A 54,891-nucleotide genomic window follows, 5' to 3' on the forward strand; every position below is an offset into this window, starting at 1 on the left:
GGTCCAGCTCAGCGGCTCTTTGCTCATTGGCCTGCAGGGCTTGTCGAGCAGTGGAGGTCTGGGTCTGAACCTCGGTTCGGGCCTGGGTGAGTTGCGTCAGTTGCTGTTGTTGCGCCTGCAGGTTCTGCAGAGTGGCCGTCAGCTGCGCCTGAGCTTGCTCACGTGCTTGCGTGACCTGGGTCAGCTGTTGCTGGGTTGTCTGAAGCGACTGCTGCAGTGTCCCGAGCTGAGCCTGAAGCTGTTCACGTGATTGCGCCGCCTGGGTGAGCTGCTGCTGAGACGTCTGTGCCGTCTGCTGCAGGGTTGCAAGTTGAGCCTGAGCTTGCTCCCGCGCCTGTGTGATCTGGGCCAGCTGCTGCTCGGCACCAGCTACCCTGGTTTGCAAGTCTGCTAGAGCTCCTCCCATGCGCTGCTGCTCATCGAGCTGCCGCCGCAGGCTGGCTTCAGCTTGCTGCAGACGGGTTATTTCCGTTTGGGCTTCCTGCCGCTGGTCCGAGGAGGAGAGCCCTACGCCGAGGGCTAGAAGCCAGCCCAGGATGGCAGCCCCAGCGAGCACCAGAGACACGGGCCGCTTTAGCTCGGAGCGGTAGTCGACTGCCATCGTGATTCTCCTGCGCGTTGGGTGCTCGATCTAACGCAGGAGCCTCATGCGCGTTGCCCGCCCTGTGCATCAAAAGCAATCCTTCTGTTTAGGCTGGTTGTCGGCTCCGGAACGCTCAGCCACCTCCGGGGTTACTTGGTTCATTGCCCTACTTAGCAGGAGACTGAGAATGGCCGAGAAGGATCTGAAGGCCCTCTTCTTGCATCAGCTCAAGGACACGTATTTCGCCGAGAACGCCATCCTCAAAGCCCTGCCGCAGATGGCGGAAGCCGCGCAGGCTGAGGAGCTCAAGGGCGCCCTCGCCGTGCACCTGAAGGAGACGGAGCGGCAGGTGAAACGTCTGGAGCAGGTATTCCAGCTGTTGGGCGAGAAGCCTACGGGTGTTGGGTGCAAAGCCATTCAGGGCATCATTGAGGAAGGCCAGGAAATCCTGCAGGAGTTCAGCGGCGGCGAGGCTCTGGATGCTGGTCTGATCGCGGCTGCCCAGGCGGTGGAGCATTACGAGATCACCCGCTACGGCACCTTGCTCGCATGGGCCAAGCAGCTTGGCCTCACAGAGGCTGAGGGGCTCATCCAGGAGACCCTGATCGAGGAAGAGAACACCGATCAGATCCTCTCCGAACTCGCTGAGGATGCCATCAATCCTGCCGCTGCCGCTTAGGTGGCTTTGAGGAGGACCTGATCTGATCGCTGAGCCTGATGGGCGAATGGCAACAACACTGTCGCAGTCCTTCTTCGCTCGTGATGCGGTGACAGTCGCCCGCGATCTGATCGGAGCCACCCTGCTTGTGGACGGGATCGGCGGCCGGATTGTCGAGACTGAAGCCTACACCGGCGATGATCCTGCCTCCCATAGCTCTCGTGGTCCGACGCCTCGGAACGCAGCCATGTTTGGTCCTGCCGGCCATGCCTATGTGTACCGGTCGTACGGCATGCACTGGTGCCTGAACTTCGTCTGTCTGCCAAGCAGCGCGGTTCTGGTCAGGGCTGTTGAGCCAACCAGGGGCATTGAAGTCATGAAGGTGCGACGAGGTGTCGAGGACTTACGCCTTCTCTGCTCAGGTCCTGGTCGTCTGTGCCAGGCTCTGAGCGTGACAATCATCCACAATGAGTTGCCGCTGGACCAAACACCCTTCCAACTCCTCGGCCAGAGGAGCCCAGTTGAGGTTGCGGCAGGGATGCGGATCGGGATCACCCGCGCCACTGACTTGCCTTGGCGGTTTGCTCTCGCAGGTTCGCGCTTTCTGAGCCGAAAGATCTGATGCTACCCAAGGGCAGGATAATCTTACCATCCGCGCCGCGGTTCGCCCTGGCGTGGGTCATCGCTGAAGTCCGGCGGAGCGCCATAGGGCTCACCACGGCGGGAGTGGTGCGGCTTGTCAGTCCAGGGCTGTTCGCGCCTCGGCTCAGGTTCGGAGGCGCCATTCAGAACTGCAATGGCTGCCCCGCAGCACGGAGCGAACCGCATCAACAGCCATGTCGGCGATATCGCGCAGGCGGAGATCGCCAATATCGCCACTGGGGCGATGCTGAGCCTGTCCATAGGGGGCGTATTGGTCTGCAGGCGAGTTCACCGGCATCAGGCTTGAGAACGCGCCAGCTCCACCCGGGACCACGAGCAGAACCAGAGGAACGACAAGGCGGAACGCGAACCCTACGATCCTGGACACAATGACGTAGCCGATGATCAGGATGATTGCAGTTGCAATGATGCCGGTGCTCAAGGTGCTTGAACCCTCATGATGTTCGACGCGGAGCAAAGGCCATCAAACACATCAACGGCTTTTTGTGGGCCAGCTGGATGGAAGAGCGAAAACGATCGCCGAGCCCGCACCTCAAAGCGGGTTACACGACCAGAATGGCAAAAGCTTGAATAGTCGTGAGCGGGTTTTGCACGCGCCGCTGGGAAGGTCGCCGGATTGCTTCAACCAAAGGCATCCCTGCCTGTCTATTGCTGTCGCTACAAGTTGTGCCGTGCTTCCTCAGCGCTCCAAGGGAAAATGGGTATCGAAAAAGCCGCCCCGGCAGGAGCGGCTTGAAGAGCCAGAACTGAGCTGACGCGATGACAGGCTCAATCAAGCCTGTTGCAGGTTGGTTGCAGACTCTTTGCCTGTGCGGCGGTCAGCTTCCATCTCGTAGGAGATCTTCTGCCCTTCAGCTAGACCACGCATACCGGCTCGCTCAAGAGCTGTGGCATGAACGAAGACGTCCTTGCCGCCATTGTCCGGCTGAATGAAGCCATAGCCCTTTGTCTCGTTGTACCACTTCACAGTACCAGTCGCCATTGCTTGTTCCTCTAGTCCCGTCAGGTGCGCTTCCGCAGGATCATCCTGCCGCGTCTGGCCAGGAGGTCAAGCGCTAGCCGACTGAGGGGGCCATCAGGCTCCTTTCACCTGCTGGAGCGGTGCCCTAGCTTCAGAGTAAAGTGGTTCTGGATCCGATCGGTCCACCTCTACGAGCCTATAACGTGCCTACTTGGCCGAGAATGGCTGACCCTTGGGACTAGGAGACAGGCGATGGAAAAGGACTTGGAGCAGAGAATTCGCGAGCGGGCCTATGCAATCTGGGAGAGCGAGGGACGTTCCGGCAATCCGGAGGACCACTGGTCCAGAGCGGAGCAGGAGTTGAACAATGCCGGCGCCCTGCAGGGGCAAGATGCTGCCGGAGCGCAAACACCTGATGACGCAATCATCAATGAACTTGGCGACTTCGCCTAAGTGCTGGTGAGGTCTCTGTTTGGCGGTGAAACTTGCCTTGAAATTCGTCTCTTCCGAGCGCACCGGCCAACGAAGGCTCTAAACGTGAGGGTGGGGTCATTTGGCCTCCGGGGGCATCGCCCTTGCTTATACCGGAATTCGCACCTCAGATAAGAGCCGTTTTCATCTCTTATAACATTTCTCATAGCAAACATTATGGAACCCTGATGCGACACTTCCCTTGCCAAGCAAGCGGTTGTGCCGATTCTACGCGTACTGAAGTTATGGAACTTGCCTGGGCCGCTGATCGCATGACCAAGATCATTCCTGCGCTTGTGCCTCGGCTGATTTTGCCAGCTGTCGAATGCTTGCGGTGTCCAGCTCGGCTCTGATAGTTCGCGTCGCACTTCGTTGAGACTTCTCGGCAACCTTCTTCTGCCCGTTCGGCATTGTAATCTTGCCGGTGGCCTGACCATCGCGGTCCTGTGGTGATGGCTTGTCTCCTGAAACCGCTTTGACGGGCAGCGGCTTGCTTGCTTTCGTCACTATCGATCCCGGTTTAGGTACAGCATCGGTTGTCGTGCTGGAGCGGGAGCTTTCCCTGGTTTCAGGTCTGAGCGGAGGAGGCTCCGGCTGTGCTTGGCCCGCTAGCTGAGACAGCCGAGCAACCTCTGCGCGTGCAGCCGTGAGATGCGTGCGCACCTGCGCCATCTCGGACAAAGCGGCTCGCATCTTCGACTGCTCAGAGAGGAGCTTGCCCTGAGCTTCCTGCAAGCGCTCCAGCTCACCGCGGTGTTGGCGCTCTCTCTCGCTCGCGGTTTGGCTTGACACGGCAAACGAGCCCCATCCTGCGGCGGCCGACAGGCTAAGCGCCACGACAAGAACCCGGCGGGCTGTCAGTATTCGGATTGCACGCTCTTGGAACATTGGACCCACCCCTCATTCGCAGCACCGCCGATGTCCGGCGAAGCGTATTCAGATCGAGGAGTGTGGGCGCAAAGTGGCAGACAATGCTTGCGTGCGCACCATGGCAGGATTCTTATTGGTAGGGTTAAGGCTTCGTCACCAACGACAAGCGCTCATCAGGACTCAAGGTGACATCCCTTGAGTATGCGGAGAACGAAGACAAGCTGGAGCCCATTGCTGAAGCAGGAGACAACTTGATCACGCTGGATCCTGATAACGTTGAGGACCTCGAAGAGGAGTTGATCGAGACCGGCTTCAGTCCGAAGGCGGTCAGGTGGATCGTCAGCAAGGTTCCTGAGTGAGCTGCTCGGCAACTGTAAACGAGAGGTGAACGCTCGCCATCTGTTCCATGCTCACTCCGCATGGCAGGGGTGCCTACTTCCAGGTTTGTCTTGCGCCGAGCGCGCTGTAGATGAGCCCTCCTCCGCCACGGACTTCCTGTGGCGGGTTTCCTCCCTGAACTCGGCCACCCCAAAAGGTGGCCCTTTTTCACGCTGCCCATGCGCGGCGCCTTTGCGCATGGGCTGACTCATCATTGAGGTTGCGTCATGTTTCTATCAGTTATTCTGTCAAGCCTGCGTCGCTGGTTGCGTGCTCGTGAAACGGCTCGGCAGCTGCATGCCCTCTATGACCGTGAGCTGTCCGACATTGGCCTTGCCAGGCACGACATCGCGCAGGTAGCGCGGCAAGCGCAGTAGATCGGCCGCTGTGTGGGTCGGGTGAGGCGACAAGGAGGGCAGTGCATCCGTGCCCGTCCTTGTCCCTCAGGCCATGCGGCCACGAGGCTGATCTAGCTGCCCTCTACGACAGGATCATGACATATCAGGCTCCCCGAAGAAAAGGTCAGCGGCTTCAGCGCAACCGACAGGCGCTGCTTGATCTGATCCGTGAGAAAACGACGGTGCGCATCGCTCAATCCAGCTGCGAAGCCGTAGCAAGGCGGAGGAATCCCTGAATTCCGCAATATGGTTTCCGCCAGGCTTGCCCCTGATGAGAGCAAGACGCTCACAAACGACAACGCCCTGACAGATTTAGCCGTGCGGAGCTCACTGTCAGGGCGCTTTTATGATGCCGGTTGCAACACCACTGCACTACTATGCGTCAAGAGCGCCGGATTTTCAATCGACCACTGTGCACAAGTCCGCACGTCCTGGCGAGAAGCTGAGCACCCCTAGTCGCCTTCCTTTCACCAGACTGGCACAAAGAACTTGCCATACTTCCTGGCGATGTAGTCCTTCACCTCGGGCGAGCGGTAGATGGCAATGAACTTTGCAATCTCCGGGTCATCCTTCCGGTCCGCCCGTACGACGAACTGCAGGGCGTAATGCGCATCGCCGAACCCATCAGCGATCAAGGCTTTCTCAGGGTTGCCGCCCGACAGCAGCAAATAGCTGATGCTGACCTGACCCAGGGTCACATCATCGAGGGCTCGCGGCAATTGCGCGGCTTCCAGCTCCCGGAAGCGCAGGTTCTTGGCATTGGAGACGATGTCGAGGACAGTCGCGGCATCACCAACTCCTGGCTTGAGGGTGATGAGACCAGCCTTCTGCAGCAGTTGCAGGCCGCGCGCGCCATTCACCGGATCATTGGCAATGGCCACGACGGCATTATCGGGAACCTGGTCAAAGCTCGTGACCTTGTTCGAGAACAAGCCCACAGGCATCACGTAAGTCGGAGCGATTGGTGTCAGCTTGTACCCACGCCCCTTGATGGTGGCATTGAGAAACGGAATGTGCTGGAACAGGTTGGTGTCGATGTCCCCATTCGCCAGCGCTTCGTTAGGGGTCACCCAATCGGAGAATTCCACCACCTGAACATCGACACCTTGCTGGCGGGCTCGCTCAGCGGCGAAGTTCATGATATCGGCCACCGGTCCGCCGCTCGTCCCAACTTTCAAGGGCTTAGCCAAGGCGGCGCTAGGATCCGCCAGCTGGAGCATGAGGCCGACGACGCCGGCAAGAAGGGCACTGACGCTGCGCCGGGAGACAGTGCGATATCGTGTGAGTAACGAGGTCATAGGTGGACGTCCTCTGATCAAGAGTGGATTGGATGCACGCTGCCCTATTCGGCAGCCGGGCTGAGGGTTTGAGAGGGAGCCGCTGAAGAACCAAGCGCGCGGAACGATGCGCCGGGATGACTTGTGGCGAGGCGCGCCCGCCCGCGGCCAAAGAGCTTCTCTCGCAAGGTGCCCTCCCCATAATCTCGCTTGTAGATGCCCCTCTCCTGCAGAAGCGGCACCACCAGATCGATGAAGTCCTCCAGCCCTTCGGGCGTGACCACCCGGCTCAGATTGAACCCGTCGATATCGGTGTCCTCAACCCAGCTTTGCAGCTCATCGGCGATCTCTTCAGCTGAGCCTATGAGTGGCTCGTTGCGGCTGCCGAGGCCTTTCTCACCGAAGATCTTGCGCAACGTCCACGTCTCGCTGCTGTCAACCGTGAAGGCCCGCAGGATGGAGTTCGTCGCATCGTTCTCCTCATGGCGGAGCGGTTCGTCGGGGTCATAGCGGGAGAAGTCCACGCCCGTGATGCTGGAGAAGTGTGACAGCGCCCCCTCGATGCTGGCATAGCGATGGTACTCTTCGTACTTCTCCTCGGCCTCCTTGCATGTCCGCCCGACAACCACGGCGCGGCCGAGAAAGACCAGAATGTCGGCGGGGTCGCGCCCCTGCTCCGCTGCCCGCCGCCTGAGATCCGCCACGGTCGTGCGGGTGTTCTCCTTCGTTGGACCCGCGAGGAACACGCATTCGGCATGCTTCGCGGCAAAGTCCTTGCCCCGGGACGACGCGCCGGCCTGATAGAGAACCGGGGTGCGCTGCGGTGATGGCTCCGAGAGGTGAATGGCGTCCACCCGATAATGCTGTCCTGAATGCTGAACCCGGTGGACCTTGCATGGGTCGGCATAGATCCCGCGCTCGCGATCGCGCAGAACCGCGTCGTTCTCCCAGCTGCCTTCCCACAGCTTGTAGACGACCTCCATGTACTCCTCGGCCGTCTCATACCGGTCATCGTGCTTCGCCTGCTTGGCCAGGCCCATGCCGCGTGCCGCGCTGTCGAGATAGCCGGTGACGATGTTCCAGCCGATCCGCCCGCGGGTGAGATGATCGAGCGTCGACATGCGGCGGGCAAAAAGATATGGCGGCTCGTAGGTAAGATTGCATGTCACGCCAAAGCCGATGTGCTTCGTGACGGCGGCCATGGCCGGCACAACCAGGAGGGGGTCATTGACCGGCACCTGAACCGCATGGGCAATCGACGGATCAGGGCTGCCCTTAAAGACGTCATAAACCCCGACGATGTCAGCGAGAAAAATCCCGTCGAACTTGCCGCGTTCGGCTGTGCGGGCAAGATCCTGCCAGTACTCGAGCGTGTTGTAGGCTGTCGACCGATCCCTCGGGTGAGCCCACATTCCTTGCTGAATATGGCCAACGCAGTTCATGTCGAAGGCATTGAGCCGGATCTGCTTTGTCATTTCGAGGTGTTTCCTGTCGAGTCTAGTGAATGGGCGTCATCATCGGCTCGTCGAAGCGAGCCGCACTGAGGGAGGATGTGACGATCGCCGGAAAGGCCAACAATTCGGCGGCGCATTTTGAGGCCACCTTTTCAGCAGCGGGGGAATGGGCGCCTGCGCTCAAACGAAGAACAGAGCCACTCCGGCCAAAGCGACGCCACTCCCAAAGATCCGGCTCATGGCCGGGGCCCTCCGGACAGCACCTTCCAGCACAATCCCGCAGCCGACCAGAAGCACGCTAGCCAGAAGGAAGCCGGCCCCATAGTCGACGGCGCTCACGGCTGGCGCGATCTCGGCCCCGTGGGCATAGCCATGAAAGGTCCCGAAGAGCGCGCAGGCGCCGGCAGCGAGAATGAGGGATGGCTGCAGGTTGAGCATCACGGCAAGCCCAAGTCCCAGAACCGATGCAGTGATCCCGAGCTCGATCATCGGGACCCCGGATCCCATCAGCGCAGCCCCGAAGCTGAGGGCCATGGCACCTAGGAAGCTGGCTGGCAGTCCAATGATGGCCTTTCGCCCGAGACTCCCAGCCCAGAGACCAACTGCGGTCATGGCCAGCACATGATCGAGCCCGCTGAAGGGATGGGCAAACCCGGACGTAAAGCCGGTGGCTGCACCATGCCCGGAATGGGCCCAAGCTTCGGAGGATAACAGAGCTGTGAGAACGAGCGCAGAGAGAAGGTATCGTTTCATACAGGATCCAATGGACGGGAGTTCAAAAGGCAGCTGGCATGTCTTGAGAAGCTTTGGGACAGACCAGCGGATCGAGTTGAGATTCCAAAGCTGACCCGCAATCAGTTGTTAGGGATGCTTGTGAATGGGATCGACCCAGTACACTTCTTCCGGCCACTCGACTGGATCGACATCGGTGATGTTCACCACCACCGCCTCGTTGTCGGAGCGCACGAGCACGCATTCGAGAGGCTCGTCAGGACTGGCGTTGATCTCCTGATGCGGCACGAAGGGCGGCACGTAGATGAAATCCCCCGGCCCTGCCTCAGCCACATACTCGAGGTGGTCACCCCAACGCATGCGGGCCTTGCCGCGCACAACGTAGATCACGCTCTCCAACTCGCCATGATGATGAACGCCCGTCTTGGCATTCGGCTGGATCGACACGGTTCCGGCCCAGATCTTCTGGGCACCCACACGCGCGTGATTGATCGCGGCCTGACGGAACATCCCGGGCGTCTGGGCGGTGTTGGCGTCGAGCTGGTCGCCCTTGATCACACGGACGCCTTCGTGCTTCCAGTGCTCGTGCTCGTGATGGGAGTGATCGTCATGTTCGTGGTGGTGATCTGCGCTCATAGAACTTTGCCTCTAAGTGGTTTGGTAGAGGGGCGAACCCCAGCCTCTGATTGCTAGCTGGGGCTGATGGATCATTGCGCGACGAACAGGATCTTGATGCAGCCGCTACTGCGCCGCAGCTTCCTGAGTTCCGCTGAGCACCGCCGCATTGAACGACGGGTCGAGAACATCAGCGGCCTTGAGAGGCTTCGGGATCAGGCCGTTGCGCACATAGAGGTCGATGGTCCGCTGCTCGGCTGCGACGACCTCAGCATCGATCGGCACCGGACGGGCGTTCGCCCCGGCGAACCAGCGCAGTGGGATCTCCTTCGGCAGGCCGATCAGCTTCGCCCAGGTTTCCGCGTAGGATTCCCGATTGGCCGACTCCCACACGCGAGCCTTGGCAAGGCGCCGGACAAAGTCCTCAAGCTCGCTGCGCTTCGTGCGGATCGCCTCTACATGCGCCGCCTGGAATCCCAGACCTGGCGTGATGCCCTGGCCGTCACGAACGATGCGGGCTTCGCCGGACAACACCAACTGCGACGTGTACGGCTCCCAGGTCGACCAAGCATCGAGGCTGCCGCTGGTCAGCGCCGCCTTAGCCTCAGCTGGGAGCAGAAAGCTCAAGCTCACATCCGTCTTGGCCAGCTTGGCGTCTTCCAAGGCTGCGAGCACCAGCTGATGGCCAATGGAGCCACGGCCGGTGCCGATGCGTTTGCCTTTGAGATCGGCAAAGGTCTTCACGGGAGAGTCTGGGCGCACCAGAACGGCCAGGCCACCTTGGTCAGACCGGGTTGCCAGGATGGCCTTGATCGGAGCGCCGGAGGCCGCCGCGAAGGTGAAGGGCGCATCACCGACGATGCCGGTATCGATGGCTTCGGCGTTGAGGGCCTCCAGCAAGGGGGCTGCCGCTGGGAACTCGCTCCATTCGAGCTTGTAAGGCAGGTCCTTGAGCACGCCCGCGGCTTCCATCAGGGCACGGGAGCCACCACGCTGGTCCCCAACCTTGAGGATCGACTCGGCCCAGGCGGGCGCCCACGACAGGGCAAGAGCGGCCGCGGCCGCCAACAGGGTTATGCGTTTCATGAGGGTTCTCCTTTATTCGGCTGCTACAGCACGCGGGCTGGACCGGTCGTCGAGCAGGCGGCGGAAGGCGGGGATCAATTCACGGCCGTACTGGACGGCGTCTTCCAGGGGATCGAAACCTCGAATGAGGAATGTCGTGACGCCAAGATCGTAGTAGTCGAGCAGCGCATCGGCGACCTGATCGGCGGTACCGACCAGGGCCGTCGAGTTGCCCTGCGCCCCGGTGGCTGCTGCAATGGCTGTATACAGGCGCTTATCGAGCCGATCGCCCTGGGCGGCTGCGGCGAGCAGCCGGCGCGCGCCCTCGTTCGGAGGCGGGGCAGCGGCACCCAGCCCCTTGGCCGCCCGCACCGCTTTGATGCGCTCGAGAAGCGCTTCCGCCCGGGCCCAGGCGCGGTCCTCCGTCTCGGCGAGGATCGGCCGGAACGAGAGACTGAAGCCCACATGGCGTTCGCGGCCGTGCCGTGCTGCGGCCGCGCGGACCCGGGCGATGGTTTCCCGCACCTGGGCATGCGTCTCCCCCCAAAGGGCATAGACATCCGCGTGCTTGCCGGCCACCTCAATGGCCGCCTCGGACGAGCCGCCAAAGTACACCGGCAGGTGCGGCTTCTGGACTGGCTTCACATTCGAGAATGCACGCTCGGAGCGGTAGTGCTGCCCCGCATAGTCAAAGGGTGTCTCGCTGGCCCAGGACGCTTTGACCACATCGAGATACTCGCTTGTGCGGGCGTAACGCTCGTCCTTGGTGAGGAAGTCGCCATCCTGCCGGAGCTCCTGGTCATTGCCGCCGGTGATGATGTGGACCCCGGCCCGGCCGTTGGTGAGATGATCGAGCGTGGCCAACTGACGGGCAGCTACCGTCGGAGCGGTGAAACCAGGCCGGTGCGCGATCATCAGGTTGATGCGCGCGGTGACCGAGGCGGCATAAGCCGCAATGTGCTGGCTTTCAGGGGATGTGGAGTGGAACGCGACAAGGAAACGGTCGAAGCCGCCGTACTCCTGTGCCTGGGCAAGAGCCCGGATGTAGTCGCGGTCGATGACCGGTCCCTCGGCGGGATGGGCTTCCGACTCGTAATGCGTGCCGACAAAGCCAATGAACTCAACGTCCTTGCTCATGATGGTCTCCTGTACTTACGATCGGGCGAGGGCGTCAGCTGAGGCGGCCCAAACCGCATCATTCTGCCGTGCGGCGGACGCTGCAGGCGCTCTGCTGCGCGCGGGAGCGCGCAGCTCTTCAATCGGCTCATCCGGGTACTCTTCTTCGACCCCGAGTTCGCGCAGGAGACGCGAGCGCAAGCTCGCGAATGCCGGCTGCGCATGACGGCGAGGCCGATCGAGATTAACGTGGAGATCGAAGCCGATGCGGCCCTGGTCCAGCACCAGCACCCGGTCGGCGAGAAGCAATGCTTCGTCGACGTCATGGGTCACGAGAAGAACGGCAGGCCGATGGGCTCGCCAGAGCGAAGCGACCAAGCCTTGAGTTTTGAGCCGGGTGAGTGCATCCAGGGCCGCGAAGGGCTCATCGAGCAGCAGCAGTTTCGGCTCCCGCACCAGAGCCCGGGCGAGTGCCGCGCGCTGAGCCTCGCCGCCGGACAACGTCAGGGGCCAGGCCTCCAACCGGTGGCTCAGACCCACTTCGGACAGGGCAGCCACGGCACGCTCGCGTGCGTCAGGGGCGCGCAAACCCAGCGCCACATTGGCCCACACCCTCTTCCATGGGATGAGACGCGGCTCCTGGAATACCACGGCTCGCTCTGCGGGCACCGTGACGGTCCCGGCGGGGGCCTCATCAAGACCCGCGAGAGTTCGCAGGAGCGTCGACTTGCCTGAGCCGGAGCGGCCGAGCAGTGCCACGAACTCGCCGGCCCTGATGGTGAGATCGAGACCGTCGAGGATGTTGGGGCCGCGGCCGAAGGAGCGCACAAGGTTTGAGACTTGCACCACGGGGTGCTGGCGCACTGTCAGAGTAGGATGAGCGTTCATGGGATCAGTCCTTCAGGAAGCTTGGTCGCCAGGCCAGCACCCGACGCTCGAGAACACGGACGATCTGATCGGCGCTCAGCCCAAGAATGGCGTAGACGATCAGGCCCACGAGAATGATGTCGGTGCGCAGGAAGTCGCGGGCGGTCATGACCAGGAAACCGATGCCGGTATCGGCGTTGATCTGTTCAGCCACCACGAGGCTGAGCCAGGCGACGCCGAGTGCGTAGCGGAGCCCGACCAAGGCGGACGGCAGGGCTCCGGGCAGTACAATGTGAAGCAACTGCTCGCGCCGGCTCAGGCCCAGGGTGCTTCCGGCCTCGATCAGCTTGGCGTCCACGCCGCGGATGCCGGTAAAGAGCGTCAGGTAGATTGGAAACATGGTGCCCAGGGCCACGAGCGCGATCTTCGGTGTCTCGCCAATGCCGAACCACAGAATGAACAAAGGAACGAGCGCCAGGAACGGCAGCGTTCTGAGCATCTGCAGGGTGGCATCGAGCAGGTCTTCGCCGCATCGTGAGAGACCCACAATAAGGGCAAACGTCGTGCCCACCACGACGCCGATCGCCAGCCCGGTCGCCACGCGGCCCAGCGACACAAGCAGATGCCGGGGCAGTTCACCGGAGGTGATCAGTTCGGCGAAGGTGCCGGCGATCATCGCCGGTGAGGCGAGCGTGCGGGTCGGAATGAGGCCGGCACTGGCCGCCACCTGCCATAGGATGACAATGAGAAGCGGAGGGAGATACCTGCGGTAGCGGAGCCACCGGCCTGAGCCGGTGCTCGCAGCGGGCGTGGAGGCGACAGCCGCACTCATCGGGCTGCTCCTCGGCGAACAGCCTGAAGGCTTATCGACGACAACGATGAGATCGTCTCGGCCTTGGGAGCCTCAGCCCCGATCAAGTTCGCGAGTTGTTGCGCAGCGGTGTTCACGCGTGCCAGAACGCCCGCCTCGGCGAGTTGTCCATCGACGAAGTCAGCATCGCTGGCGTAGACGGCTGTCGGGACAGTCAGAGCCTCGAAGAAGCCGAAGAGCGGCCGCAGGGCGTGTTCGACAACGAGAGCGTGGCGCGGGCCTCCTCCGGTAGCGGTGAGCAGCACCGGCTTGCCCACCAGCGCCTGGGGATCAACTAGATCGAAGGCATGCTTGAACAACCCGGTGTAGGCGCCCTTGTACACCGGTGTGCCGATAATCAGCGCATCGGCCTGCTCGATGGCATCGATGATGCGAGCCGCTGGGAGGGTCAGGTCCTGGCGCTGCAGGGCCGCGCCGAGGCCAGGGCCGGCATCGAACAAGTCGAAGATGTCGAGGCGCACCTGTCGGTGGCTTGCCACGTCGGCGGCGATGGTCTCGACGAGGCTGCGGGTCTTGGAGGGACGACGAGGGCTGCCGGAGAAGCCAACGATGCGGGGCAGACTCATGGCACAAGTTCTCCTTCCGCCGGCGAAAGCCCGCGGCGTTGATCTCTCAGGGTCGGGAGGAGCGCAGCCTTGAAGGAGATCTATGGTTCTCGCCCCAATTCAACGCACGTGATGAGTATCAGGTGAGATTAAGTGGCTTCTGCGGGCACAACAGCCTCTGATTTGATAGTAGTCATGTGCTCGCTCTTCTAAAAAGAAGCTTGGAATGCGATCATCTCACCGTCCAGAAGCTTATGAGAGGCTAAATCATCTGTCAGATGATCTGACCATCACTTGTTTCGTTGGCAATAAGGATCGTCGTGATCCACCCGCCTGTCAACGAGAATGTTCGTTCTTTAGAACGCCTCAGTCAGGGACAATCTTCTCCAGCATACGCCTATAAGAGGGAATTCATCTTCATTGATGAATTTGCCTAGGGTTTGTGGGCGCCCATGCCGTCTGCAATGACACTTGAACATGCCGGTTTGTTCGTTATAAAGAACAAAACGAACAGAGACAATGGATGAGGCTTTCTCAGGAAGCCTTGGGAAGTTTATTGCTCTACGCTCGCTGAGGTCTCACATGGACGCGACAGATACCAAGATCCTGATGCTGTTGCAGGAGGATGCCAGCATCTCGATTGCTGAACTCGCTCAGAGAGTGAACCTATCCCAGACGCCATGCTGGAAGCGCATTCAGCGTCTGGAGACCGCTGGAATCATCGAGAAGCGTGTCGCGCTCGTCAATCCCGAGAAAGTTGGCTTGGGCCTGACCGTGTTCGTCTCCATCGAAATCTCCGATCATTCAGGACAATGGCTTCAGCGCTTCGCGGAGTTCGTTTCGGCCATGCCCGAAGTAATGGAGTTCTACCGCATGGCTGGAGACGTCGATTATATGCTGCGCGTGGCAGTGCCGGATATGGCCGCGTATGATCGCTTCTATCAACGTCTCATCGAAGCGGTCCCACTCAAGAATGTTACGTCGCGTTTCGCCATGCAGCGGGTGAAGTCCACCACGACTTATGATCTGGTATCGAACGCTGAGCGCTGATCTGGACCATCGGCGACGCGTGTGGGCGTGTGCTCCTTGGACAACAGCCGTTGTACGCGATCGTTATTGCAGCCCAAGTGGGTGGTTAGTACGAGCAACTGGGCCGCGATGGGTGCCGCTGCAGGGCGCTGCCTTGGGCACCGGTCCGTACCTTGGTCAGATGACGCGGACACGCCATCCCGAGCTTTATGCCCTAGAGCTTACTTGGCTTTGTGGCGTGACGTGACCAGTCACTCTGTTGGGAATGCTTTTCAAAGCCGGTGCCTTGTTTCCGCCGCATCCACCAGTACCTTGAAAAGGGTAAGCTCAGAGGTCAGCCCTACCCCATGACGAAGCTCGCCCTTGTCGTTGACGAACGAGAGTTGAGTATCATTCGTGCAGCCCTTCTCCTCCTTCAAGAGCAAGTGGACGCACTTCCGGAAGACCTCGCAGAGATGATTACCATGCATGGACCGCCCATGCCGGTGTCCGAGATTGAACAACTCAGCGTTCGCCTTCACAAAACAGCACGACCGATACGAGATCATGCTGAACGGGAGCTGCCACGAGCAGCAAGAGTTGTTGAGGTGGAGCGGTTTCCCGCGATCAGTATTCCCCATCGCTCCATGTGAGCAGGCCGATCAGCTTGCCTGCAACTGTATTGGTGCCACTGAGCGCTACAAAGGAGCGTCCCTGCGACAACGCTCGAAAGGGTTCAACCGTGACTGCGCAAAGGACCCCGTTGATCCAGGACATGTTCCTCGATCATCTTCGTGACAGCCGGATAGAGGTAATGATGTTCCTTGTGAACGGGATCAGGCTGCTGGGCCGGATCAGGCGGTTTGACAACTTCACGGTCGAGCTTGTGAGAGATGGTCGCTCCCAAATCATCTACAAGCATGCCATTTCGGCGATCAACCCGGCAGAGCCAGTCCAACTGACGGGCTCGGGTTCATTCGAGTAAAGCACTGTTTCTCAGACACCAGAGATGCGGATCAGGTTTGCCTGAGGGAACATACGGTTGCGTAGGGGGCGCATTCTGCCTTCTGCCGAGGTGCGTTGCAGCCGATGGTTTAGCGTTGATCAATTCCGCGTGGTTGGTCCAAATGGAATACAAGATGCGTTAAAGCCGGGGTACACCGGCAGACCGAACCGCTGGCGGAACAGGAACGAGGGTCAAGATGCTGCTCGAACTGGATCAAGAGCAGCTGCGTGTTCTAAGACGTGCTCTCGAAGCGAGGGCGCGTGACATGCACCTGCGCTTGGGGGCGGACCCTGAGGATGAAGGCTTCCGGCGAGAAGCAACCCTTGCCACACAGCTTCTGCGCCAGGTCGATGCCCTGGAAAGGCGTGCTGGTTACCGCGCCTGGGGCATTAGTGATAGTGAGTCCGTACCCGAAGATGAAGAGAACTGAGTGGAAGCAGACTGACCGGCTGAGCTCCTTGGGTTAGACGTCTTAGCCAACCTGTCTCGCCACACCATCATCTCACGATGAACTTCTGTCGCGGAGATCCACCAAGATTCCATTGACCTCTGGGTTGTCTGCATGCCCTTGGGAACTAACCTATCGAGTGATCGTCACCATACGAAGCCCTTCCGTCCGTTTGCCGGGTCGTCCTCCATCGTGACCACCGGATCAACCTGTTACCCGGCTGTTATGGAGAAAGCGCGCCATCGCACATGACCGTTGCTCTGTGTTCCCCAACCGGTAAGCTGACCCCAGCATCTATCCATCGTTCGTGGGGCATTCCGCTATGAAATCGTTCGACACCATCGTGATCGGCATTGGCGGCATGGGGTCTGCCACCCTCTGGCACTTGGCTCGCCGTGGCCAGAAGGTGTTGGGCATCGAACGGTTTGACCTGGGGCACAGCATGGGCTCCTCCCACGGGCTGAACCGGATCATTCGCCTCGCCTACTTCGAACATCCCAACTATGTCCCCCTCCTCCGCCGTGCCTATGAGCTATGGCGGGAGGCAGAGCAACTGACCCGCGAGCAGTTGCTGTTCGTCACGGGTGGCATTGATGCCGGAACGGAGGACAGCCGGATTGTACAGGGCGCACTGATGGCATGCCGGGAGCATGATCTTGCGCATGAAGTCCTCACCGCTCGGGAAGCCACAAAACGGTTCCCCGGCTACAAGCTCCCGGACCAGTCTGCCGTCGTCTTCCAGCCGGAGGCAGGGTTCGTGGCATCGGAACGCGCCATCCTGGCGCATGCATCCCTGGCAGTGGCAGCCGGAGCCGAACTTCATGGACGGGAGAAGGTCATCGCCATCGAGCCCGCCAACGGCCGAGTGGTGGTCGTGACGGATCAAGACCGCTATGAGGCCGGACGGGTGGTGGTATCTGCAGGCGGGTGGATTTCCGACCTCATTCCTGCTCTCAAGACCAAGGCCGTACCGGAGCGTCAGGTTCTGGGCTGGTTCCTGCCCCGGAAACCGGACCTGTTCCGGCCAGAGGTCTTCCCGGTCTCGAACATCGAGTCTGAGGTCGGCCATTTCTACCAGTTCCCGACCTGGGGCATCCCAGGGTTCAAGATCGGCCTCTACCACCACTTCCACGAGACCGGGCACGCAGACGAGCTGTCCCGTGAGCCGACGCCTGCCGATGAGGAGGCCCTTCGCAAGGGCATCCGGCATATGTTCCCCGATGCCGATGGACCGACGTTGCGGCTCGCCACCTGCCTGTTCACCAACACACCGGACGAGCATTTCGTGATCGACACCCTTCCGGAGTCACCGGAGGTCGTGGTGGCATCCCCCTGCTCAGGGCACGGATTTAAGTTCGCGAGTGTCATTGGCGAGGCATTGGCAGACCTCGCGACTACAGGAACCAGCAAACTCGATCTCTCGCTGTTCGCCATGAAGCGGTTTGAAGACGCATCAGAGGCTTCGTCGAGAGCAGGTTGAGACGATTTGTTATGAGAGGGAAGCTGCAGCTGCCGTAGTGGCTGGTTATGGAGAACAAGGTTTCCCAGCTGACCGACAGGAGACGGTGGCTCCTCAAGGAGGCAAAGCCTCTTCGAGTGCTATCGCTGTCTACCCAGACGGCTGCGCCATTATTGGTTATGGTCGTCTTAGACGAGAGACGACGGCCAGAACCTCGCCTTTGCTGACTTTTGGCCCTCGGTCGATCATGTGGACGGAATGAACTCAGGTCTCACTGCTCCGAGTGCATAGGCCTTCATGAAGGCTGCCATGAGGGTTCGCTCCAGCTCCGATGTCAGCGGTGACGGGTTGGCTCTGTTCCATGCTCGCTGACCGCGCTGGACGAAGCTCTTGCGCTTGCGCTTGGCGTCCTTGGGAAGGTGCACAGCCAGGGCCTCGAAGCTTCGTCGAAGTTGAAGTTCCGTCCTCTTCCTGGATGGGAGGGTAGCCTCAGCAGCTTCGGCAGCGGCGATGTCGTCCGGTGTTGGATCGGGATGGCGGGCCAGTGCATCCTCCTCAATCTGGAGGAAGGCTCTGTCCTGGGCGGCATCGTGCTCCTTCAGACCAGGCGTGTGTTCGAGGAGGTATGCCTCGCGGGCCTCTTCCAAATCGTCTTGCCTGTGCTTGGCCAAGGAAGGCTGGCTGCCCAGATTGTTTGCCATTGTGTGTCTGCCTTTCTACCTTCTGCCCTTCCAAGAGAAGGCAAGTTGCGGCGTGGTGTTGGAATGAGGGGGTGGGTTCACCTCTGCCCGAGACTTGCCCTTGTGTGCTGCCCTCCAGGCCGAGAGACTACCTCGCCCAATTGTCATGACCGACTGCAAGTGCACGCAATGTGATGTCGCCAGCGATTTTGGCGAGTTCCAGGCCTTCCGGTGTTGGCTCAAACGCCTCCAGCGGGAAGAACACGTCGTTCCCGCCGAACAGCACGAGCGTGTAGGGCGCATCGGCCTTGTCCTGCTCTTGTACGAGAGAAAGCGTCAGCCCGCCGATGTCACCGAAGGCATGCTTCTCATCAAAGTGGAGTGTCCTCGACTCCACACGCTGGGGAAACGCAATGACCTCTGCCATGCCTAATCCTCCCCACCTGCACCTGCTCCGCGGATCTCAGCATCTCCGAGCCATCTCTGGGCTTCTTCAAGACTGCCAAATGTATGCTCGAGCTCGGTGAACGGAGCAGGCCTATCTCCAGGAGGCAGGTCGAGCAGGAGCTCCGCCGTCCAGGTCGCATCATCTGTTCTGCCGCTTTGGACCAGGCTGGCGATAATCACCCCATGGAGCAGCACGTCATAGCTGCCTGGGGCAAGCCGGGAGAGTTTGTAGGCCATTCTGAACCCTCTGGGCAGGACAACGACAGCAGCAGGATGTGTAGCGGACCGTGCCGCCCAACAGAAGCCCTACGCAGCGCAGGCGTTCTGAGGCAAGCCTGCGCGAGTTGAACCTTATCCATTCGACATCGTGAGGTTAACCAGCGGCGATTAACAACGGACAGAGAAGCCTCTGGCTCGCTTCATGAAATGGCCACGGTTGGTGGGCGTAGTTTGCCCTGCGGTGTCAGCTCCACAAAACCGCACACGCCTCGGCTGAGGGTCCTTGAACCCGATCTCCTCAGCCGAGGCGTTTGGCTGTTCAGGCTCCGACTGGTGCCAAGAGCGAGCCCTTTGCGTCAGGGCTATTTCCTAATAGGACGCTGTGGATTGCCCCACCCGTGAGGCAACACCCATGGCTTTTAGGTTGCCCTACGGGAGTCTCTGCGCTCTGGCCGGAGATGCTGCGAGCACACTCCTCGACTACGGCATCCTTACTAGCCCGATCCGATCTTCGTGCCGTGGGCTTCTCTACGCTTGCACAGAACCACAGATGCCTTGGTTGAGGATTGCCTGTCCCCTCCGGTCTCTTCTGAACGGAGTGGAGAGTGAAGCTGCTCGCATATAGCCAGAGATACTTCCGTGACAGAGTTCTGCTAGACGCCTCTTTTCCATTCCGAGCGACAAAGGCAAAGATATGCCTCCACAGCAGGAGTTTACAGGATATTCTGCTAACTCATGCCTTTATCGCATGGCTCCTCTACAGCATTTGCCCTTCTTCTGTGCATCGCGCAGGCGTATTTGCTGCATCGCAAGACAAGAACACAGGCCATCGCCGAATGGCCCCCGACCCGTAGGAGCTCACAATGTTCGTTTCTTATATCCTCGCTAATGTGCAAGCGTACTTCCGTTATCGCGAAACTGTCCGTGAGTTGTCGCTGCTGTCGAACCGCGAGCTCGATGACCTCGGCATCTCGCGTTTTCAGATCGAAAGCATCGCTCGCCAAACCGCTGCTGCCTAAGATCAGCTGCACGGCAGAATTCGCCTGCGCCCGCCTTCTGGCGGGCGTTTGCGTTTGTGGGGTGCTTGGCGGAGCGTCCGCGCCGTCCTGCGCTCCCTTGGACCGGAGCGGAGCAGAGGCGCACCAAAAGAAAAGGGCTCTCGGGAGGGCAAATGAGAGCCCAGTTAGAAGGGTGTAGGTGAACACTTCTTCGCGAAACTAACCCGAAAGGGGTAGAGCAGTTTCAGCTTGGCCAAAGAAAATCCTGGCTTACGGCCAGGGCTTATAAGGTGGAGGACGAAGGGAACGGGAGGAAGAGCCTTCGCGAGATCAACCAGCCAAGGTGTTACTGGCAGACAAGGATTAACTGGCTGACCGGCGAACGGTGGTTCTGCTCGGAGATAGCAGCACGTCAGGACGTTTAGCGTAAGTCGCGGGTCTGATCTCCGCTCACCCGGTCGAAGTATCAGCCCCTTCCCAGAACGGGACGCAAATGTCCTGGGCACTGGTTGACGCCACGGCCAAGCGGCCCATGTAGGCGCTAACTTATTCTACGGCGATTTACAGGTAGAACATTGTTTAAGTGGATACTCAACCCTCGACGGGGTGAACTCGACTCCGTCAATGCCGGTTTGTTGGCAGTCGCAACCACAGCCGCCATCACGGCCCTCACGCTGTGTGCTCAACTTCCCTAGATGTGATCGCCCTCCCCAGGGCACAAAGGGGTCAGATCCATGCCAACGCGGTACTATTTCCACCTCGTGAGCTGTGATGCCAAAATCCCGGATGATACAGGCGCGGAGGCAGCAACCCTCAGTGAGGCCAAGTCACAAGCCTGGCAATTCATCACTGAGTTGCGCCAGGAGTATGATGCTGTCATTGAGGATTGGGGCCTGTGGCACCTGGAAATTGCCTGTCCGGAGGGGATCTTGCTGCATAGAGCGCCTCTTGGGAACTCACTGAATTGAGCAGTGAGGCTGAAGAGCTCAGGCCGGCTAGAAGCGATGTCTTCCGGATGGCGCTAACCACTCTCACTCCGTCCTGACCGATCCTCGTTATGCTCTGCTCTCCAAAGAGTAGCCGGGGAGACGTCCCTACCACCGAAGCGCAATAGCATGTTGCCTCTGCACAAGAGACAAATGTTAACGAGGGGTTAATCCCTTCGGCTGGGGGATACGATGGCTAAACTGGACACTCAAATTGGGCATTTACACGCGGACGGGACACAACTGGCGACCAACCTGAACCAAACTCGGAGCCAGGGGCTGTCAGGTCCGGAAGCCACAATTCTTCTCCTGATTGCAGCAGGCAAGCAGACCGGCGACATTGCTGCTGCTGTCGGAACGGATCAGGTGGCTGTGAAGGAACACGTCAAGTCGATTCTGCGAAAGGCCATGGGCTCCCGCAGCCAGACCAGCCGCTCCAAAGGGATTGATCTTCGTCCCTCAGACTTTCCATCTGAGATGGTTAGTCCGTTCATCACCTAGCGCCACCGTGTGAGCCTGTTTCTGATCGTTGCGATGATCACGAACAGGGCACCGCCGCCTAACGCTCCGACAATCATCTCGCTGATAACATGGGTGTAAATGTCGTCCGGGATGTTGTTGGAGATGGTGCTATAGACCTGGTGGAGCACTGTACCAGCAAAGCCAACCAAGCAGCCGCAGAAGGCACTGCTCGAGGGACTCCATTCCGGCCCCAACTCTCTGCTCATGCAATGCGCCTGACCTGAAGCTCTGAGCCCTTCGCCTCTGTGCCGACAGACTGAGAGGGCACCCGGTTCACACGCTCCTTGAGAACAGGTGAGGCCGTGAACGTGATGGCTCGACGAGGTTCGATAGGCACCTCGATCCCTGTCTTCGGATTGCGTCCAACGCGCTTAGCCTTGTTGCGCACTGTGAAGACCCCGAATGAGGTTAGCTTCACGGTCTCACCCATTTCGAGCGTGGAGCAAATCTCCTCAAGGACTTGATGAACCAGTTCCGCCGCGTGCTCCTTCGTGACAGGAGCCTGCTGGTACGCTGCCTCAGTCAGGTCCACCCGCGTTATGCTGGTTCTGCTTTTGCGTGCCATTACACTCCAGCCAAGACAAAGAAGTGGGCTGCCGTTGCCAGCAGCCCGAGTTTGGGAGGAACGCCTGTCCTCAGAGGACACCCATCACAGGGTAGCTGCGATGGACGCAAGTCCGTTAGCATTCAGTTGTACAGACCGAAATCCTATGTTGCGCATGTAATCGATTACGAAAGATTGGATTAGGCGCATTGCAATGTGGGTGTGACTGAGAGAACACAGCCCACATATGACCGCTATGGATTTCCTGGGGATCCGCCCTGCTTCCTACATTGCAGCACAGGAACTCAACCCTAGTTCTCAACAGTGGAATGAGAGCTGGGGAGCTGGTCATGACCGATGATGAAGTGGAGGTTGTAGCTGCTGAGTTGGCCAAGGCAGGTGGCCTCTCCTGGCACAACGGGCAGGAGCGTGGTCCTCTGAAGCTCGTCATGAACCGCTACCGCGAGCGGGCTCGTGCAGCCCTTGCGGCTCTCGAGCGCGTCCAGGCCGCCAAGCAGGCCCTTGCCCCTGATCCCGACAGGGTCGAGCAATCCGGATCAAATACAGACGTGAAACCTGGGCCTGTTCCGCATGAGGAGGTCTCTATCGGGAGCCTGGTCTTGTATCGCCCTCCCGGAGACCAGAGAACCTATCCGTGCCGGGTTCAGAAGGTTCAAGGGAGCCGGGTCTATCTTGTCCCCGAGATCCCCGCCTGCACCGGCTGGGTGGGTCTTGACGGCCTCTCCACTCCAGCAATCCAGTGAGGCGTCTCAGCCATGAACACCTTAATCAATGGCAAGCATGCGCCGCATGAGGAACCTATAGAGATTGACCTGCCGGTCGGATCGTCCGCTGTACCCGCGCCACGTCTCTCGGCACCAGCGCGCTACTACTTCAACCTCACCGATGGCGACGTCATGATCCGCGACGAGGAAGGCATCGAGGCATCCAGTATTCAGGCAGCCGTGATTTCTGCCTTGGAAGCCATCGAGGAGCTTCGCGCCCAGGATCCCTTGAACTCGGATGAGTGGCAGGGATGGCGGCTGGAGATTGTCGATGCCTCAGGTCAGGCGGTGCAGTCAATTCCGCTTGATGTTCGCTCCCCTCATTGATCAGGCGTTGGAAACGGTCGGCAGCAACAAGGAAATGTCCGGAGAATGCCCTACAGGGTCCGCATGGACATGCGCGCTGCCCTTCTCCTTCTCCCCACACTTGTTCATCGCTCTCGGCTTGCTGGCTTCAGTGAGCTTCCCAAGCCTTCCGCTTCCGTGGTCGGACGGACATCATCACGCCAGCTTGCCTTCGTAGAGGAGCGCACTTCTCAATCGAAGGATTTCCTGCATGCGTCCTGCCATACCTGAGCGTCGATCAGCTGAGCGCTTCTCCACAGTTTTGGAGGGATGGTTCGCAAGCGAGATGACCGGAGATCCGATTGCATGCACGATCTCGGATCTGTCTGAGACCGGGGTGCGGCTTGTGATCCCCGCTCCGGCCGACGTTCCTCTTGAGTTCGAACTGAAGATCCCGGATGCACGAGCTGTGGCCAGGGTCTGCCTGGTCTGGACCAGCGGAAGCCAGTATGGAGCGCGGTTCGCAGGGTAGCCAATCGCCAAAGTCGCGCAGCGCTGCACGCGGGACATGGGAAGAGCGCCGGCATCATGGCTGCGGGTGAGCGAAAAGGTCGTTTTACTTCCTGCTACTAGACCCGAGGCATGCTGCAGTCCGCATCACAGCATGCCTCCACATGAAACCCCGTTTGGAGCGATCCTCGAGTATCGCCCCATGAATCAGCCTATGTCCTGGATAGCGTGCATCGTGATGAGTCCGATCGCAACCACCTTGCGTCAGCCCCTCCCAGCGGGTGGCCTGCGACATTGCCGACACGCCATATCCCGTAAACCATCCCTCAACACTTTTCCGAAAAGCTGAGTATCCGGCCAGCCCAGAGGGACTTTGGCAATGTTCAGTTTGCGTCACTTTGCGTATGCGACTGTTTTCCTGCTGATGTATGCAGGCTCAAGCTCAGCTCACCCTGACTTCAACGTCGATGAAATCGATATCGATCAGCAACTTGCATTGCTTCCGCTGCCTCCTGAACTTACTTTCATTGATACGTCTGACATTTTGGACGTTGATACTCGCTCAGGTGCCCTGAAAGATCGATCCGCGTATCTTCCTGCCATCGTCCACGAGGCAGCAGCCAATGGCATCCCCCCAGCACTTGTCGACGCTGTGGTGCGGATCGAGAGCCGGTACAATCCGGTAGCTGTCGGCCGTGTCGGTGAGATCGGACTGATGCAGGTGAGACCAAAGACAGCCGAGTTGCTCGGGTTCCAGGGTACATCAGCCGATCTGGCGCAGCCGCAGACTAACCTTCATTATGGTGTGGGTTATCTTGCCAAGGCGTGGCGCTTAGCCAGTGGAGACCTTTGTCGGACGCTCATGAAGTACCGCGCTGGGCATGGATCTGAGACAATGAGCGCCCTTAGTGTTGAGTACGGTCGACGAGCTCGTCTCCACCTTGCATCCGTCGGCGTCAGTTATGCAGCTCTAGTTACCGCACCGACCTATGCTTCAAAGCAAGTGCGCACAGATGGTGTTCAACGCGGCCATGATGTCACGCGTACGGCAGGTGCTGCCCGTGGACACCGCCGTCATCTCAGCCGCAGTAAATGGAAGCCTTCGATCAGAGTTGCCATTAGGACCCGAAAGGCAGCGACTCGCGCAGAGATATCCTTGCAGCGCAGACACCGTTCAATCCGGCTCGTGCGTCAGGCTCCGGCCCGGACAACTCAACACACAACAAGGGCTCTTGGGAGATGGATCGCTTCCCGTTAGACCTGAGGCCAGTTCAGCAAAGCTGTAGTCTGTTTGCGAACTGCCGGCCTAAGCCCCACGCAACCGCATCCTCACCCTGCTCGAAACCCTGATTGTGCGGAACTCGACAGCCGGCGATAGAACCTCGATCCGCAGCGGATTGCGCTTGCCCAGCGTAGTTGTCTCGCAGCACTCGGACGTCGTTAGTGAGACATTCCTCGTTTGCCAAGATGGGACATTCTAACTTTGCGCGGACAAGCAAAATTTCAGAGATCAAACATTATGGAACTTAAATCCACTGCTTGGGCTTACTGGCACCGGATCTAAGCGGGCGCATCGTTCACTTCTTCAAGTGCAAACCCTATCCCGACAACGGCCTAAAGTACTGTGCGGCCAAACAGTTCCCGCTCCACATCGAAGCCTCCTGCCGGGGCGCTTCTCTGTCCGACGCCCACGATCAATGGGATGATCTGCTCGGTCTTGTGCAAGGCAAGGTGACGCGGTCTTTGGACTGGCGAGCTGAAAGCATTGATTAACCCTATCGAAGCGACCCAGTCAGGCGGTTTGTGGATAAGGGCGGGGACAAGCGAACGCATCCCTTCGAGATGAGAAAAGCAGTCAAAAGTTCCGTGCGCAGAAGCCCAAATTTTCGTTGCAGCAGAAAGGTTTGATTCAGGACCTAGAGGCCGAAACCCGCGCCTGTTCTTTGCGTGCCCAGATGTTTTCGTGTCCTCATCAAACCTTCATATTCTCTTTACTGTCGTTGCCTTGATCACGCTCGGAAAGGCTCCCGTTGTTGCCCCGGTCAGAAACCCTGATGCTCAGACGGCGATCAGATGTCTGTTACGCGAGACCCAGATGCCTAGCGCCATTGGCAACCACACCTTGCGCATCGAGACATCCATACAAACCCCGCCTCTGCAGGCGACTACCAAATCTTCAGCTATTGTGCGGAGAGTGATCGGATCAGGCTCGCACCTGCGAACCTGAGAGGCGCACAACCGGCGTCGGCGCGCCCTGGCTGAGGATCAAGACAGCACTCAGCCAGAGCGTTTCCGTGCTCAACGCTCTCTTCATCCCTTCATGTCATGCTCGCGGGAAGCCCTACTTTCGCAAGCCACCTAAGATACAGCTGATATGAAATATTTTCTCGAAGCCAGCGGGTCAAAAAAAGCCTCAGCGCCGCATCCAACATAGCAGCCGGGGCTGTTATTGGCACATTAATTGGGTTCCTGCTGTACCTTCAGCATCTCTTTGGTTCGGAGCCTGTCGAAGGAAGCCCCTATCTGAATGGGAAAGGCGAGATTGTGATATGTGCACTAGTCGGAGCCGTACTCCTCCCAGCCATTTTTGCAGCTTTCAGATGGGCCGCTAAGAGGTATCTAGCGGGTCTATTGACCTCCCTTAAGTCAACGAACCGCAGCGCATGAGTACCTACTCCCGCGACACCACCGCCATCTCCGAACTCACTGGCCAACCCGTCAGTGGATTTGCGTCGCTTAAGTGGAAAGGAATTTTGTAGTTATCCGGCCAGCCTTTCGAACTGAACCAGACTGACATAGTCGAGTGTCGAATGACGCTGCATGGGGTTGTAGAAGCCGTCGATGTAACGACCAATCGCCTCTTTAGCCTCCGTCCGGCTCTCGAACACGGTGCGCCAGACCAACTCGGACTTCAAGGTCTCGAAGAAGGCGTCTACCACCCAGTTATCATAACGGTTCCCTTTCCCTGACATCGAGATTCGGATGCCGTGTTTCTCTCAACTCGGCCTAATACCCGGTCGAACAATATTGACTGCGCGATCCGCGTGGTGGGTCAGCCTGAGCCATTAGGTTCTAGCCTATGAAGGTCAGCTCTCGCCGCTAATCCGGAGTTCCGGCTAAGGTCTGCCCGGTGCCAATTTCTGCCCCCCCGCGGTAGGATCTCGGTCGGTTCGGATTAGATCAAGCGGAGATAGATGATTACGAAGGCAACAATCGCGGTCTTCCAGTGAACGACCATCTAAGATCTGCGGAACGGCACCACGTTGATGGGCTCACAAGCTGGCGTGACGAGCGCCGCAATCGCACTCTCCAACTCATCCTGCCGGAACGGCTTCGTCAGGCGCGGAACGCCGAGCCCGCTCCGATCCGGCAGCTCGGCATGGCCGCTGGCCAGCAGGATCGGCATGGCGGGCCAGCTCGCCCGGATCTGCTCCGTCAGCTCCAGCCCAGTCATGCCCGGCATGGCATGGTCGGTCACCACAAGGTCGATGGATGGGGTCTCCCGCAGGATCCTCAGGGCGGCCTCGCCCGAAGAGGCCTCCACGACCGTGTGCTCCAGATCCTCCAGCATCGCGGCCGTGCTGGTCAGAACCAGGGGCTCGTCCTCGACAAGCAGCACGGTGCAGGCCCGATGGGCCGGACGCGTTATCGCCTCGCCAACAGATGCACCTCCTACCGCCCCGCCTTGCGGCAGCCAGATCTCGGCGGTCGTCCCAACACCCGCCTCGCTCTTCAGCTGCAGCGTCCCACCAGACTGGACTGCCAGGCCGTGGATCATCGAAAGGCCAAGGCCGGTGCCCTTCCCGACGCCTTTCGTGGTGAAGAACGGCTCGACGGCGCGCGCCAATGTCGCTGCATCCATGCCCATCCCGGTGTCGCTCAAACAGACGCAGACATAGGATCCTGAGCTCAGGCCATGATCGTTGTTGTCTGCAACCTCCTCAGCCCGCGCAGAAATCGTGATCGTGCCGCTGATCGGCATGGCGTCCCGGGCGTTCACCGCCAGGTTCAACAGCGCCATCTCCAACTGGTTCGGGTCGACCCTGACCGGCGGCAAGACAGGAGGAAATCGCGTCACGATCTGGATGCTCGGCCCCAACGAACGAGACAGCAGGTCGGTCATACCCGCCACCAGCTGCGGCACGTCAACAGCCTGTGGGGTGAGATCCTGGCGGCGGGAGAACGCCAGCAGCCGCTGGGTCAGGGCTGCACCCCGCTGTGCCCCCTGGATTGCTCCCTCCAGAAGCCGCCGCCCACGCTCGTCATCGTTGATGCGTTTGCGCAGGAGATCGAGGTTGCCGAGGATGACCGCCAGCAGGTTGTTGAAGTCGTGGGCGATGCCGCCGGTGAGTTGGCCGATGCTCTCCATCTTCTGCGACTGCAGCAGACGTTGCTCGGCGGCCAGGCGCTGCTCGCTCTCATGGCGCAGCCGAACCAGCGCTGCCTGTTCAGCCTGGGCCCGCCCCAAGGCGAGCCAGGAGACGAGGAAGAGGGTCAGAGCCGACAGCGCTGCTACCGCCCCGTAAACTTGCAGATTGCGGTACCAGGGCTGAAGGACCGCCTGCGTAGCGATGCCGAAGGCAACATAGGCCGGATAGGGAGCGACATGGCGGTAGGCATAATACCGCTCGCGTTGATCGGTGGAAGATATGCCCGACAGTCCGCCTGCGTCCGGACGGGCCGCGATGCTCTGCATCAGAGGGCTCTCCGGTCCTAGACGGGCATTGGCGGCTTGGACCGGAGATCGCGCCAGGACGGCGCCGTCCTGGCGGATCAGGGTCGCGACATGGGAGCCGGGCGGAGCCGCCTCCTGGAAGAAGCGGACGAAGTATGCGGGGCTGAGCGCAATGTGGATGATGCCGTCGAACCGACCGTCCAGGGAGGATCGACGGCGGCTGATCGCAAACGACAGGGTTCGTGTGGCCTTCCCCTCGAAGGCGGCGCTGATGTAGGTCCCGGCATCCCGCTCGCGCTGAACCTGAAACCACTCACGGTCAGCGATGCTGACGGCGTGATCCCAGCCTTGGCTGCCGGCGCGAACATGGCCGGTCGCATCAGTGATCCAGATCGACACCGCCTGCTCCAGGGGAGCCTTGAGCCGCTGGAGGAACGCGCTGGTCTCCGGCGCCGCGATCTCGTCCCAGGACATGGCATGGATGCGGTCGTCGACCCGGCCGATGGCGAGATCCACCGTGTCGAAGACCTTGCGGGCGTGCTCGTGCAGGATGGCCGTCGTCCGGGTGATCGTCTCTTGGTTGTCGCGCAGGACCTCCGTCCGGTTCCAGGCCGCTGCGGCGACGAACACGATACCGGGCACCAGGAGTGAGGCCACCAACAGCAGGCGATGCAGACGCACAGAGGACATCGGGCCACTAATTCCGGAGAAGGATGGGAAGAGATCAGGCGAGGAGACATGCGTAGGGCAAGAGCTGCTTATGCAGTCTCTTCGATGACATTGAGACTAAACCATGACAAGGCCACCATGGTCGGCGCTCGTGCCACCTTCCGCGCCCTTTTTTGTGATGCAGGGCAGTCCTCGAAGAAATGCCCAAGCTTTGGGGTGAACGGGCGCGATGCAGTCGTATCGGCGTTGTCACGTTAACTGACATCGGGTGCATTGAGGCGAATTCGGTCACCTTAATCGTCTCAAGCAGCGATATTAGCCGCGACTTTCCATTCCGCCATGGCATTGAGGCGGTGCAGACGCGTGGCAGGGGCAGGGCGGCTGGAGTGAGATGGGACGAAGAGATTGCGGACAGCAGAGAACACGCTGACGAACCGCTGCAGGTATCTGGGTGATCGAAAGCCTTGCCTCGCCCGCTCGCGTCGCCGGAACGGCAGATGCGAATTTTCCGCCCGATTGTTGAGCCCCTTGTGCGAGCGGTGCTCGATGTCTGGCATAATCTGACGCTGGGCAGCCGCATAGGAGCCGAGCTTGTCAGTGATCAGTCGCCGGGGTGGGCCGCCCTGCTTCCGCAGGAGACGCTTCAGCAAGCGTTTGGCCGCCTTGGTATCGCGGCGCGTCTGCACGACCTCATCGAGCACGTATCCATCCTGGTCAACCGCCCGCCACAGCCAGTGCTTCTGGCCGGCGATGGTGACTACGACCTCGTCGAGGTGCCAGATGTCGCGGCGGCTTGGTGCCTTGCGCCTGAGACGGCGGGCGTACGCCGGCCTGAACTTCAGCGCCCACCGGCGGACCGTCTCATAGGATATGACGATGTCACGCTCGAGCAGCATCTCCTCGACCAGGCGCAGCCTGAGAGGAAACCGGAAGTACAGCCACACCGCATAGGCAATGATCTCAGGCGGAAAGCGATGGCGCTTGTAGCTAACGGACTTGGTCATGCCGGACCATCTACACCACTCGATCTGATGCCTGGGTTAACGTGACAACGCCGTCCAATCAGCTATATTTTCTCGGTAACCAGCATCACATGATCTCATAGCTTGATTGGCAAGCCATTAAGTGGTTCGAGTGTAGGCCTAACAGCAACAGTCTCTGATTTTAGAGTGGGTGCAAAAAGGATGCGTTCCCTACATGAAGTTTAGCGGCAGCGTTCACTTGCTTAGAAGGTAAGCTCCGCTGAACCATCTCAGCCACGAGCTCGGATGTCGCTGCTGACAAGGTCCATCCGAGATGGCCGTGGCCCGTATTGTAGAAGATATTGGGCAGATGTCCTGGCTTCACACAGGGCATCATGTCGGGCATCATCGGCCGCAGACCAGCCCAGGGCACGACCCTCGATGTTGCGACATTAGGGAAGAGTTGCCGGACCCAGGCGATGAGTGGGTAGACACGGTCAGCCCTGACATCCCTGTTGAACCCATTGAACTCGGCGGTACCCGCGACACGAAATCGGTCGACACCTAAGCGGCTGGTCACAATTTTCGCCTTGTCATCGAGAAGGCTCATCCACGGCGCACTGTCCCGACTCTGAGCATCGTCCAGATGAACTGTGATCGAGTAGCCCTTGACGGGATATATATTCACCCGGTCGCCCAACCGAGCGGCAATCTCACGGCTCGCCGTGCCAGCGCAGACAACGACAGCATCCGTCAAGAGAGTTTCGAGTCCCGCCCCATTGCGGCTGGTCCCGGTCGAGGCCGCGCCCCAAGTGACTGTGACCCCATTCAATCCGTGGGAAATCCGCTCAACCGCCGCATCGTAGATGAAACGTGCACCCTTCCGGATACAGCTCGCGGCTAAGCCCTTCGTGAACTTGTGAATGTCTCCGGTGGAGTCGGAAGGCGTATAGAAGCCCGCATAGAACGAGCCATCCAAGGCAGGCTCCAAAGTGGCGATTTCCTCAGGCGTCACCGCACGCCGATCGAGGCCGCCTTCAAGCAAGAGCTCGTTGACGGAGGCGGCATGGTCGAACTCCACCTTGCTGCGATAGACGTGCAGGATGCCGCGTCTTTCATGATCGAAGTCGATGCGCTCCCGCTCGGCGATGGCGAACAGGCGTCGGCGAGCCTCGACGGCCAGACGGGCCGTCTCCACCGTATTGGCGCGGTAATGCGGAATTTGGCCTATGAACTCCGCAATCCATGAATATTTGTGCCAGCTGAAAGCGGGGTTCAGGAGCAGTGGCGCATCTTTCTGAACCATCCACCGCAATCCTTTCAGGATCGTCGAGCGATGGTTCCAGACTTCCGCATTGCTGGCGGAAAGCTGGCCTCCGTTGGCGAACGATGTCTCCATGGCAGGATAGCGATGCCGTTCGAGCACGGTGACGTCGTAGCCACGCTCCAACAGGGAATATGCGGTGGTCACGCCGGTGATGCCGGCGCCGATGATAGCAATGTGAGGCAAGGGAATTCTCCCCAAGACAGAGGACGGGATGAACTGCCGCAAGGCAGTCCGACGATCCCCATCTGTCTCGGGTACCTGAGAGCTTCACCGCTCAGCGCTTGACGCGCGGCGGTATCCCCTTCGGTGGGCGCACCGCGCCTCTCTCCAGATTGTCCGGCGGAACGGTCCTTTTGCCTGAGAGTTTCCGGGGAGTTGCTCCATCGGCGTCCGGCTCGATTTCTCGTCCGGATCTCTCCCGCATCGCCTTATCGGACGGTTCATGCTTTCACATGAATGCTTGCATGACAAGCTGTTACTTCCAAATCATCACTATAAACCTTACAAGGTGTGTATCTATACTGGCGGCATCGCGCGCCCATCAGTCCGGCGGGTAGGAAGCGCGTCTTTTGCAGGTTGCCCGTCCACCTCCTAAAGCATCTGGGAGAGGAACTCCTTGAGACGCGGCGAGGATGGCGCGTGGAAGAGCTCTTCCGGTGGGCCGCATTCCACGAGCCTGCCCTTGTCGAGAAACGCGACTTGGTTGGCGGCCTCGCGGGCGAAGCGCAATTCGTGCGTGACCACCACCATAGTCATGCCGGATGCCGCGAGCCGTTTCATGATCTCCAGAATGCCCTTCACCAGCTCGGGATCGAGGGCGGAGGTAGCTTCATCGAAGAGCATCACATCGGGCTGCATCGCGAGCGCGCGTGCGATGGCCACCCTTTGCTGCTGCCCGCCGGAGAGCTGCGATGGCCGGCGGTCCTTGAAGGCGCGCAGCCCGACCTCGTCCAGTTGCGCCTCGGCGATGCCGGTCGCTTCGTCCTGCGACATCTTCCGCACCCGTGTCAGCGCGAGGGTGATGTTGCGAAGCACGGTCATGTGCGGAAAGAGGTTGAAGTTCTGGAACACCATGCCGACCCGCGAGCGAACGGCGTCGATATTCGTGCCCGCCTTGGTGATCTCTTCGCCTCCGATGAAGATGCGCCCAGAGGTGGGCTCCTCCAGTCGGTTGAGGCATCGTAAAAACGTGGACTTTCCCGAACCCGAGGGGCCGATGACGCAGGTGGTGGAGCCGGGCTCCACGGCGAGGTTTACGGCGTGGAGAACGAGATGGCCGTCGAAGGCCTTGCTGACGGCCTCGGCGCGGATCCCTGCCGTCTGTTGAGATGAAACCATGGTGAGCCTCCTGTCGCTAAGCGTTTTCGAGCGAAGTGGATACCGGTTCGTGTGAAGAAAACGCGATAGATCTCTAAGCCTGCTGCGTCTGGAGCGATGCCAGTTCGACAGGACGGCGTGCGCCGTCGCGCAACCGCGTGTCGAATGCATTGACCGCATAGGTCAAAGGAATGGTCAGGCACAGGTAGACAAGTCCGGCCGCCACCATGGGCGAGAGATTGCCGGAGATGTGCGAGGCATCGGATGCGATGCTGAAGATCTCGCGCTGGTCCGGCAGCAGCCCGAGGAGATATACCAGGGAGGAACCCTTGATGATATGGATGAACTGCCCCGTCAGGGCCGGCAGCACGCACCGGATTCCCTGAGGGACAATCACCCACCGCATGGTCTCAAAATAGGACATGCCGAGGGAGCGCGATGCTTCCATCTGGCCGCGTTCGACGCTTTGGATCCCGCTGCGGAAGATTTCGCTGATATAGGCGCCTTCGATCAGCCCGAGGGCAAAGGCCGCGTAAGCATAGCTGCTCTGACCGAAGATGCGAATGCCGGCGATGGGAAGCCCCTGCCCGATCAGGTAGATGGTCAGGATCACGGGCAGGCCTCGGAACACGTCCACGAAGGTGCGAGCGGGTAACCGTATGGCGGCGTTCTGGCTGATCAGCATCATCGCCACGATGAGGCCGATGATCGTGCCGATCACGACAGCCAGAAATGCCAGAAGAAGCGTGTTGGGAACACCGACCATCAGCATCTCGGGAAAGATGCCGAGAATTTGGTCGATGTCGAAGAACGTGCGCCATAGTCTCTGCAAACCGTCCGGCATACTGGTATCTCCCTGATGCTCGCTCCTTCCCGTCCGGCTTATCGCGAGACCTTGGCCTTGATGGCATCGAACCCGGCGAAAAGCTCCTCCGGCCGCGCCGCGGTCGGGATCAGGCCCTGGGCGAATTGCTCATGGCAGATCATCGCCAGCATGCGCTTGTGCGCGTCCGCTTCCGTGCCGAAGGGAGGGATGTCGCCCGAGAAATCCCGCACCTGCGTCTCGATCTCTTCCATCGCCCAGGGCGAGCTCTCGGCGAATTTCTTTCCCTTGATCCACCAGATATTCCAGGATTTCTGCAGAGCCTCATAAAGGGTCATGACCGCCTGCGGGTGCGCCGCGGCAAAATCGCGCCGGACGGCTACGATATGAAAACCGGGATAGACACCGGTACGTTGATGGAATTCCCGTTCCACCTCGCGAAAGTTCCGCACGAGACGACGGAACTCGCCGTTCGGCTCGAAAACAGAGTCAGGCATGAACGCCGTGGTGACCGCATCGATGCTGCCATCGCGCAAGCTGCCCATGAGGGTCTGGCCGGAGCGCAGGAACTGCGTTCCCTGCGGCGGCTCCACGTCCAGGTGTGTAGGTGGCTTCAGGGGCGTCGCCTCGTCGAGGTCGCCGATCACCCAGTTCACGTCCGTCACCTCGACACCGGCATCCCGCACGGCGGCGCGCGCCCACATGGTTCCGGTATCGCTCCAAGAATTCGTGCCGACACGCGCGCCCCGCAGGTCGCTCAGGTTTTCCAGCGGACTGTCGCGGCGGACGATGTAGTTCCGGTGCCGGAAGCCACGAAGGATGAAGGCGGGAAGTCCGATGATGCTGTCGTCGCCCTTGGCGGCGGCCAGCACATAGCGGTTGAACGATACCTCGGCGGCTGCCAGGTTTTCAGGAAGCGTGCTGACCATGGGCACGCGATGATCCAGGCTCAGCTTTAAGCCCGGCGTCGGCACATCGCCGAGAAACAGCGGCACCAGATGATCGTAGGCGCGCAGGGTCATATTCACTTGGAGTTCGGACATGGCTGTCACTCACGGTTGATGTCGGTGGTGTTGCGTCAGCAGGGACGACCGGCGGAGAAGAACTGTCCGGACATCCGCGGAAAACGGGTGCTATGAGCGGGGCGCCGGAACGCCGGGAGCGCGCTGTGCATCGAGGCCCGGATAGTCCTTGTACATGGGCTCGGGCAGCGCAGCGCCCGCATGCCATTTGTCGAAGATCCTGACGTAGGTTCCGTCCTTGACGAGTTCGCGCAGTCCATCGTCCAGGGCCTTGCGCAGGGACTCGTTGCCTTTGCGGACCGGGAAGGCGTTCGGATAGGGAGTGGGTGTGCGCGCGACGACTGCGAGATGCGGAAAGCGCTTCAGCGTTTCCTCGAGCAGGGCGCTGGCGGTGAGGACGCCATCCACCTTCCCGGCATTGAGCGCCGCAACGGCGGCTGTGTCATTCGGGAAAGCCATCAGTTTGATCTCAGGGTGGTTGTCCACCATGTAGCGTTCCTGAATGCTTCCCTTGTTGATGCCGACGACCTTTCCGGCGAGAGCCTTGTAGCCGTCCAAGCCGGAACTCTTGTCCACCACCAGCGGGAACCAGCCGTAGTACCAGGAGCCCGAGAAATCGACGACGGCTTCGCGCTCCGGCGTTCTCATGAGCCCCATGGCGGCTAAATCGTATTGCCGGTTGGACACCGCTGGCAATGCGCCCGCGAGATCGGCATGGGCGCGGAACTCTGTCTTGAGGTTGAGGCGTCTAGCGATCTCTTCGACGATCTCCACGGCCATGCCTGTCGCCTTGCCGTCCTTGATGAAGGAGGTGGGCGGCGAGGCGGGGTTGAAGAGCACCGTTAGCTGGCCAGGCGTGACCGTGTCCAGGGCGCTCTTTCCGGCATCCTGCGCCTGCACCGGCCCCAGAGCGGAGCCCAGAGCCAGGGTAAAGGCCCCTATCAAGCAACGAAGCGATTTCGAATGTCTCATCACATCTCTCCGAAAGGCGGACCAATTGCGGTTGAGGGCGCATGCCATGCGCCATCTTTCAGGCTTCGGGTCACGGGAAAAGCTTGAGCATCGTCGATGCTCGGCAATGCTGCCGGACCGGCCCGAAATCCTGATGTCAGGTCATCTTACGCGGGGCCTGAATCGTGGAAAGATTGAAACATTTCGATGAGCCATAGGCCGACGCTATACTCTGCCGGGTCGGAGTCATCCCTACGCATGTTCCATGGCTGCACAGCTTCCAACAGGCCGCGCATGTGCCGGAACTTCTCCCGAGAATCGTGAGGATCATCGTGTGCAAACGGATGCAGGACAGGACTGTTTGAAAGCCCGCTCGCTTCAGGGCCTGGAGCTTTACGAGTGCCGCTAGAACGATGCGCAGCCCATAGTCATGATCGGTGCATCGGCCGTCATGGAACCGCGATGCTGGTGCTGCGCAAGGCTCTCCGCGTGATGGCAGGCAACCACGTGCTCGGCTTCGAGATCGCGCAGGAGCGGCTTGGTCGTCCGGCACACCTCGGTCGCGTACGGACAACGGGTATGAAATGGGCAGCCGGAAGGGATGTTCATGGGGCTCGGCGGATCGCCCTGAAGCTTCACGGCCTTGCGGCCCCTCCTCGGCTTCGGCACCGGCACGGCAGCCAGGAGAAGCTTGGTGTAGGGATGAAGCGGATTGGAGAAAATCCTCTCGGTCGGACCGCTCTCCACGATGCGCCCGAGATACATGACGGCAACCTGATCGCAGAGATACCGCACGACAGACAGATCGTGCGAGACGAACAGATAGGTCAATCCGAGCTGGCGCTGCAGCTGGATCAGGAGATTGAGGATCTGCGCGCGGACGGATACGTCGAGGGCCGAGACCGGCTCGTCGAGAACGATGAAATTCGGACGGGACAGCAGCGCCCTGGCGATGGCGATGCGCTGACGCTGACCGCCGGAGAACTGGTGCGGAAAGCGCTCCAGGGCCGCTTCGGTAAGGCCGACGGCCCTGAGGCTCTCGACGATCCGGCCGCGCCGCTCGGCGGCACTGAGGTTCTCCATGGCCCGAAGGGGCTCATCCAGGATCGTCTTGATCCGCAGGCGAGGATTGATGGCGGAGTATGGATCCTGGAAGACGATCTGCATCTCGCGGCGCAGGGCACGCAGCTTGCGCGGGCTCAAGGCAGTCAGCTCCGTGACCGCGTCGTCCTGCCCTTCCGCCCGGAACAGGATGTTGCCGCCAGTGGGTTTTTGCAGTTGAAGGATGGCGCGGGCGAGCGAGCTCTTGCCGCAGCCGCTCTCGCCGACGAGCCCGAAGGTCGCGCCGGTCGGGATCGAGAGGCTGACGCCGTCCACCGCCCGCACGGCACCGACGACGCGGCGGAAGACGCCCTTGCGGACCGGATAATGAACTTCGAGATTGTCGATGCGCAGACGATCGCTCATGCCTGAGCCTCCACGACGGCGGGGTAAAGCCAGCAGGCCACCGCCTGCTCCGGCGAGATCGCCGTGAGCGCAGGCATCAGCTCGCTGCATTTCAGCATCGCGTGAGGGCATCGGCCAGTGAAGGGACAACCGACGATGACCTCCGTGACGGGCGGGACCTGGCCTGGGATCGGCGTGAGCTCGACGCGCTCGCCACTGGCGGGCGGCAACGACGACATGAGCCCCTGGGTGTAGGGATGCGCCGGATTGTCGAACAAGGCGTCGATGCCCGCCTTTTCGACCACATAGCCGCGATACATGACGATCACCTCGTCCGCGTTCTCGGCCACGACGCCGAGGTCGTGCGTGATGAGCAGGGTCGCCATTCCGAGCTGTTCGCCCAGCTCCCGCAGCAGCTCCAGGATCTGTGCCTGAACCGTGACGTCGAGAGCCGTGGTGGGCTCGTCCGCGATCAGCACGCTCGGGGAACACGCGATGGCGATGGCGATCATCACGCGCTGGCGCATGCCGCCCGAGAGTTCGAACGGGTAGTTCCTGGCCCGCTGCTCGGGTGCCGGGATGCCGACGAGCCTCAAAAGATCGACGGCCTTGGCCGAGGCGGCCTTACGGGACAGGCCCATGTGATAGGACAGGCTTTCGGCGATCTGGTCCCCAACCGTATAAACGGGATCGAGAGCCGTCATGGGGTCCTGGAAGATCATGGCGATCCGCCGCCCCCGGATCTGCCGCATCTGCGCGCCGGACGGATCGAGCTGCGCTATGTCCCGAGTCTCTCCTTCCATATCGAGTAGAATGGAGCCCTCGCTGATCCTGAGAGGTGAGGACAGCAGGTTCATGGCGGACAAGGCCGTCACGGACTTGCCGCATCCGCTCTCGCCCACCAGAGCCAAGGTCCGGCCGCGATAAAGCTCCAGATCGACTCCGTAGGCGATCCGCCGCGCGGTTGTCTTGTGGCTGCCGATGTCGATGCTGACATTGCGCATCTGGAAGACCGGGGCATTCATCGCAACACTCCCTGCAGGCGGGGATCGAGACGATCCCGGATCCAGTCACCGACGAAGTTGTACCCGATGGCGGTGGCCATGATGGCCATTCCCGGTGCGGCTGTGAGCCACCATGCGGTGTCGAGCTCGTTGCGTCCCTCCTGCAGCATGCCGCCCCAGGAGGGTGTCTCGGGAGGCGCGCCGAGCCCCAGGAACGACAATCCGGATTCCATCAGGATCGCATAGGCCAGCTCCAGGGTGGCGATCACCATGAGCGGCCCCACCATGTTGGGAAGCACATGAACGGCGAGGGTGCGGGGAAGCGAGATCCCGGCAGCCTTGCAGGACAGGATGTACTCCTTCTCCCGAAGCTCCAGGGATAGCGAATAGGTGATGCGTGCGAACTGCGCCCAGCGCACGACCGCAAACGCGATGATGAGATTGGTCAAGCTCGCGCCCAGCACGCTCATGAGCACGAGGGCTAGGAGGATGAAGGGGATCGACAGAACGATGTCGGCCGCAACGAGAACCAGCGACTCGATCGCCCGGCCCATGAAGCCTGCGGCAAGCCCGAGGGGGATGCCGATCAGCGCCGAGACGCCGACGGCCCCGAAGGCGACCGTCAGGGACACCCGCGTGCCGTAGATGATGCGACTCATCACATCCTGCCCTAGCCGGTCCGTGCCCAGGAGATGAATGCCGCCTTCGCTAGCCTCGGCCAGAGGCGCCGCGAGACTGTTGATGATGTCCTGCTCGTTAGGATCGAACGGAGAGATCCATGGAGCCAGGATGGCCGCAATGACCACGATGAGCAGAATGCCAAAACCCAGAATGCCTTTTTTCGCCATGACGTTCTCTCTAGTTGAGCCGGATCTGGGGATTGAGGGTCGCGCAAAGCACATCCACGATCATGTTCACGAGGGAGAACGTGACCGTCACCATGAGCGCCACGGATTGAACGAGCGGGAAATCGCGGGAATAGACCGCGTTGACCGCGAGGCGCCCAACGCCGGGCCACGAGAACACGGTCTCGATGAGAACCGCGCCGCCGAGAAGGCCGCCCAACTGCAGGCCGATGAGCGCCACGATGGGCACCGCAGCGTTGCGAAGGCCGTGCTTGAACAGGATCGCGGTTTCCGGAATGCCCTTGGCCCGTACGGTCCTCACATAATCCTGCCCCAGCACATCGAGCATGGAGGAACGGGTGATGCGCATGATGCGGGCCATGGTGTTGAGGCCCAGGGTCACCGCCGGCAGAATCAGGGCGATCCACCCTTCCCCGCCCATGGACGGAAGCCAGCGCAGGGTCGTGCTGAAGAGCAGGATGAACAGGAGGCCCGACCAATAGACCGGCATCGCCTGCCCGATCACTGCAAGCCCGCTGGCGAACGTGTCCACCCACGTGTCCCGCTTCAGCGCCGCGAGAATGCCGAGGGGCACAGCGGTCAGGATGCTGAAGGCCAGGGCGGAAGTGGCAAGGAGGATCGTGGCCGGGAAGGCTTCGAGAACGATCGGCAGCGCGGGCTGGTTATACTTCCAGGACAGGCCCAGATTGCCGGTTGCCGAATTCCAGAGGAACGAGAGGTACTGAACGATGAGAGGCCGGTCCAGGCCCAGCTGCCGCAGAAGGCTTAGGCGGTCCGCTTCTGTCGCCTCGGGCGGCAGGAGAAAGATCGTGGGGTCGCCCGCGAGCTTCTGCAGCCCGAACAGAATCGTCATGACGCCGGTGATGGTGACGATGACGAGGAGGCTTCTCCTGAGAAGATAGGTCAGCATCATTGTCCTCGCTGGTAGCGGGCAAAGCGGTAGAAAAAGCTGGCTACGGACTTCATGAATGGCACGATGTCATCGGCCATAATGTATTCGTTGGGCCCGTGCGACCCGGCTCCGTGTCCGAGCCCGCCGAAGGCATAGGGAAGTCCCAGAACCTGCGAGAACAGGTACATGGGCGCGGCCCCGGCATGAAGCGGATAGACCCGCAGGTCCGCGCCCTGGGCGCGGCAGGCATCGATCAAGGCGCGGACCACCGGCTCGTCGGCGGAGCTACTCGATGCCGGGTAGGCGGACCGCACCACAACCTCCACATGCCCGAAGCCGCGTCTCTCCAGATGATCCCGGATGAGGCTCACGACGGCTCCGGGGTCCATGCCAGGCAGCACCCGCAGGTCCGCGAAGGCGCTGGCCGTCGCGGGAATGAGCGTTGCAGGCGCCTGCCCCTCTTCGAGCTTTCCCGCTTTGAGAGCATCAATGTTGAGCGTGCACGAGAACATGAGATCCGTCAGGCGATCGCGAGGCGAGGCGTCGGACTTCAGGCGCCGCGCCCGCGTTTCCGCCCTGTAGGCCTCGAAGTCGTGAACCTTGGAAACCTCGTCGATCAGCGCCGTCTCAAGCTCCGACGGACGCGGCGTCATCTCCTCCAAACCATCGACGACAAGCCTTTCCTGGCGGTCCGTCAGGCTGGCGAGAGCCTGTACGAGCTGCCAGGCCGGGCTCGCCACGAGAGCGCCGTGCAGGGCGTGAAGGTCGCCTCCGACCGGACCGCCCCACTCTCCTCCCGTGACCTTGAACTCCAGGAGCACCAGGCCCTTGAACCCTAAGCGCAGGATCGTGCTGCCGGTGCCGGTCGTTCCGAAATACGGGATGAAGGCGGCATCGCAACGGGATAGAACCTCCCGGTTGGCCTCGATGTAACTCGGCAAGGAGGGGCTGCCGATCTCCTCCTCGCCCTCGATGAGGAACCGTATGTTGACGGGAGACGGGACCCCCGCGTCGCGGAACGCCTTCAAGACGGCGAGAGCACCGAAGAGGGGTCCCTTGGAATTGAACGTCCCGCGTCCGACGAGCCGCTCTCTGCCCTGCGCATCGGTGACGATCTCGGCCGCGAACGGATCGACCGTCCAGCCCGGCTGGCCGGATGCGGGCTGGACGTCGTAGAGGTCGTACAGGAGCAGGGTCGGCGCCTTCGGGTCGGTGATGAGCTCGCCTTCCACGATGGGAGCGTGGAGGCCGGGCGCCTGCCCGGCCTCCGCTCCGAGTTCCCGCAGATAGGCCTGCGTGAAACGGGCCATCTCGGGGATCCCCTCCCTGGTATGGCTGACGCTTGGCTGCCGGACCGCGCGGCGGATATCCTCGATATAGGCATCCGCCCCTTGCTCGATCCGGCGGATCACCCGCTCCTCGTCGGCGGGCTGAGGGCTCATCCGATCTCCTCGGCCACAATGAGATCGTCGGAACGCGGCCGCCACTTCAACGAGGGCGAGGCGCCATAGACGACCTCGTGCGCGAAGAGCGGAACGGCGGAGGCATCGTCCCTGAGCTTCTTGATCAGCTGCCCGACCAGCGCGACGCGCTCCGGCCCGTCGGCCTGGTTGGCCTTGTCGATCATGGCATCGAGGGCGGGCTCCTTCCAACCCGACCAATGCCCCTTGCTGTAGAAGAACGCTATGATCTGCGGCAGGGGATCGAGCCACACATTGCCGTGCGGTTGAATGAAGATGGGCGCGACTTGGTTTGACTTGATCTTGGTCGCGAAGGATCCGTACTCCTCCGTGCGCACCTTCACGTCGAGGCCGACGCGCCGCAGCTGCGCGCCGACGGCGAGCGCGGTCTCGCGGTCGAGCGGGTAGCGTCCGGCGGCTCCGGCGAGCTCGATCTCCTTGCCCTTGAGGCCGAGATCCTCAATGATCTTCTTGGCTTCCGTGGGATTGTAGGGGAAATCGCCTTCAGCATCGGCCGGAACGCCCTGGATCGACGAGGCGTAGATGGTCTTGACCGGGGTCGCGTAGCCCTTCATCAGGCCGCGGATCAGCTCGTCGCGGTTGATAGCGAGGCCCACGGCGCGGCGGAAGAGCGGGTTGGTGGCAGGCTCCGCGAAGGGGTTGAACTGCACCACCATGACGCGGTTGCTCTCGACCTTGAGCACCTGCACGTCCTCGGAGCCGGACAGGCTCGCCGCCTGGTTGGGCGAGAGAGAGGTGACGAGATGCGCGGCACCTGTCTTGACGGCGGAGATGCGGGCGATCTCTTCCGGCACCGGGCGGAAGACGACTCGCTTGTACTTGGGCTTCACCTCGCCGCGGTAGTTCGGGTTCGCGAGAAGAACCACCTCCTCGTTGCGCCGCCAGCGGTCGAGGGTATAGGGACCCGACCCGATGGGAGCCTCGTTGAACTTTAGGCCCACTTCGGAGGTGTATTTTGGCGGGACGAGCTGAAGGTTCGTCATGCGGGCCAGGAAGAGGGCGTCAGGAGCATCGGTCTCGATGGTCACCACATAGGGCGACTCCACCTCGACGGATTTCAGGTTGACGAAGAAGCTCCGGATGGGGGACTTCGTCTCTTCGGCGTTGAGGCGGGCGATCGTGTATTTCACGGCTTCCGCGTTCACGGGCTCGCCGTTGGAGAACTGCATGCCCTCCCGCAGCGGGAGACGCCATTTGGTCGGCGATACGCGCTCCGCAGCCTTGGCGACGCCTGGGCCGACGCTCATATCCGGCATCCGGGTCATCACCGACGAATAGAGGTGCTTCTGAACGATCCCCGTCAGGGTATCCAGCCTGTAGGCCGGATCAAGCGACATGATGTCTCCGGTCTGGCCGACGATCAGCGTATCGCCGATGGTTTTGGCCCAGGCGATGCCGGTGCCGCCGAAGCCTGCAGCGGCAACGAGGCCTCCGAGACCGCTGAGAACATGACGACGAGTCAAATCTGGGTAGCTTGCCATTAGGTCTCTCCATCTTCGTTCAAGGGTGACCGTTCGAGGTCCTCTGTCGAGCGTCGGTGCCGTCCGGCGGCATCTTTCTTCAGTCTTTGGCTTCATTCTCCCTTGGCGGAGGGGGCATGCCCCCTCCGCAACCCTATCGGCGCCGGGGCGCCGGCGCACGCTTCAAGCGACCGAGAGCTTGGTCTCGCGGTAAAGTTCGCGGAAAGCTTTGACGTCGGCAAGCGACCCGTCACGCAGGCGGGCCACGTCGCTGCCGGCGTTCACGAACTGGTAGCCCCGCGCGAACATATCCTTGTAGGTGCACCCGGGATGCGGAACGGTGCCCATGGGGATGCCGCTTTTCTTGATCTTGCTTTCCGCGGTCTCGATGAGGCCGGCAACCTCTGGGTGTTTTAGGTTGCCCATCTGGCCGACCGTCGCGGACAGGTCGTGGGGGCCAATGAACATGACGTCGATCCCTTCCACCGCCAAAATTTCCTCAATGTTCTGGACGCCCTTGGCGGATTCGATCTGGATCACGATCAGCAGATTGTCGGCGCAGGTGGCGACGTAATCGGGCGCCATGCCGTAGCTCGAGGCGCGAACGGTGCTGGCGGCGGTGCCGCGACGGCCCAGCGGCGGGTAGCGGCAGGCCGCGACTGCAGCGCGGGCTTCCTCCGCCGTCTCAACGCTGGGGATCATGACCCCCTCGGCGCCCGCATCGAGAACCCGCTTGAGATAGACGTGATCGTTCCAGGGCACGCGCACGACCGGTGTGGCGTCGGTGGCCGACGCGGCCTGCAATTGCAGGGACAGGGAGGTCGGATCGCCGAGGCCGTGCTCCTGGTCGATGATAAGGTAGTCGAACCCCGCCAGGGCAAGAATTTCCGTCACATGCGGATTTCCCAGCGCCGTCCAGCAGCCCAGGACCTTTTCGGAGTTCTGCAGGCGCTGCTTCAATTTGTTCGTTCTATACATCGGCTCATGCCTTCGCTTGTCTCGTTGGTGACTATATTGGCCATGAAATTAGATGCCTGACGCAAGCAATCGGCCAATACAGGTTTTGAGAGCTTCGATAAGGTCAGCCTATGGTTTCCCGAGAGGAAGCTCGGATTCCACGAGGCGCACCCAGAACTCCGCGCCCAGGGGCAGGAGCCGGTCGTTGAAGTCGTAACTGTCCCCGTGGAGCACATGCCCGCTGGCGGTAGAGCCAGCGCCGAGCCAGACGAAGCAGCCAGGCTTTTTCTGGAGCATGTAGGAGAAGTCTTCCGCCCCCATGGAGGGGAGCTCGTCCGTGACGATATTGGCCGGGCCGAAGACGGCCGCAGCCACCCTCCCCGCGGTTTCCGTTGCTTTCGGATCGTTCACCGTGGCCGGATAGCGCCGGTCATAGGCGACGCGGGCAGACAGGCCATGGACTTGCGCAACGCCTGCTACGACCCGCGCCATCGTGTTCTCGATGGTGTCGCGCACGCCGGGATCGAACGAGCGGACGGTTCCCCGCAGCACGACCTCGGCCGGCACCACGTTCCAGGTATGGCCGCCATGGATCTGCGTCACGCTGACGACGCTTGGGTCGGCGGGATGAATGCAGCGGCTTGGAATGGTCTGAAGCGCCCCGACGATGGCGGAGGCCGCCACGATGGCGTCCGAGCCCATATGCGGCATGCCTGCATGAGTGCCCTGGCCGGTCACCACAATCTCGAACATGTCGGATGCCGCCATGATCGGTCCACTGCGCACCGCTACCCGCCCCATTTCGAGGCCGGGCCAGTTGTGCATGGCGAAAACGTTATCCACCGGGAATCGGTCGAACAGTCCCTCCTCGATCATACGTCGGCCGCCGCCCTCGTTCTCCTCCGCCGGCTGAAAGATGAAGCGCACCGTGCCGCGAAAGCTGTCTGAAGCCGAGAGATAGCGAGCCGCTCCCAGCAGCATTGCCATATGCCCGTCATGGCCGCAGGCATGCATCTTCCCGGGCTTACGCGAACGGTAAGGCAGATCCCGAACCTCCTGGATGTCGAGGGCATCGAGCTCCGCCCGCAGGCCGATGGTGGGGCCCTGCCCTCTCCTGAGGGTTCCCACGACTCCCGTGCCGCCCAGGTCCCGGCTGACCTCGATCCCGAACTCCTCTAGGAGGCCTGCCACATAGGTCGAGGTTTCCAGCTCCTCGAAAGCGGTTTCGGGAGTGGTGTGGAGATGATGCCGCCAAGCCTGCATCTGGGCTACGAGGCTATCAGAAGCACGTATGTTCAACGATGGGACTCCCGAGTGAGGACGCGTATGGCTTTCAACCGGGTCGGATCTTCGGGTGCTTCTTCTTGAGCGGCAAATTGGAAAATGTCGTACACCGATAGCGTGAGGCTATGCCGGAGCTTGCCTCGGCTCGGTCGTCCAAGGAGCCTTGGCTTGGCGTGCGGTCCCCATGAAAGATGCCTGTAAAACGGAGGTTGAGCATAGGTGGCTTAAATATGGTCTTTTCTTATGACGCTCATTCCGCCAATCTAGGAATGTGAGCTTAGATGGGGAACGGGGACACTCCACACCATGAATTTGCGTCAGATGGAGGTCTTCTACGCGATCATGGTCTCAGGCACCGTTACCGGGGCGGCCAAGATGCTCAACATCTCCCAGCCATCGGTCACCGGGGTGCTGCGCTATACGGAAGACCGTTTGAAATTCAGCCTGTTCAAGCGCGTCAAAGGCAGGCTCGAGCCGACCCCCGAAGCCCAGGTCCTCTTCACTCAGATCGAGCATGTTTTCGATCGGGTCGATGTCGTCAAAAGAACGATTGAAGGCTTGCGTGAGGCTCGGAGCGGCACACTTCACATCGTTGCCATTCCTGCGGTCGGCGTAACGCTTCTCCCCTCAGCCGTGGGAGCGTTTCTGACCAATCGCAAGGACGTCGGCATCCGGTTTCAGATGCATTCGCGGCGAGAGGTGATCGAACTGGTCTCCACAGGAGCGGCCGATCTGGGCTTCGGCTTCCTCACTCCAGAAGTGCCGGGGATCAGAATCGAGAGTATCGTCAGTCGGAATCTGATCTGCATCATTCCAAAAGATCATCCGCTTGTAGAGCTTGATGCTGTATCCGTTCGTGACATCGCTCCCTATCCCTTGATCAGCTATACCAGCAGCCAGGGATTGGCGCCCATCATCAACGGGATCTTCGCGGAGGCGCGCATCAACTTCAAACCCGCCATGGAGGTCGGGCTGATCATCAATGCCTGGGCGATGGTCAACACAGGAGCAGGGATTGCGATCGTGGATCCTTATTCAGCCTCCTTCAGCATGTTTCAGAACGTGGTCGTACGGCCCTTCATTCCGGAAACGTCCATTAGGCTGGAAGCGATGCGATCCGAGCAGCGCCCTTCATCGCTTTTGACGGAGGCCTTCATCTCAGAATTTCGAGCCTTCATTAGCAGCGGCCCTGATCCGAAAGCCATTCAGGAGCCCTGATGTAATGGCTTACAACACGATTTCAATAGGGGGCTGGCTGCTTGCCTACCAAGCTTCGTGAAGACGCTGTTGTTCACCTGAAGCTGCCTTAAAGTGAGTTGAGGTTGTCGAGCCTACGTTGGCAATTTCGTTCATGCGGTTCTCTGAGACGCACCCCCGTCCCGCCTAGTGCTGGTCACATCAGAGAGCCTTTCCCAGCCGCTGCACGAGCTCTGGTGCTCAAGGTCAGTTCAGGGTCAGGCCAGGAAATCCCGTACCCTTTGGGAGCGTCCGGTGTTCCTGGCTTGAGCTGACGTTCGGTGTTCTGCGCCGCAGTGTTATCACTGTCCTGGGGAGGCGAACTCTTGTTCAGAGGGTCGACCCTTGAGAATGGAAAGCAATGAGCCTCTTGGACAAGCTGCGCCGATGGCTACCTGACAATCTAATCGTCAAGCTTGATCAACTCCTGTTGTAGCAACGCGACACAGCCGATGTTTCTGCTGGGTCGGCCTGGAATTGACACTCGGTTCATGTCTAGTAGCCACCCTTTATCAACCACCTGGCTGCAGGAATAGCGGTCTGGCCGAGAGGGGGTGCAGCATGAGCGAGACAAGGGCTAATCAGCGGAGCCGTGTGACCAATCTCCATGCAGTCCCGGCACCGCCGGTTGACGAGAACATGGCATCAATGATCGACCTGTTGCAGGAGCATCTGCGTCTGGCTCGTGAAGGCAAGCTGCGTTCGCTTGCTGTGGTGTCAGTGTCCTCCGATGGATCAGCGATTGGCACCCAATGGTCCTGCGATCCCAGCGACATGGCATCCCTTATCGGCAAGCTCACGGTGCTGACGCATGACCTGATGGCGGCCCGTAAGTAGCGAGACTTCATGGAGCGTCCTCAGATCCCCCATCCCCTGAGCACGCGCTCTTCCGAAGCAGAGCCGCATAGTCGGGTAAGTGGACCTATTGCTCAGTGAAGAAGGTGAGCACGACCTTGCCCTTGTCGCTGACAAGGCAAACGAAGCGGTTTGGTTTGTCGCTTTTCTCGCGCTGGAGATAGGCCTCGCCCATGACCACCATGCGGATCGGCGTATCCTCGACCTTGGTGTCCGCCTTAGAGATGGCCAGCGACTGGATGTCGAAGGTGAGATGCTCAATCGAGGGCGAACGCTCCTTAAGGGCCGCCAGCCCTGACAGGCGACACGCCTCAACCTCCGCCGGCACCTGAGCATGGGCTGAGGATACTAAAAGAAGGGTGCTCCCAAGAACGGCAAGTGCAATGCGCATAGGTCTCTCCCTTGCGGTGTAGGTCCGGCGATAGATCCTGTCACGGATCTGGTGTGGGCTGCTAGTTGGACGACGTGGCCTCTACAGCGCGAAGTACTTCGTCGATCAAGTGCGGCAGGCGGCAAGGCTTGGCGAGAAACGCTGCTCCTGGCGGAAGGCGATCGGCGTGGCACCTGCGCGAGCGGCCTGAAGTCAGGATCACGGCAAGTCCGGGCTGTGCCTTGGGGGCCTACTGTGCGAACTCGCATCCATCCAGCGCTCCTAAGTCGATGTCCGTGAACAGCACGTCGATGGCCTCTTCAGCGAGGATGACGTTGGCCTCCTCGGCGCTGGTGGCGGACAGGACTGTGAAACCCGCCTCCTCGAGCGCCTCGGCTACCACAGCCCCGACAACTAGGTCATCCTCAACGACCAGAACACGGGTGCGGCTTGCCTCTGCGAGCCGGCACTCAGGCTGACGGACACGGCTCCAGAGAGATGAGGTCGGCATTATACGGGTGGCCCTTCTCGTGCGAGTTCGCTGAGCTAACCCAGAAGCCGAAGGGGGCGTTCACACCCACAATCACCTTCTGATCAACATGGTGAGGGATCTGTAAACAGCTCTCTGGACCCTGGCAGACTATAGGCCCTTTGATGCCGTCCTGGAGCTAGCAACCCTTACTTTCCTTGCAGACGTCACGGGTCGGCAGCGACGATCCCCTGCCCTTCAGGAATGTCCGGTATTCCTGTCTTGAGGAGACATTCCGTCTACTTCAGCTAAGTGCCAATATACGACATTCACGTCTCGAGCTGGATTTTCCGACAAGGCCTTAATGGAGCGCAAGTCTTAGAGAGCCTTGGGTCTCGGTGGCAACTGGAAGCTAAGAACTCAGCAAAATGGGCCCCTGGCAATCTCCCGCAGCACCAGCTTGGAGCTTTCGCCACAACGCACTAAGTTCGGCTTACGCGAGCAGTTCCAGAGATTGGGAGAAGAAGATGAGAGCGCTGCGATGTGATGAGCCCGGCAAGCTGAGCATCATCCAACGAGACCTCCCGAAGGTAGGCTCAGGCGAGGTCTTGGTGCGCATCCGGCGGGTTGGGATCTGCGGGACTGACTATCATATCTATCATGGCAATCAGCCTTACCTCGAATACCCACGGGTGATTGGCCATGAGCTTGCAGGCGAGATCGCCGAGGCGCCAATCGGCAGCCCGTTGAAGGTTGGCGACATTGTCTGTATCGAACCTTACCTCTACTGCGGTACGTGCCGTGCCTGTCAGCAGGGCAAGACCAACTGCTGTCAAAACTTACAGGTGTTGGGCGTACATCGTGATGGTGGAGCCTGCGAATACATTGCGGCGCCGGAGTGCAATGTCGTGTCGGCGCCTGGTCTCGGGCTGGATGAGGCGGCAATGGTCGAGTTCCTGGCGATTGGTGCTCACGGCGTGCAGCGCTCTGGCGCGGGACCGTCGAGCCGGGTTGCCGTGGTTGGAGCTGGGCCGATCGGAATAGCGGCTGCAATTTTTGCGAAGGCTCGAGGGGCCGAGGTATCCGTCCTCGACATGAACACCCAGCGGCTCGCCTTTTGCAAGGACAAGATCGGAGTCGATCACGCATTCGAAGTGTCAGCCGGCATCGATGAGCGTCTCAAGACCGCCACTGAAGGTGATTTCTTCGACATCGTTCTTGATGCAACTGGAAACCCCAAAGCGATGATGAAGGGCTTCTCGTATGTTGGCCATGGAGGCACCTATGTGCTCCTGTCGATCGTGCGGGCCGATATCACGTTCAACGACCCGGAGTTTCACAAGCGTGAGACGTCGCTGATGGGCAGCCGCAATGCCACACGGTATGATTTCGAGACGGTGCTTAACACCATGCGGGACGGCAGGGTGCCGGTTGCGGCGCTTGCCAGCCACCGCGCTAGCCTCGACGAGGCTCCTAACCGTATTCCGGCGTGGTCGACGGCCGAGGCGGGGGTGATCAAGGCGCTCATCGAGTTGTAGCCGGATCGGGACCTTAATCCTGACCAGTCTCGGCGGGTACCGCATTGGGAGAGGCCATTTGCACTAAGGCTATTGCACAGTTTTGCCAAGGATCATCCGAGATTGATTGACTAACGTACCGAAATCGGGAGGTTCACCTCCAGAGAACCTGCGAAGACTAGATCCGATCCACTCTTCGGCTCTCATCCGCTGGACTGCTGTGGTCCGGGTTTGATCCGCGGAAGAACGCGTTCTACATCCTGATCCGCCGTCGCCTGCAGCCTTGCATCAGGTGCTCGCCCAGCGTCGTGCTCGCGCAGTACCTCGGCGACAACTTCAGGATCAATCTCTTGGGCTTGGATGAGCAAACGATCGGCCTCCTCGTTGTGGCCGATCGCTTGTTCATGCAGGCCCTGTTCCGCTAGTCTTCGAGCCTGCGCTGCTGAGCTTAGATCCTCACTGGGCTGAACTTGCTTGCGATCCGCCACATTGGCCTCCCCTCATTAGGCGCTTTGCCCAATGATCACACGGTCACGCCAAGCGGCCACGGTGCGAACTCGGCGGAGCCAAAATCGTACAGCTCGCTTTTCGTGCGCTCGCCGGAGGCAACCCGTAGAATTCGGTCAAAGATACGCTGCCCAGCCTCCTGCACGGTCTCCTCACCATCGACAATCGTGCCGCAGTTGACATCCATGTCGTCTTCCATGCGCCGGTACAGAGGTGTGTTGGTGGCGATCTTTATGGATGGCGACGGCTTGCACCCGAAGACACTGCCGCGTCCCGTTGTGAAACAGACCACGTTCGCTCCACCGGCTACCTGACCCGTAGCCGAGACAGGATCGAAACCCGGGGTGTCCATGAACACAAAGCCGCGTGCTGTCACAGATTCGGCATACTTGATCACGTCAACGAGGTTGGTGCTGCCGGCCTTGGCCATGGCGCCGAGCGACTTCTCCAGAATCGTGGTCAGCCCACCAGCTTTGTTGCCAGGCGACGGATTCGAATTGATCTCCGCTCCATGCTTGTGCGTGTACTCCTCCCACCAGCGCATTAGCTCGACCAGCTTCTCGCCGACCTCGCGGCTGACCGCCCGACGGGTGAAGATATGCTCGGCACCATACGTCTCGGTTGTTTCGGACAGGATCACCGTACCACCGTGACGCACAACAAGGTCACTGGCGATCCCGAGGGCCGGGTTGGCGGAAACGCCGGAATAGCCGTCCGATCCACCACATTGCAGCGCCACCTTCAGCTCACTCGCAGGCACCGTCTGGCGCTGCACCGTGTTCGACTCGGCCAAGACCTCTCTCACGAAGGCTATTCCGGCTTCGACGGTCTTGCGGGTGCCGCCCATGCTCTGGATATCCATGTTGCGGATCCGGTCGGTGAGCTTATGCTCCTTCAGCATCCCGCTGATCTGGTTCACCTCGCAGCCAAGGCCAAGCACCACGATGTGGGAAAAGTTCGGATGGCGGGCATAGCCAGCGAGCGTGCGGCGCAAGAGCTGAAGGGGCTCGCCTTCCGGCATGCCGCAGCCCGTCTTGTGCGTTAACGCAACCACGCCATCAACATTCGGGTATTCAGCGAGAGGATCAAAGCCGGTGAAAGGATGGCGCTTGAAGGCATCCGCCACCAAATTGGCTGCATGGGCGCTGCAGTTTACCGAGGTTAGAATGCCGATGTAGTTGCGGGTCGCCACACGCCCGTCCGGACGCCGGATGCCCTCGAAGCTGGCCGGGATATCGACATATTCCGTCAGCTTTACATCCTGGCCATAGGCATAGTCTTTGGTGAACTCGCCCATGCCAAGATTATGGACATGCACGTGTTGGCCGGGGGCGATTGGCGCTGTGGCGAAGCCAATGATCTGGTTGTAGCGCCGTACCGCCTCGCCTGCAGCGATCGGGCGCACAGCGACTTTGTGCCCAGGCGGGATCCGGTCACAGGCTGCGATACCATCTGCAACTTGCGCGCCCGGCAACAGTGTCGCTCGCGCTATTACCACGTGATCGTGAGGGTGAAGGCAAATCACCGGATGTGACGTAGCAGCATGCATTGTCATAGAAGATACTTCCTCACCGCTCACGAAGAGCATCTCGGGTCGGCAGCTTTGCATTGCAACTGGTATTGAACCTCTTGCGCCGCTTTATTTGTAGCCACACCGCGTAAATGTGAATCTTACAACGTAAGACATGGAAAAGTCAGGTCTCAGCATCAGAAATGGAGAATCCAATCAAGGGATACCGGTCTCGCCTTGCGCAGCGCTTTACCAACTGCTAGCTTGTCGACTAGCCGACAGCCCAGTTCATAGCAAAGTGCGTGTAAGCAATCAAGGCGGAAACTTCTAAAATGCTCAGAACCGGCGTGCAGGGAAAGATGTTGAGCAAAGCAACTGCGACGCTTAAAACCTGTCACGCACATAGACTATCATCCTATAAAACCATCAATGTTGTTACTAGAAGGTCTGGCACTGACGACGATACGCAAGTTCAGGCCACACTATAGAGTAAACTATTATACCAAGGCAGGTTAGGCGATTACATCAGTTTAGACAGATCTACAGAACATAGGTCATTCATTTATGAAACGGTCTACTCTCGGTGCCTTCAAGTTCCCTACAAGCACTGCTACGTCGCCTCCGTCTACGACAGTGCGGAGCATCCATGCGCAAATCAGGCATGACATTGTAACTCTCCGGCTCCGTCCCGGGTGTCGCCTCTCGGAAAACGAACTCGCCCTTCGCTTCGGGACCAGCCGGGCTCCGGTGCGCGAGGCACTCATCCGCTTAGTTGAGGAAGGATTGATTGAGGTGTTGCCGCAGCGCGGCAGTTTCGTAAGCCCGATTTCCCTCACGGCTATGCAGCGGGCCCGCTTCGTGAGGGAAGCGCTAGAGGTAGCTATCGTTCGGCGGGCGACCGAACGTGGACTTTCACGCGAGGCTTACGACAAAGCCGCTGCCATCTTGGCTGAACAAGAGCAGGTTCAAGATGATCCAGAGCGTTTCACCATGGCAGACGATGCATTCCACCGGACTCTTGCAGATGACATCGGCATCGCTCAGATCTGGGCAGTAATCGAACGGGAGAAATCCCAGTTCGATCGCATCCGGTTCCTCAGTCTGCCTGTGGTGACACCGGTCGCCTCCCTGATCATTCAGCACCGCGATATTCTCGCCGCCATCGTCCGCCGGGATGCTGACGCGGCCGAAGCAGCTATGCGGCTGCACTTCTCAGAAGTTTTCAAGAGTGCCGAAACCTTAGCACCTGAGTATCCTGACCTGATCATGAACGACGCTTGAGTTTGAAATCAATAGCAATCTCTCCCACTCGCCTGTCGGATTCCACAATGACTACTGCGCCTGTCGGTATGCAATAGCCCGCATACAATAGAAGCCGCTTGCGTCCTGGGTCGTGCATCTCGCGATGGTAACCTCGTGCGCGCTCATCAGGCCCGCTACACGGAAGATCTGCCGGCCACGAAGCCGAGCGCTTGGGCAATGACAGGTTTCAGCCTCCAGCGTCCTGATCAGGGCGACTGTGTCATGCCACAGGGGGTCACTGCCCGCCAAACGGGCGCCTGCTCGCATCGCTCGTCAGCAATCTGACCGCCCTACGTGAGCACGGGCTCGCCACCAGATGAGCCGGCTCAAGAAGCTATAAGCATGACTTTAACGCTCTGGGATCGATCTAGAGCTACGCGAAAACCTTCTGTAGCTTTTGAGAGCGGGCACTCTGATGTGACAATCGAAAGCACATCGATTTTTTTGCTGTCAATGAGCCGGACAGCTTGCTCGAACTCCTCGCCAAAGCGAAACGAGCCTTTGAGGTCTATCTCCTTAGCCATGACAGCATTGGCAGGGATCGGGATCTGCCCCCCGGGTAAATTGCCGACTTGAACGACTGTACCGCCGCGACGCACGTAGGATATCGCCGAAGCCAAACCGGAGGCCGTTCCAGAAACCTCAAAGGCCAAGTCAAAAGACGTCGCTGCAGCAAGCTCTTTCAGAGCATCCTCGCCACCAGAGAGGTCAATGGTATGATCAGCGCCTAGACGCTGCGCAAAGGCGAGCGGAGCGGCGGCTATATCGACCATCGCGACCTCCGATACTCCGGCCAACCGTGCGGCCAAGACTGTCAGAAGACCAATGGGACCCGCACCAAACACAAGTGCTTTCCGGCCTTCCACCTGGCCGGCCCGACTTACCGCATGAAGACAAACAGCAAGGGGCTCTGCCAACGCTGCAGCAGCCAGTGGCGTATTGTCTGAAACTTTGACACACTGGGCCGGGATGGCATCAAAGTATGTGGCAAAGCCCCCCTGCATGTGCGGCGTCTTTGACGCAGATCCCATGAAATAGATGTTTTCGCATAGGTTCGGACGGCCTTCCTGACATCTCGCGCAGTGACCGCACCACCGCGACGGATTGACTGCGACGGGATCGCCGATCTTAAGGTCCCCGCCGTCAACCGCGATATCCACGATCTCGCCCGCGATCTCGTGACCGAGGATTAAGGGGGATTTCACAACGAAATCCCCGGTTCGACCATGTCGGTAGTAATGCATGTCTGACCCGCAGATACCGCCTGCGCCAAAGCGCACCCGGACCATGCCGGGAGCTAAAGGACCAATCGGCGCTTCTACCAGGCGAAGATCTTCGGCTCCAAAGAGCGTTGCAGCAAGAGCAGTTTCGGTCACTTTGCTACTCCCATCGTTCGCGGCAGCCAGAGAGTCAACTCGGGAATGTAGGTGATCGCGACAAGTGCAAGCATGAGTGGAATTAGCCAAGGCAGAATGGCCACAGTCGTACGCTCCACCGAGAGTTTCGCCACGCGAGCTAGTACGAACAGGACCATCCCGAGAGGCGGATGAAGAAGACCGATCATAAGATTGAGGGTGATGATCAAGCCGAAGTGAATGGGATCAATGCCGAGCTTGAGTACGATCGGAAGAAGGATCGGCACAAGGATGGTAATGGCTGCGATCGTGTCGATAAAACAGCCAACAAACAGCATCAACAAGTTGGCCAGCAGCAGGAAGACCCATTTGTTCTGCGTGATACTGAGGATCGCGTCCGATAGAATCTGGGCGGCCTGACTTACTGTGAGAAGCCACGCAAAGATTGATGCGGCTGTCACGATGAACAGCACCGAGGCTGTGGTCTCAATGGTGTCGAAGGTTGCTTTGATCAGCGTCTTCAAGGTCATCGAGCGATAGCGCACGAGACCGAGGAAGAGTGACCAGATGACTGCGGCGACGGCAGCCTCAGTTGGTGTGAACAATCCGAGGGTCATGCCGCCGATCAGGATCACCGGCGCCATCAGGGCCATGACAGCGGAGAAATCGAAGTACCAGTCGAGTGCAAGGAGAACCGCGAGCGCAATGCCAATTGCAACGTTGGTCGACAGGCCGAACTGGACCATAGCCCAGACAGCGACTGGGAACATCATAACGACTATGACCTCGACCGTCGCATTCCCGAGTTGGCGCCAGGAGAATGGACTGTCACTGCCCCAACCGTTCTTATGGGCAAAATATGCCACCGTCGCCATCATCATGAGTGTCATGACGACGCCGGGGATTAATCCTCCGAGAAAAAGTGCCCCAATAGAAACGTTGGCCATCATGCCGTAGATCACGAATGGCAAGGACGGCGGTATGATCGGCCCAAGTGTCGCGGAAGCCGCGGTCACGCCGACAGCAAACTCAGTCGAGTAGCCGTGATCCTTCATAGCCTTGATCTCGATTGTGCCAAGGCCAGCGGCGTCAGCGATCGCAGTTCCCGACATCCCGGAAAAGATTACTGAACCAATGATGTTGACTTGACCCAACCCGCCCTTCATCCAGCCAACCAGGGCGACCGCGAAGCTGTAGATGCGCCCGGTGACAC

General features: G+C 60.2%; 58 protein-coding genes, 2 pseudogenes and 1 riboswitch (1 of these 61 only partly in view). Of the genes and pseudogenes, 21 read left to right on the forward strand and 39 right to left on the reverse strand.

Features of this window, described 5'->3' with window-relative positions:
• Positions 1-601: hypothetical protein (locus tag AC0QTX_RS18145; RefSeq protein WP_474605220.1), on the reverse strand; the 601-nt coding region annotated here is incomplete at its 3' end.
• 169 nt (positions 602-770) lie between these two features.
• Between AC0QTX_RS18145 and AC0QTX_RS18150 the strand changes: the two genes are divergently transcribed.
• Positions 771-1,262 (forward strand): YciE/YciF ferroxidase family protein, encoded by a 492-nt coding sequence (locus AC0QTX_RS18150; protein WP_474605221.1) that lies wholly within the window; start codon positions 771-773, stop codon positions 1,260-1,262.
• Between the two features lie 46 nt (positions 1,263-1,308).
• Positions 1,309-1,863, forward strand: coding sequence for a DNA-3-methyladenine glycosylase (locus tag AC0QTX_RS18155; protein ID WP_474605222.1), 555 nt, complete (start codon positions 1,309-1,311; stop codon positions 1,861-1,863).
• Between the two features lie 144 nt (positions 1,864-2,007).
• Here AC0QTX_RS18155 and AC0QTX_RS18160 read toward each other — a convergent pair whose 3' ends face one another.
• Positions 2,008-2,325 carry a hypothetical protein gene (locus AC0QTX_RS18160; RefSeq protein WP_474605223.1) on the reverse strand — a complete coding sequence of 106 codons (318 nt, stop codon included), beginning with the start codon at positions 2,323-2,325 and terminating at the stop codon, positions 2,008-2,010.
• Positions 2,326-2,676: 351 nt separating this feature from the next.
• A complete protein-coding gene (locus tag AC0QTX_RS18165; RefSeq protein WP_474605224.1) occupies positions 2,677-2,886 on the reverse strand; it encodes a cold-shock protein in 210 nt (69 codons plus the stop codon).
• 231 nt (positions 2,887-3,117) lie between these two features.
• Here AC0QTX_RS18165 and AC0QTX_RS18170 point away from each other — a divergent pair, with 231 nt between their 5' ends.
• Positions 3,118-3,318 carry a DUF2934 domain-containing protein gene (locus tag AC0QTX_RS18170; RefSeq protein WP_474605225.1) on the forward strand — a complete coding sequence of 67 codons (201 nt, stop codon included), beginning with the start codon at positions 3,118-3,120 and terminating at the stop codon, positions 3,316-3,318.
• A 300-nt stretch (positions 3,319-3,618) separates the two neighbouring features.
• Here the strand turns inward: AC0QTX_RS18170 and AC0QTX_RS18175 are convergent, their stop codons facing one another.
• Positions 3,619-3,843, reverse strand: coding sequence for a hypothetical protein (locus AC0QTX_RS18175; protein WP_474605226.1), 225 nt, complete (start codon positions 3,841-3,843; stop codon positions 3,619-3,621).
• 548 nt (positions 3,844-4,391) lie between these two features.
• Between AC0QTX_RS18175 and AC0QTX_RS18180 the strand changes: the two genes are divergently transcribed.
• Both AC0QTX_RS18180 and AC0QTX_RS18185 read left to right on the forward strand, forming a co-directional pair.
• On the forward strand, positions 4,392-4,565 hold the full coding sequence (locus AC0QTX_RS18180) for a hypothetical protein (RefSeq protein ID WP_474605227.1): 174 nt from the start codon (positions 4,392-4,394) through the stop codon (positions 4,563-4,565).
• Between the two features lie 246 nt (positions 4,566-4,811).
• On the forward strand, positions 4,812-4,961 hold the full coding sequence (locus AC0QTX_RS18185) for a DUF1127 domain-containing protein (RefSeq protein WP_474605228.1): 150 nt from the start codon (positions 4,812-4,814) through the stop codon (positions 4,959-4,961).
• A gap of 488 nt (positions 4,962-5,449) precedes the next feature.
• Here AC0QTX_RS18185 and AC0QTX_RS18190 read toward each other — a convergent pair whose 3' ends face one another.
• From AC0QTX_RS18190 to msuE, 9 genes are all read right to left on the reverse strand, one after another.
• The gene (locus AC0QTX_RS18190) at positions 5,450-6,280 is read right to left on the reverse strand and encodes a MetQ/NlpA family ABC transporter substrate-binding protein (RefSeq protein WP_474605229.1); all 831 of its coding nucleotides are present in this window, start codon (positions 6,278-6,280) and stop codon (positions 5,450-5,452) included.
• 44 nt (positions 6,281-6,324) lie between these two features.
• On the reverse strand, positions 6,325-7,734 hold the full coding sequence (locus tag AC0QTX_RS18195; protein ID WP_474605230.1) for an LLM class flavin-dependent oxidoreductase: 1,410 nt from the start codon (positions 7,732-7,734) through the stop codon (positions 6,325-6,327).
• Positions 7,735-7,893: 159 nt separating this feature from the next.
• Positions 7,894-8,466, reverse strand: a complete 573-nt coding sequence (locus AC0QTX_RS18200; protein ID WP_474605231.1) for a HupE/UreJ family protein — start codon at positions 8,464-8,466, stop codon at positions 7,894-7,896.
• A gap of 108 nt (positions 8,467-8,574) precedes the next feature.
• Positions 8,575-9,081, reverse strand: a complete 507-nt coding sequence (locus AC0QTX_RS18205) for a cupin domain-containing protein (RefSeq protein ID WP_474605232.1) — start codon at positions 9,079-9,081, stop codon at positions 8,575-8,577.
• A gap of 105 nt (positions 9,082-9,186) precedes the next feature.
• Complete coding sequence (locus tag AC0QTX_RS18210; RefSeq protein ID WP_474605233.1) at positions 9,187-10,146, reverse strand: ABC transporter substrate-binding protein; 960 nt, start codon at positions 10,144-10,146, stop codon at positions 9,187-9,189.
• Positions 10,147-10,158: 12 nt separating this feature from the next.
• Complete coding sequence (locus AC0QTX_RS18215; RefSeq protein ID WP_474605234.1) at positions 10,159-11,262, reverse strand: LLM class flavin-dependent oxidoreductase; 1,104 nt, start codon at positions 11,260-11,262, stop codon at positions 10,159-10,161.
• Positions 11,263-11,277: 15 nt separating this feature from the next.
• Positions 11,278-12,129 (reverse strand): ABC transporter ATP-binding protein, encoded by an 852-nt coding sequence (locus AC0QTX_RS18220; RefSeq protein WP_474605235.1) that lies wholly within the window; start codon positions 12,127-12,129, stop codon positions 11,278-11,280.
• A 4-nt stretch (positions 12,130-12,133) separates the two neighbouring features.
• Entirely contained in the window at positions 12,134-12,940 is an 807-nt protein-coding gene (locus tag AC0QTX_RS18225) for an ABC transporter permease subunit (RefSeq protein ID WP_474605236.1), read from the reverse strand.
• Complete coding sequence (gene msuE, locus AC0QTX_RS18230; protein WP_474605237.1) at positions 12,937-13,545, reverse strand: FMN reductase; 609 nt, start codon at positions 13,543-13,545, stop codon at positions 12,937-12,939. The genes AC0QTX_RS18225 and msuE overlap by 4 nt, the downstream gene beginning before the upstream one ends.
• Before the next feature lie 561 nt (positions 13,546-14,106).
• On the opposite strand from msuE, the gene AC0QTX_RS18235 reads away from it, so the two are divergent.
• From AC0QTX_RS18235 to solA, 5 genes are all read left to right on the forward strand, one after another.
• Positions 14,107-14,574, forward strand: a complete 468-nt coding sequence (locus AC0QTX_RS18235; protein WP_474605287.1) for an Lrp/AsnC family transcriptional regulator — start codon at positions 14,107-14,109, stop codon at positions 14,572-14,574.
• 326 nt (positions 14,575-14,900) lie between these two features.
• Complete coding sequence (locus AC0QTX_RS18240; protein WP_474605238.1) at positions 14,901-15,185, forward strand: hypothetical protein; 285 nt, start codon at positions 14,901-14,903, stop codon at positions 15,183-15,185.
• 122 nt (positions 15,186-15,307) lie between these two features.
• Positions 15,308-15,517 (forward strand): RNA chaperone Hfq, encoded by a 210-nt coding sequence (gene hfq, locus AC0QTX_RS18245; protein ID WP_474605239.1) that lies wholly within the window; start codon positions 15,308-15,310, stop codon positions 15,515-15,517.
• Positions 15,518-15,734: 217 nt separating this feature from the next.
• Positions 15,735-15,968, forward strand: coding sequence for a hypothetical protein (locus tag AC0QTX_RS18250; protein ID WP_474605240.1), 234 nt, complete (start codon positions 15,735-15,737; stop codon positions 15,966-15,968).
• A 340-nt stretch (positions 15,969-16,308) separates the two neighbouring features.
• Positions 16,309-17,466, forward strand: a complete 1,158-nt coding sequence (gene solA, locus AC0QTX_RS18255) for an N-methyl-L-tryptophan oxidase (RefSeq protein WP_474605241.1) — start codon at positions 16,309-16,311, stop codon at positions 17,464-17,466.
• A gap of 224 nt (positions 17,467-17,690) precedes the next feature.
• On the opposite strand, the gene AC0QTX_RS18260 is transcribed toward solA, so the two are convergent.
• The 3 genes from AC0QTX_RS18260 to AC0QTX_RS18270 form a co-directional block, all read right to left on the reverse strand.
• On the reverse strand, positions 17,691-18,146 hold the full coding sequence (locus AC0QTX_RS18260) for a hypothetical protein (protein ID WP_474605242.1): 456 nt from the start codon (positions 18,144-18,146) through the stop codon (positions 17,691-17,693).
• A 127-nt stretch (positions 18,147-18,273) separates the two neighbouring features.
• Entirely contained in the window at positions 18,274-18,552 is a 279-nt protein-coding gene (locus tag AC0QTX_RS18265) for a hypothetical protein (protein ID WP_474605243.1), read from the reverse strand.
• 2 nt (positions 18,553-18,554) lie between these two features.
• A complete protein-coding gene (locus AC0QTX_RS18270) occupies positions 18,555-18,809 on the reverse strand; it encodes a hypothetical protein (RefSeq protein WP_474605244.1) in 255 nt (84 codons plus the stop codon).
• Positions 18,810-19,654: 845 nt separating this feature from the next.
• Here AC0QTX_RS18270 and AC0QTX_RS18275 point away from each other — a divergent pair.
• The 3 genes from AC0QTX_RS18275 to AC0QTX_RS18285 all read left to right on the forward strand — a co-directional run bounded on the left by AC0QTX_RS18275 (position 19,655) and on the right by AC0QTX_RS18285 (position 21,276).
• The gene (locus AC0QTX_RS18275) at positions 19,655-19,810 is read left to right on the forward strand and encodes a DUF1127 domain-containing protein (protein WP_474605245.1); all 156 of its coding nucleotides are present in this window, start codon (positions 19,655-19,657) and stop codon (positions 19,808-19,810) included.
• A gap of 713 nt (positions 19,811-20,523) precedes the next feature.
• Entirely contained in the window at positions 20,524-20,757 is a 234-nt protein-coding gene (locus AC0QTX_RS18280; protein WP_474605246.1) for a DUF6894 family protein, read from the forward strand.
• Positions 20,758-20,967: 210 nt separating this feature from the next.
• Positions 20,968-21,276, forward strand: a complete 309-nt coding sequence (locus AC0QTX_RS18285) for a LuxR C-terminal-related transcriptional regulator (protein ID WP_474605247.1) — start codon at positions 20,968-20,970, stop codon at positions 21,274-21,276.
• Here AC0QTX_RS18285 and AC0QTX_RS18290 read toward each other — a convergent pair.
• Positions 21,273-21,503, reverse strand: coding sequence for a hypothetical protein (locus tag AC0QTX_RS18290; RefSeq protein WP_474605248.1), 231 nt, complete (start codon positions 21,501-21,503; stop codon positions 21,273-21,275). The genes AC0QTX_RS18285 and AC0QTX_RS18290 overlap by 4 nt on opposite strands.
• Positions 21,500-21,862, reverse strand: a complete 363-nt coding sequence (locus tag AC0QTX_RS18295; RefSeq protein ID WP_474605249.1) for an integration host factor subunit alpha — start codon at positions 21,860-21,862, stop codon at positions 21,500-21,502. Before AC0QTX_RS18295 ends, AC0QTX_RS18290 begins: the two co-directional genes overlap by 4 nt.
• A 329-nt stretch (positions 21,863-22,191) precedes the next feature.
• On the opposite strand from AC0QTX_RS18295, the gene AC0QTX_RS18300 reads away from it, so the two are divergent.
• The 4 genes from AC0QTX_RS18300 to AC0QTX_RS18315 all read left to right on the forward strand — a co-directional run bounded on the left by AC0QTX_RS18300 (position 22,192) and on the right by AC0QTX_RS18315 (position 24,679).
• Positions 22,192-22,605 carry a hypothetical protein gene (locus AC0QTX_RS18300; RefSeq protein ID WP_474605250.1) on the forward strand — a complete coding sequence of 138 codons (414 nt, stop codon included), beginning with the start codon at positions 22,192-22,194 and terminating at the stop codon, positions 22,603-22,605.
• A 12-nt stretch (positions 22,606-22,617) separates the two neighbouring features.
• Positions 22,618-22,953 carry a DUF6894 family protein gene (locus tag AC0QTX_RS18305; RefSeq protein WP_474605251.1) on the forward strand — a complete coding sequence of 112 codons (336 nt, stop codon included), beginning with the start codon at positions 22,618-22,620 and terminating at the stop codon, positions 22,951-22,953.
• 229 nt (positions 22,954-23,182) lie between these two features.
• Positions 23,183-23,443, forward strand: a complete 261-nt coding sequence (locus AC0QTX_RS18310; protein WP_474605252.1) for a PilZ domain-containing protein — start codon at positions 23,183-23,185, stop codon at positions 23,441-23,443.
• Positions 23,444-23,845: 402 nt separating this feature from the next.
• Positions 23,846-24,679: a lytic transglycosylase domain-containing protein gene (locus tag AC0QTX_RS18315; protein WP_474605288.1), complete on the forward strand. Its 834-nt coding sequence runs from the start codon at positions 23,846-23,848 to the stop codon at positions 24,677-24,679.
• Positions 24,680-26,180: 1,501 nt separating this feature from the next.
• Here AC0QTX_RS18315 and AC0QTX_RS18320 read toward each other — a convergent pair.
• From AC0QTX_RS18320 to AC0QTX_RS18390, 15 genes and pseudogenes are all read right to left on the reverse strand, one after another.
• Positions 26,181-26,477: pseudogene (locus tag AC0QTX_RS18320) on the reverse strand (IS3 family transposase); the annotation flags it as partial.
• Positions 26,478-26,659: 182 nt separating this feature from the next.
• Positions 26,660-28,786, reverse strand: a complete 2,127-nt coding sequence (locus AC0QTX_RS18325; protein WP_474605253.1) for a response regulator — start codon at positions 28,784-28,786, stop codon at positions 26,660-26,662.
• Between the two features lie 281 nt (positions 28,787-29,067).
• On the reverse strand, positions 29,068-29,769 hold the full coding sequence (locus AC0QTX_RS18330) for an IS6 family transposase (RefSeq protein WP_474605254.1): 702 nt from the start codon (positions 29,767-29,769) through the stop codon (positions 29,068-29,070).
• A 160-nt stretch (positions 29,770-29,929) separates the two neighbouring features.
• The gene (locus AC0QTX_RS18335) at positions 29,930-31,237 is read right to left on the reverse strand and encodes a D-amino acid dehydrogenase (protein WP_474605289.1); all 1,308 of its coding nucleotides are present in this window, start codon (positions 31,235-31,237) and stop codon (positions 29,930-29,932) included.
• Positions 31,238-31,389: 152 nt separating this feature from the next.
• Positions 31,390-31,485, reverse strand: a riboswitch (glycine riboswitch).
• Between the two features lie 160 nt (positions 31,486-31,645).
• Positions 31,646-33,215, reverse strand: a pseudogene (locus AC0QTX_RS18340) (amino acid ABC transporter permease/ATP-binding protein).
• A 38-nt stretch (positions 33,216-33,253) separates the two neighbouring features.
• Positions 33,254-34,237 carry an ABC transporter substrate-binding protein gene (locus AC0QTX_RS18345; protein WP_474605255.1) on the reverse strand — a complete coding sequence of 328 codons (984 nt, stop codon included), beginning with the start codon at positions 34,235-34,237 and terminating at the stop codon, positions 33,254-33,256.
• A gap of 90 nt (positions 34,238-34,327) precedes the next feature.
• Positions 34,328-35,188 (reverse strand): substrate-binding periplasmic protein, encoded by an 861-nt coding sequence (locus tag AC0QTX_RS18350; RefSeq protein ID WP_474605256.1) that lies wholly within the window; start codon positions 35,186-35,188, stop codon positions 34,328-34,330.
• A gap of 384 nt (positions 35,189-35,572) precedes the next feature.
• A complete protein-coding gene (locus AC0QTX_RS18355) occupies positions 35,573-36,634 on the reverse strand; it encodes an ABC transporter ATP-binding protein (protein ID WP_474605257.1) in 1,062 nt (353 codons plus the stop codon).
• The gene (locus AC0QTX_RS18360) at positions 36,631-37,638 is read right to left on the reverse strand and encodes an ABC transporter ATP-binding protein (RefSeq protein ID WP_474605258.1); all 1,008 of its coding nucleotides are present in this window, start codon (positions 37,636-37,638) and stop codon (positions 36,631-36,633) included. Before AC0QTX_RS18360 ends, AC0QTX_RS18355 begins: the two co-directional genes overlap by 4 nt.
• Positions 37,635-38,465 carry an ABC transporter permease gene (locus AC0QTX_RS18365; protein ID WP_474605259.1) on the reverse strand — a complete coding sequence of 277 codons (831 nt, stop codon included), beginning with the start codon at positions 38,463-38,465 and terminating at the stop codon, positions 37,635-37,637. The genes AC0QTX_RS18360 and AC0QTX_RS18365 overlap by 4 nt, the downstream gene beginning before the upstream one ends.
• Before the next feature lie 10 nt (positions 38,466-38,475).
• Positions 38,476-39,396 (reverse strand): ABC transporter permease, encoded by a 921-nt coding sequence (locus AC0QTX_RS18370; protein ID WP_474605260.1) that lies wholly within the window; start codon positions 39,394-39,396, stop codon positions 38,476-38,478.
• The gene (locus AC0QTX_RS18375) at positions 39,393-40,817 is read right to left on the reverse strand and encodes a M20/M25/M40 family metallo-hydrolase (RefSeq protein WP_474605261.1); all 1,425 of its coding nucleotides are present in this window, start codon (positions 40,815-40,817) and stop codon (positions 39,393-39,395) included. The genes AC0QTX_RS18370 and AC0QTX_RS18375 overlap by 4 nt, the downstream gene beginning before the upstream one ends.
• Positions 40,814-42,337, reverse strand: coding sequence for an ABC transporter substrate-binding protein (locus AC0QTX_RS18380; protein ID WP_474605262.1), 1,524 nt, complete (start codon positions 42,335-42,337; stop codon positions 40,814-40,816). The genes AC0QTX_RS18375 and AC0QTX_RS18380 overlap by 4 nt, the downstream gene beginning before the upstream one ends.
• Positions 42,338-42,499: 162 nt before the next feature.
• Positions 42,500-43,294 (reverse strand): HpcH/HpaI aldolase family protein, encoded by a 795-nt coding sequence (locus tag AC0QTX_RS18385; RefSeq protein ID WP_474605263.1) that lies wholly within the window; start codon positions 43,292-43,294, stop codon positions 42,500-42,502.
• A 108-nt stretch (positions 43,295-43,402) separates the two neighbouring features.
• Entirely contained in the window at positions 43,403-44,572 is a 1,170-nt protein-coding gene (locus AC0QTX_RS18390; RefSeq protein WP_474605264.1) for a M20 aminoacylase family protein, read from the reverse strand.
• Between the two features lie 291 nt (positions 44,573-44,863).
• Here AC0QTX_RS18390 and AC0QTX_RS18395 point away from each other — a divergent pair, with 291 nt between their 5' ends.
• Positions 44,864-45,775 carry a LysR family transcriptional regulator gene (locus tag AC0QTX_RS18395; RefSeq protein WP_474605265.1) on the forward strand — a complete coding sequence of 304 codons (912 nt, stop codon included), beginning with the start codon at positions 44,864-44,866 and terminating at the stop codon, positions 45,773-45,775.
• A 579-nt stretch (positions 45,776-46,354) separates the two neighbouring features.
• Entirely contained in the window at positions 46,355-46,630 is a 276-nt protein-coding gene (locus tag AC0QTX_RS18400) for a hypothetical protein (protein ID WP_474605266.1), read from the forward strand.
• An 85-nt stretch (positions 46,631-46,715) separates the two neighbouring features.
• On the opposite strand, the gene AC0QTX_RS18405 is transcribed toward AC0QTX_RS18400, so the two are convergent.
• Both AC0QTX_RS18405 and AC0QTX_RS18410 read right to left on the reverse strand, forming a co-directional pair.
• A complete protein-coding gene (locus tag AC0QTX_RS18405; RefSeq protein ID WP_474605267.1) occupies positions 46,716-47,039 on the reverse strand; it encodes a hypothetical protein in 324 nt (107 codons plus the stop codon).
• 229 nt (positions 47,040-47,268) lie between these two features.
• On the reverse strand, positions 47,269-47,529 hold the full coding sequence (locus tag AC0QTX_RS18410; protein WP_474605268.1) for a response regulator: 261 nt from the start codon (positions 47,527-47,529) through the stop codon (positions 47,269-47,271).
• Positions 47,530-48,014: 485 nt separating this feature from the next.
• Between AC0QTX_RS18410 and AC0QTX_RS18415 the strand changes: the two genes are divergently transcribed.
• Positions 48,015-49,025, forward strand: a complete 1,011-nt coding sequence (locus tag AC0QTX_RS18415; protein WP_474605269.1) for a zinc-binding alcohol dehydrogenase family protein — start codon at positions 48,015-48,017, stop codon at positions 49,023-49,025.
• A 182-nt stretch (positions 49,026-49,207) separates the two neighbouring features.
• Here the strand turns inward: AC0QTX_RS18415 and AC0QTX_RS18420 are convergent, their stop codons facing one another.
• The gene (locus tag AC0QTX_RS18420; protein WP_474605270.1) at positions 49,208-49,492 is read right to left on the reverse strand and encodes a hypothetical protein; all 285 of its coding nucleotides are present in this window, start codon (positions 49,490-49,492) and stop codon (positions 49,208-49,210) included.
• 35 nt (positions 49,493-49,527) lie between these two features.
• On the reverse strand, positions 49,528-51,060 hold the full coding sequence (locus AC0QTX_RS18425; RefSeq protein WP_474605290.1) for a UxaA family hydrolase: 1,533 nt from the start codon (positions 51,058-51,060) through the stop codon (positions 49,528-49,530).
• Between the two features lie 525 nt (positions 51,061-51,585).
• Between AC0QTX_RS18425 and AC0QTX_RS18430 the strand changes: the two genes are divergently transcribed.
• Positions 51,586-52,302, forward strand: coding sequence for a GntR family transcriptional regulator (locus AC0QTX_RS18430; RefSeq protein ID WP_474605271.1), 717 nt, complete (start codon positions 51,586-51,588; stop codon positions 52,300-52,302).
• Between the two features lie 347 nt (positions 52,303-52,649).
• Here the strand turns inward: AC0QTX_RS18430 and AC0QTX_RS18435 are convergent, their stop codons facing one another.
• Both AC0QTX_RS18435 and AC0QTX_RS18440 read right to left on the reverse strand, forming a co-directional pair.
• Positions 52,650-53,699 (reverse strand): L-idonate 5-dehydrogenase, encoded by a 1,050-nt coding sequence (locus tag AC0QTX_RS18435; protein WP_474605272.1) that lies wholly within the window; start codon positions 53,697-53,699, stop codon positions 52,650-52,652.
• Positions 53,696-54,891 carry the 3' portion of a TRAP transporter large permease gene (locus tag AC0QTX_RS18440; RefSeq protein ID WP_474605273.1) on the reverse strand. The gene runs 211 nt beyond the window's last position, so 1,196 of the gene's 1,407 nt are visible here — the last part of the coding sequence; the start codon falls outside the window, past its right edge; it ends in the stop codon at positions 53,696-53,698. Before AC0QTX_RS18440 ends, AC0QTX_RS18435 begins: the two co-directional genes overlap by 4 nt.

This window comes from Microvirga sp. jy35 (genome assembly GCF_056148915.1).

What these genes read in the sequence shown, in the direction of transcription:
- AC0QTX_RS18275 (WP_474605245.1), top strand. Translation starts at nt 19,655, where the DNA reads ATGTTCGTTTCTTATATCCTCGCTAATGTGCAAGCGTACTTCCGTTAT.
- AC0QTX_RS18150 (WP_474605221.1), top strand. Translation starts at nt 771, where the DNA reads ATGGCCGAGAAGGATCTGAAGGCCCTCTTCTTGCATCAGCTCAAGGAC.
- AC0QTX_RS18360 (WP_474605258.1), bottom strand. Translation starts at nt 37,638, where the DNA reads ATGAATGCCCCGGTCTTCCAGATGCGCAATGTCAGCATCGACATCGGC.
- AC0QTX_RS18205 (WP_474605232.1), bottom strand. Translation starts at nt 9,081, where the DNA reads ATGAGCGCAGATCACCACCACGAACATGACGATCACTCCCATCACGAG.
- hfq (WP_474605239.1), top strand. Translation starts at nt 15,308, where the DNA reads ATGTTCCTCGATCATCTTCGTGACAGCCGGATAGAGGTAATGATGTTC.
- AC0QTX_RS18400 (WP_474605266.1), top strand. Translation starts at nt 46,355, where the DNA reads ATGAGCGAGACAAGGGCTAATCAGCGGAGCCGTGTGACCAATCTCCAT.
- AC0QTX_RS18195 (WP_474605230.1), bottom strand. Translation starts at nt 7,734, where the DNA reads ATGACAAAGCAGATCCGGCTCAATGCCTTCGACATGAACTGCGTTGGC.
- AC0QTX_RS18265 (WP_474605243.1), bottom strand. Translation starts at nt 18,552, where the DNA reads ATGGCAGAGGTCATTGCGTTTCCCCAGCGTGTGGAGTCGAGGACACTC.
- AC0QTX_RS18350 (WP_474605256.1), bottom strand. Translation starts at nt 35,188, where the DNA reads ATGAGACATTCGAAATCGCTTCGTTGCTTGATAGGGGCCTTTACCCTG.
- AC0QTX_RS18295 (WP_474605249.1), bottom strand. Translation starts at nt 21,862, where the DNA reads ATGGCACGCAAAAGCAGAACCAGCATAACGCGGGTGGACCTGACTGAG.
- AC0QTX_RS18185 (WP_474605228.1), top strand. Translation starts at nt 4,812, where the DNA reads ATGTTTCTATCAGTTATTCTGTCAAGCCTGCGTCGCTGGTTGCGTGCT.
- AC0QTX_RS18250 (WP_474605240.1), top strand. Translation starts at nt 15,735, where the DNA reads ATGCTGCTCGAACTGGATCAAGAGCAGCTGCGTGTTCTAAGACGTGCT.
- AC0QTX_RS18375 (WP_474605261.1), bottom strand. Translation starts at nt 40,817, where the DNA reads ATGAGCCCTCAGCCCGCCGACGAGGAGCGGGTGATCCGCCGGATCGAG.
- AC0QTX_RS18315 (WP_474605288.1), top strand. Translation starts at nt 23,846, where the DNA reads ATGTATGCAGGCTCAAGCTCAGCTCACCCTGACTTCAACGTCGATGAA.
- AC0QTX_RS18170 (WP_474605225.1), top strand. Translation starts at nt 3,118, where the DNA reads ATGGAAAAGGACTTGGAGCAGAGAATTCGCGAGCGGGCCTATGCAATC.
- AC0QTX_RS18290 (WP_474605248.1), bottom strand. Translation starts at nt 21,503, where the DNA reads ATGAGCAGAGAGTTGGGGCCGGAATGGAGTCCCTCGAGCAGTGCCTTC.
- AC0QTX_RS18380 (WP_474605262.1), bottom strand. Translation starts at nt 42,337, where the DNA reads ATGGCAAGCTACCCAGATTTGACTCGTCGTCATGTTCTCAGCGGTCTC.
- AC0QTX_RS18430 (WP_474605271.1), top strand. Translation starts at nt 51,586, where the DNA reads ATGAAACGGTCTACTCTCGGTGCCTTCAAGTTCCCTACAAGCACTGCT.
- AC0QTX_RS18300 (WP_474605250.1), top strand. Translation starts at nt 22,192, where the DNA reads ATGACCGATGATGAAGTGGAGGTTGTAGCTGCTGAGTTGGCCAAGGCA.
- AC0QTX_RS18285 (WP_474605247.1), top strand. Translation starts at nt 20,968, where the DNA reads ATGGCTAAACTGGACACTCAAATTGGGCATTTACACGCGGACGGGACA.
- AC0QTX_RS18405 (WP_474605267.1), bottom strand. Translation starts at nt 47,039, where the DNA reads ATGCGCATTGCACTTGCCGTTCTTGGGAGCACCCTTCTTTTAGTATCC.
- AC0QTX_RS18425 (WP_474605290.1), bottom strand. Translation starts at nt 51,060, where the DNA reads ATGCATGCTGCTACGTCACATCCGGTGATTTGCCTTCACCCTCACGAT.
- AC0QTX_RS18165 (WP_474605224.1), bottom strand. Translation starts at nt 2,886, where the DNA reads ATGGCGACTGGTACTGTGAAGTGGTACAACGAGACAAAGGGCTATGGC.
- AC0QTX_RS18235 (WP_474605287.1), top strand. Translation starts at nt 14,107, where the DNA reads ATGGACGCGACAGATACCAAGATCCTGATGCTGTTGCAGGAGGATGCC.
- AC0QTX_RS18200 (WP_474605231.1), bottom strand. Translation starts at nt 8,466, where the DNA reads ATGAAACGATACCTTCTCTCTGCGCTCGTTCTCACAGCTCTGTTATCC.
- AC0QTX_RS18415 (WP_474605269.1), top strand. Translation starts at nt 48,015, where the DNA reads ATGAGAGCGCTGCGATGTGATGAGCCCGGCAAGCTGAGCATCATCCAA.
- AC0QTX_RS18215 (WP_474605234.1), bottom strand. Translation starts at nt 11,262, where the DNA reads ATGAGCAAGGACGTTGAGTTCATTGGCTTTGTCGGCACGCATTACGAG.
- AC0QTX_RS18220 (WP_474605235.1), bottom strand. Translation starts at nt 12,129, where the DNA reads ATGAACGCTCATCCTACTCTGACAGTGCGCCAGCACCCCGTGGTGCAA.
- AC0QTX_RS18330 (WP_474605254.1), bottom strand. Translation starts at nt 29,769, where the DNA reads ATGACCAAGTCCGTTAGCTACAAGCGCCATCGCTTTCCGCCTGAGATC.
- AC0QTX_RS18355 (WP_474605257.1), bottom strand. Translation starts at nt 36,634, where the DNA reads ATGAGCGATCGTCTGCGCATCGACAATCTCGAAGTTCATTATCCGGTC.
- AC0QTX_RS18155 (WP_474605222.1), top strand. Translation starts at nt 1,309, where the DNA reads ATGGCAACAACACTGTCGCAGTCCTTCTTCGCTCGTGATGCGGTGACA.
- AC0QTX_RS18310 (WP_474605252.1), top strand. Translation starts at nt 23,183, where the DNA reads ATGCGTCCTGCCATACCTGAGCGTCGATCAGCTGAGCGCTTCTCCACA.
- AC0QTX_RS18305 (WP_474605251.1), top strand. Translation starts at nt 22,618, where the DNA reads ATGAACACCTTAATCAATGGCAAGCATGCGCCGCATGAGGAACCTATA.
- AC0QTX_RS18240 (WP_474605238.1), top strand. Translation starts at nt 14,901, where the DNA reads ATGACGAAGCTCGCCCTTGTCGTTGACGAACGAGAGTTGAGTATCATT.
- AC0QTX_RS18260 (WP_474605242.1), bottom strand. Translation starts at nt 18,146, where the DNA reads ATGGCAAACAATCTGGGCAGCCAGCCTTCCTTGGCCAAGCACAGGCAA.
- AC0QTX_RS18370 (WP_474605260.1), bottom strand. Translation starts at nt 39,396, where the DNA reads ATGATGCTGACCTATCTTCTCAGGAGAAGCCTCCTCGTCATCGTCACC.
- msuE (WP_474605237.1), bottom strand. Translation starts at nt 13,545, where the DNA reads ATGAGTCTGCCCCGCATCGTTGGCTTCTCCGGCAGCCCTCGTCGTCCC.
- AC0QTX_RS18270 (WP_474605244.1), bottom strand. Translation starts at nt 18,809, where the DNA reads ATGGCCTACAAACTCTCCCGGCTTGCCCCAGGCAGCTATGACGTGCTG.
- solA (WP_474605241.1), top strand. Translation starts at nt 16,309, where the DNA reads ATGAAATCGTTCGACACCATCGTGATCGGCATTGGCGGCATGGGGTCT.
- AC0QTX_RS18225 (WP_474605236.1), bottom strand. Translation starts at nt 12,940, where the DNA reads ATGAGTGCGGCTGTCGCCTCCACGCCCGCTGCGAGCACCGGCTCAGGC.
- AC0QTX_RS18365 (WP_474605259.1), bottom strand. Translation starts at nt 38,465, where the DNA reads ATGGCGAAAAAAGGCATTCTGGGTTTTGGCATTCTGCTCATCGTGGTC.
- AC0QTX_RS18395 (WP_474605265.1), top strand. Translation starts at nt 44,864, where the DNA reads ATGAATTTGCGTCAGATGGAGGTCTTCTACGCGATCATGGTCTCAGGC.
- AC0QTX_RS18325 (WP_474605253.1), bottom strand. Translation starts at nt 28,786, where the DNA reads ATGTCCTCTGTGCGTCTGCATCGCCTGCTGTTGGTGGCCTCACTCCTG.
- AC0QTX_RS18345 (WP_474605255.1), bottom strand. Translation starts at nt 34,237, where the DNA reads ATGTCCGAACTCCAAGTGAATATGACCCTGCGCGCCTACGATCATCTG.
- AC0QTX_RS18210 (WP_474605233.1), bottom strand. Translation starts at nt 10,146, where the DNA reads ATGAAACGCATAACCCTGTTGGCGGCCGCGGCCGCTCTTGCCCTGTCG.
- AC0QTX_RS18410 (WP_474605268.1), bottom strand. Translation starts at nt 47,529, where the DNA reads ATGCCGACCTCATCTCTCTGGAGCCGTGTCCGTCAGCCTGAGTGCCGG.
- AC0QTX_RS18385 (WP_474605263.1), bottom strand. Translation starts at nt 43,294, where the DNA reads ATGTATAGAACGAACAAATTGAAGCAGCGCCTGCAGAACTCCGAAAAG.
- AC0QTX_RS18190 (WP_474605229.1), bottom strand. Translation starts at nt 6,280, where the DNA reads ATGACCTCGTTACTCACACGATATCGCACTGTCTCCCGGCGCAGCGTC.
- AC0QTX_RS18280 (WP_474605246.1), top strand. Translation starts at nt 20,524, where the DNA reads ATGCCAACGCGGTACTATTTCCACCTCGTGAGCTGTGATGCCAAAATC.